Here is a 52,026-nt window from a genome sequence, read left to right as displayed (position 1 = left end):
CGCCCGTCGCCTGAAGACGCTACGCGGCCTCACGCCCTACGAAGCCATCTGCAAAGCCTGGACGGAGGAGCCGTCCAGGTTCATCCATGACCCGCACCACCAAATCCCGGGACCAAACATCTAGGACGGCGGCATCCTGCCCTGGCCTCTGGTAGAGCGGGAGAGAAGCCTGCTCCCGGATGAAGGGAGAGCCTCATGTACTGCTCTGGGGAATACCCGATCTGTAGAGCGGAGTGGTCTCCAATATTAATGTTGTCTACTGGTGTACTGGCTTCTTGTAAGGGAAGGTAGTTTGATACTAGTGCGCGGTGACCGGTTGTACTTGCGGTTCATGGGGGTATCAGGCGTTCAGAGCTATTCTGTGGCCTGACAAACACTACCTCCCCAACCCTACCCGTGCCGCCGTGGCCAGCTTGTCGGCCCGTTCGTTCATCACGTCCCCCGCATGGCCGCGAACCCAGCGCCACTCCACCTGGTGCGGCTTGGCAGCGGCCAGCAAGCGCTGCCACAGTTCGTAGTTCGCCACCGGATCTTTGGCGGCGTTGCGCCAATTGTTGCGCACCCAGCCATGGACCCAGCGGGTCACCCCGTTGCGCACGTACTCGCTGTCCGTGTGCAGCACCACACGGCAGGGCTTCTTCAGCGCCTCCAGCGCGGAAGCCGCCGCGGTCAGCTCCATGCGGTTGTTGGTGGTGGCGGGGTCATAGCCCGACATCTCCTTCTCCACCGCGCCGAAGCGCAGGATGGCGGACCAGCCACCCGGGCCGGGGTTGGGCTTGCAGCCGCCGTCGGTCCAGATCTCGACAGCTATGGCGTTCTCAGACTCCATAAGCGGAAACCTCCTTGGCCGCGGCATGGAAGCGCAGGCGGCGCAGGTACTCGAGCGGGTCCTTGCGCGTGACCATGGCGCCCGGGGGCGTGTTGGCCCAATCGTAGAGGCGGGTCAGCAGGAAGCGCAGCGCGGCGCCGCGGCACAGCACGGGCAGCGCCGCCATCTCATCCGTCGAGAGCGGGCGGACGGCGTTGTAGCCGGCCAGGAGGGCCCGCGCCTTGGTCACGTTGAAGGCCAGGTCCGGCTCGAAGCACCAGGCGTTGAGGCAGATCGCGACGTCATAGGCCAGCGTGTCCGTGCAGGCGAAGTAGAAGTCGATCAGCCCCGACACGCGCGGCCGCCGGTCCGTCCCCTCCAGGAAGAAGACGTTGTCGGGAAACAGGTCCGCATGGATATGCCCGCGCGGCAGGGCGCCAGGGCCTGAAAGAGGCGGCCAGTCCTGCAGGATGGAGGCGAGATGGCCATCCAGTTCCGCGCAAAGGCCGGGCTGCACGGTGTCGCCGTTCGGGCGGCAGCGCTCCAGCAGCGGCCCCCAGGCCTGGGGGCCGAGCGAGTTCGGGCGCTCCGCGGAAAAGCCATCCCCAGCCGCGTGGAGCGCGGCCAGCGCGCCGCCGAGCGGGCCGCAATGGGCAACGGCGGGGCGGCGCGGCCAGACGCCCGGCAGGAAGGTGCAGATGGCGGCGGGGCGGCCGGCCAGCGCGCGCAGCGCCTCGCCGTCGTGCCCGGCCACGGGCTGGGGGCAGGCCAGGCCCCGGGCGGCCAGATGGCGCATCAGGCCAAGGAACCAGGGCAGCTCCGCCGGATCCACCCGCCGCTCGTACAAGGTCAGGATGAAGTCGCCGCCGGTGGTCTTCAGGGCGTAGTTGCTGTTTTCCACCCCCTCCGCGATGCCGCGGAAGGCGATCAGTTCCCCCAGGTCGTAGCCGGCCAGGAAGGCGCGCAGCGCCTCGTCGGATACCTCGGTGTAGACGGCCATCGGACTCCCTGGGGCGCACCCCCTGCGCGGGGTCGGTGCATGCCCCAGCCCGGGCCGGCCGGCAAGCGGCCCCGGCTTCTACCCGGCGACGGCCACGCGGGGGGTGCGCAGGGGGCGGGGGAGGTTGAAGATGATCTTCTCCTCCGCCACCGTCACGTCCTCGATCCGCACGTCGAACCGCTCCCGCAGGCGGGCCACCACCTCCTCCACCAGCACCTCGGGGGCGCTGGCGCCGGCGGAAATGCCGATGGTGGAGAGCCCGTCGGCCAGCGCCGGGTCGAAGTCGCGCCCGCGCGGCACCAGAACGGCCCGCGGGCAGCCGGCGCGTTCGGCCACCTCGCGCAGGCGGACCGAGTTAGAGGAATTGGCGGCGCCCACCACCACGATCAGCTCGCAGCGCTCCGCGATCGCCTTCACCGCCGCCTGGCGGTTGGTGGTGGCGTAGCAGATGTCCTCCTTCACCGGGGCGGACAGGTCCGGGAAGCGGGCGCGGAGCACGTCCAGCACCTCGGCGGTGTCGTCCACGGACAGGGTGGTCTGGGTGGCATAGGCCAGGGGACCCGGCGGCGGCTGCACCGTCGCGGCCTGCTCGGAGTCCTCCACCAGGGTCACCGCGCCCGGCGGCAACTGGCCCATGGTGCCGACGACCTCCGGGTGGCCGGCATGGCCGATCAGCAGGATGTGGCTGCCATTGGCGTGGTGCCGCTCGGCCTCGCGATGGACCTTGCTCACCAGGGGGCAGGTGGCGTCGAGGTAGAGCATCTGGCGCGCGTCCGCCGCGGCGGGCACGGAGCGCGGCACGCCGTGGGCGGAGAAGATCACGGGCTGTCCGTCGTCGGGGATCTCGTCCAGCTCCTCCACGAAAACGGCGCCCTTGGCCTGCAGGCCCTCCACCACGAAGCGGTTGTGGACGATCTCGTGGCGCACATAGACGGGGGTGCCGTAGCGCTCGATCGCCAGCTCCACGATCTTGATGGCGCGGTCCACCCCCGCGCAGAAGCCGCGGGGGCCGGCCAGCAGCACGGTCAGGGCGGGCTTGCCGGGGGAGGAGGAAACCCCGGAGAGGGAGTTTGCGGTCTGGTCCATGGCGTGCGACTTGGTCCTTCGGCGCCGGCGCGAACAGCCCCCGGCCGGACCGTGGGCGGCTTTCTATCTAGCCGCCGCCGGCCCCGCCGCCCAGGGCTGAACGCGCGGGGCTGTGCTGTGCGGGGCCGGGCCCTGCGTGTCCGGCCCCGCAGGCCCGCTGCCGCTGTCCCGCCCGGATGGCGGCGGGTTCCCGTTTGCCTGGGCGAGGAGTGCCCCGCTTGATCCGATCCGCCCGCCCCCCGGCCGCCCTCCTGGCGCTTCTCGCCTTGCCCCTTCTCGCGGGCTGCGGGGGCAGCCGGAGCAACATCCTCACCCAGCGGCCCCAGGCGCCCTGCCCCCGTGTCGCCCTGCTGGCCGAGGCGGTCGACCTCACCCGATACCGCGAGGGCGCCCGCCCGGACCTCGCGGCCATGGAGGTGGACGCCCGCCTGACGGGCTTCCAGGCGCGCTGCGACTACGCGCCGCGCGACGCCGGGCTGGATGTGACGCTGCGCGTGCAGGTGGCCGCCGAGCGCGGCCCGGCCTCCACCGGCACCACGGCCGACCTGCCCTATGTCATCGGCGTGACGGAGGAAGGCGAGGATCGCGTGCTGAACCGCGGCACCGACGCGGTGCGTATCTCCTTCGACCGGGGGGAGCGCCGCACATCCGCCCAGGGCGAGGAAATGGTGGTGCGCCTTCCCGGGGACGTGCGCCGGGCGGCGGAAAAGGTGGTGCTGATCGGATTTCAGCTCACCCCGGAACAGCTTGCGGCCAACCGGCGCCGCGGGGTTCGATAGGGGCGACACCCGAGGGCACGCGACCCAGGTTGCATCGGGGCCCGCATTCGGGCACCACTGGTGCACCCGCTGATCCCGCGCGGGAGAGTAGGGGAGCGGCTTCGGCCATCCCTCGCCGAAGGCGCAACCGGCCCCCGGAAACGCTCAGGTACCGAGGACCGCGTGGGGAAGGGGCCTCTGGAAAGCCCATGGTCCGCAAGGGCCATGGCACCGACGGAGTAAGGGTTCCGGGACCTTGTCCCGCCCGAATCTCTCAGGTTCCGGGACAGAGGGGGGTCACGATCTGAACCGGCCGCAACCGCGGCTCTGGGGGATGCGTGGCCGATACGGAAACACTGCTTGAAACGCCGCTGGCCGCCCTGCACCGCGAATTGGGCGGGCGCATGGTGGGCTTCGCCGGCTATGCCATGCCCGTCCAATACCCGGCGGGCATCATGGCCGAGCACCTTGCCTGCCGCGCCGGCGCCGCGCTGTTCGACGTGTCCCATATGGGGCAGGCGGAGCTGCGGGGAGAGGGCGCCGCCGAGGCGCTGGAGCGCAGCACCCCGGCCGAGATCGGCGCCCTTCGCCCCGGCCGTCAGCGCTACGCCCTGCTGACGAGCGAATCGGGCGGCATCATCGACGACTTCATGGCCGCCAACCTCGGCGACCGGCTGTTCCTGGTGCTGAACGCATCCCGCAAGGCGGTGGACCTGGCGGCCATAGGCGCGAGGCTGCCGGCCGGCGTCCGGCTGGTGCCGCGGCCCGATCGTGCCCTGCTGGCCCTCCAGGGGCCGCGGGCGGAGGCAATCCTCGCGGGCCTGGCCGGGGGGATCGCCGCCATGTCCTTCATGGGCGTGCTGGAAACCCCGGTCGCCGGCATCCCCGCCCTGATCACCCGCTCCGGCTACACCGGGGAGGACGGCTTCGAGATCGGCGTGCCCGCCGAGGGCGCCGAGGCCGTGGCCCGCGCCCTGCTCGCGGCCGGCGCCACCCCGGCGGGGCTCGGCGCGCGGGACAGCCTGCGGCTGGAGGCCGGGCTGCCCCTCTATGGCCAGGACATCGACGAGACGACCTCCCCGGTGGAGGCCGCCCTCACCTTCAGCATCGGCAAGCGCCGGCGCCTGCTCTGGGACTTTCCTGGGGCGGAGCGCGTGCGGGAGGAGCTGGACCACGGCACCAAGCGCCTGCGGGTCGGCATCCTGCCCGAGGGGCGCCAGCCCGCCCGCGCGCACACGCCCGTCGCCTTCGGCGGCGTCACCATCGGCGAGGTGACCAGCGGCGGCTTCGGGCCCTCCCTGAACGCCCCGGTCGCCATGGGCTACGTCACGCGTCCCCAGGCCGCGGATGGCACGGCGCTTGAACTGATGGTGCGCGGGCGGGCCATCCCGGCCCGCGTCGCGCCCACCCCCTTCGTTCCCCACCGCTACAAGCGCCTTGCAGGAGCCGCATCATGAGCCAGACCCGCTTCGCCGAAAGCCATGAATGGGTCCGCCTGGACGGCGACGTCGCCGTGGTCGGCATCTCCACCCACGCGCAGGACGCGCTGGGCGACGTGGTCTTCGTGGAACTGCCCGAGCCCGGCCGCGAGGTGGAGGCCGGCGAGGCCGTGGCCGTGGTGGAGAGCGTGAAGGCGGCCTCCGACATCTACGCCCCCATCGCCGGCACGGTCGCCGCGGTGAACGCCGCCCTGGTGGACGACCCCGCTATGGTGAACCGCGACCCCATGGGGGAGGGCTGGTTCTTCACGATCACCCCGCGCGACGCCGCGGACGCGGACAAGCTGATGGACGCCGACGCCTACGCCAAGCACGCGGAGGCCGGGGCTTGAGCGCGCTCGACGATCTCGCGGCGCTGGAGGACGGCGCCGCCTTCGCCGCCCGGCACATCGGGCCCTCCCCGGCGCAGGTCGCGGCCATGCTGCGCGCGCCGGGCGCGGAAAGCCTGGAGGCGCTGGCCGCCCGCACCGTGCCCCCCGCCATCCGCGACAGCCACCTGGACGCGCTGCCGCCCCCGGTGGGGGAGGCGGCCGCCATCGCGGAGCTTCGCGCCCTGGCCGAGCGGAACCTGCGCGTGAAGTCGCTGATCGGCTGCGGCTACCACGGCACGCACACGCCGCCGGTGATCCTGCGCAACGTGCTGGAGAACCCGGGCTGGTACACGGCCTATACCCCCTATCAGGCGGAACTCGCCCAGGGGCGGCTGGAAGCGCTGCTGAACTTCCAGACGATGATCTGCGACCTCGCGGGCCTGCCGGTGGCCAATGCCTCCCTGCTGGACGAGGCGACGGCGGTGGCCGAGGCGATGGCGTTGGCGCTGGCGGCGCACAAGGGCAAGTCCGCCACCCTGGTCGCGGCGCCGGACCTGCACCCGCAGACGCTGGCGGTGCTGCGCACGCGGGCGGAGCCGCTTGGCATCGCCATCGAGGTCACGGACGCCCCGGGCGCCTATGCCGCACTGAAGCCCTTCGCCGTCGTGCTCTCCTATCCCGGCACCACCGGGGAGGTGCGCGACATCGCGCCGCGCATCGCGGCCGCCCAGGCCGCGGGGGCTCTGGCCATCGTGGCCGCCGACATCCTGGCGCTGACCCTGCTGACGCCGCCCGGCGAGATGGGCGCGGACGTGGTGGTGGGCAGCACCCAGCGATTCGGCGTGCCGGTGGGCTATGGCGGCCCGCACGCGGCCTTCATGGCGGTGAAGGACGGGCTGAAGCGCCTGATGCCGGGCCGCCTGGTCGGCGTCTCGGTGGATGCCGCGGGGCGGCCGGCCATGCGGCTGGCGCTGCAAACGCGCGAGCAGCACATCCGCCGCGAGAAGGCGACGAGCAACATCTGCACGGCGCAGGTGCTGCTGGCCGTGATGGCCGGCATGTACGCCGTGTGGCACGGGCCGGAAGGCCTGGTGCGCATCGCGCGCCGCACGCACCTGATGGCGACGCTGCTGGCCGATGCCGCGGCGCGCGCCGGCTTCGCCCTGCGCCACGCCTGTTTCTTCGACACGGTGGCGGTGGAGGCCGGGGACAAGGCCGACGCGCTGATGGCCGCCGCCCTGAAGGCCGGCTTCAACCTGCGCCGCGTGGATGCCGGCTGCGTCGCCATCGCGCTCGACGAGACGGTGACGCGCCAGGACTTGGTGGCGCTGGATGCCGTGCTCTGCGACGCGGGCGGGCACGGGCGCGTCGGGCTGGCGGAACTCGCGGCCCCCGGGCGGCTGCCCCGGGCGCTGGAGCGGCGCTCGCCCTTCCTCACCGCCGCCGTGTTCCGCGCGCACCGCTCCGAGCACGCGATGCTGCGCTACCTCAAGCGGCTGGAGGACCGCGACGTCGCGCTGAACCGCAGCATGATCCCGCTGGGCTCCTGCACCATGAAGCTGAACGCGACGGCGGAGATGATCCCGGTGACCCTGCCGGGCTTCTCCGAGATCCATCCCTTCGCGCCGGCCGAGCAGGCGCGCGGCTACATCGAGATGATCCGGCGGCTGGAATCCTGGCTCTGCGCCTGCACGGGCTTCGCCGCGGTGTCGCTGCAGCCCAATGCGGGCAGCCAGGGCGAGTTCGCGGGGCTGCTGGCGATCCGCGCCTTCCACCGGGCGAGCGGGCAGGGGCATCGCGACATCTGCCTCATCCCCTCCTCCGCGCACGGCACCAACCCGGCCTCGGCCGTGATGGCGGGCATGCGCGTGGTGGTGGTGGGATGCGACCGCGACGGCAACGTCGATCTCGGCGACCTCCATGCCAAGATCGGCCAGCACGCGGAGAAGCTGGCGGCGCTGATGGTCACCTATCCCTCCACCCACGGCGTCTTCGAGGAGGGCATCCGCGCCATCTGCGACGCCGTGCACGCGGCGGGCGGGCAGGTCTACATGGACGGCGCCAACATGAACGCGCAGCTCGGCCTGACCAGCCCGGCCGCGATCGGCGCGGACGTGTGCCACCTCAACCTGCACAAGACCTTCTGCATCCCGCATGGCGGCGGGGGCCCCGGCGTCGGCCCCATCGGCGTCGCGGCGCATCTCGCGCCGCACCTGCCGAACCACCCCATGCTGGCCGAGGCCGGGCCGGCGACGGGCTTCGGCCCCGTCTCCGCCGCCCCCTTCGGCAGCGCCAGCATCCTGCCGATCTCCTATGCCTATATCCGCATGATGGGGGCCGCGGGGCTGACGCGGGCCACGGAGGTCGCGATCCTGAACGCCAACTACGTGGCCCGGCGCCTGGAGGAGCACTACCCCGTGCTCTACCGCGGCAAGGAGGGCATGGTGGCGCACGAATGCATCCTCGACTGCCGCGGCTTCCAGCAGGGGGGCGGCGTGCTGGTGGAGGACATCGCCAAGCGGCTGCAGGACTACGGCTTCCACGCGCCGACCATGTCCTGGCCGGTGGCGGGCACGCTGATGGTGGAGCCCACCGAAAGCGAGCCGCAGGAGGAGCTGGACCGCTTCTGCGACGCCATGATCAGCATCCGCGCGGAAATCCGCGCCGTGGAGCAGGGCCGGGCCGACCGGGCCGACAACCCCCTCAAGAACGCCCCCCACACCGCCGCCGAGGTGACGGCGGAGAACTGGACGCATCCCTATTCCCGCCAGGAGGCCGCCTTCCCGCTGCCCTGGATCGCGGAAAGCAAGTACTGGCCGCCGGTGAAGCGCGTGGACAACGTCTACGGCGACCGCAACCTCGCCTGCACCTGCGCGCCGCTGGAGGCCTATGCGGAAAGCCCCAAGGCGGCGGCGGAGTGAGCGGCTGGGAGGTGCTGTCCACCCGCACGGCGCTGCGGGATCGCTGGATCGACGTGACCGCGGATGCCGTGCGGGACGGGCGCGGCAACGTGCTCGACCCCTTCTACACCCTGTCCTATCCGGACTGGGTGCATGTGGTGGCGATCACGCCCGCGGATGAGCTGGTGCTGGTGCGCCAGTACCGCCACGGCGCCCAGGCCCGCACGCTGGAGCTGCCGGCCGGCGCCATCGACCCGGCCGACGCCGACCCCGCCGCCGCCGCCGCGCGGGAGCTGCGGGAGGAAACCGGCCACACCGCGCCCGCCTTCCGCCATCTCGGCGCGCTGAGCCCCAACACGGCGACCCACCGCAACCGCGCCCACACCGTTCTGGCCCTGGGCGCCGCCGCCACCCATCCCACCGCCCATGAGGCGGGGGAGGACATCACGGTGGAGCTCTGGCCGCTCGCCCGCGTGCTGGCCGGGCTCGGGGACGGGCTGATCGCCCAGTCCATGCACACCGCCTCCGTGCTGCTGGCGCTCGCCGCCGCCGGGCGGATCGACCTGAGGCTGAAGGACGCCCCATGAACGTTGTTCCCCTGGAGCCCCGCCACCGCGCCGACTGGGACCGCCTCTACGCCGGCTATGCCGAGTTCTACGGCGTGGCCCAGACCCCGGAGATGCGCGACCGCGTCTGGTCCTGGCTGCACGACCCCGCGCATGAATCGCGCGGCCTGGTGGCCGAGGACGAGGCGGGACGGGCCATCGGCCTCGCGCATTTCCGCCCCTTCGCGCGGCCGCTCTCGGCCACGACGGGCGGCTACCTGGACGACCTCTTCGTTGATCCCCAGATGCGCGGGAAGCGCGTGGCGGACGCGCTGATCGCCGCCATCGCCGAGGAAGGCCGCCGCCGCGGCTGGAGCGTCATCCGTTGGATCACCGCCGAGGACAACCACCGCGCCCGCGCGACCTACGACCGGGTCGCGAAGCTGACGCCCTGGCGGACCTACGACATCCCCCTTTGAAGCATGGGGCCGTTCTGAGCCGCCGGGCGCTGCTGGCCGCGCCCGCGTTCCTGGCCGCACCCGGCTGCGCGGCAGCCCCCCAGGCCAACCCAAGGCCGACGGAGGCCCGCATCACCGAATCCCGCACCACCTGGCGCGACGGGTCCCGCGCGCGCGACATCCCCGTGCTGATCCGCACGCCAGCGGGCGGCGGGCCCGCACCGGCCGTGATCGTCTCGCACGGCCTCGGCGGCTCGCGCGAAGGGCTGGGCTATCTCGGCCGGGCGCTGGCGGAGGGCGGCTTCGTCGCCATCCACCTCCAGCACATCGGCTCGGACGACAGCCTCTGGCGCGGCGCGGCCGCCGACCGGCTGGTGGGCCTGGCCGCCGGGGCGCTGGACGTGCAGGCGGCGCTGGACCGGCTGCTGGACGTGAAGTTCGCGCTCTCCAACCTCCCCCCCGCCGCCGACCCGGCGCGCCTGGCCATCGCCGGTCATTCCTACGGCGCCTGGACCGTGCAGCACATGCTGGGGGAACGCCTGCCGGGCGGCGACCGCGGCCTCGGCCTGCCCGATGCGCGCCTCAGGGCCGGGGTGGCGCTGTCCCCCATCCCCGCGCGCGGGCTGCCGCCCCGGCTGGCCTATGCCGGGATCGCGGCGCCCCTGCTGCACGTCACGGGCACGGAGGACCACGGCTTCATCGAGGGCGTCCGCGCGCCCGCCCGCCGCGCGCCCTTCGAGGGCTCGGCCAACCCCGGCGCCCTGGCCGTGCTGCAGGGCGCCGCCCATGCCTCCTTCGCGGACGAGCAGGATGCGGGCGGGCGCTACGCCGAGGCCACCTTCCACGCCCGCGCCGCGGCGCTGTCCGTCACCTTCCTCGATGCCGTGCTGCGCGGGGACGCGGCGGCGGCGGCCACCCTTCGGGCCGGGGCGGGGGCGCTGCTGGGGCCGGGGGACGAGTTCGTGGTGCGGGGCCTCTGAGGTTCGGGCTTCCCTCGGGCGCCGTCCCGGTGGATTCTGCGCGCCCAAGAAGGAAGCGCCATGCCCCGCTATGACCTCGCCGGACGCGCCGCCCTGGTGACCGGCGCCGCCTCCGGCATCGGCCTCGCCACCGCCCGCGCGCTGGCCGCCGATGGCTGCGCGGTGGCCCTGAACTTCCTGCCGGACGACCCGCGCGGGCCGGAGGCCGCCGCTGCCCTGCGCGCCACCGGCGCCACGGTGGTCGAGGCCCCCGGCGCCATCGGCGGCGGGGAGGAGGCCGCGATGGTGGAGGCCGCGATCGCGGCGCTGGGCCGGCTGGACCTCCTGGTGAACAACGCCGGAACCCCCGGCGTGTCCCGCACCATCCCCGGCCACGCGCTGGACGAGATCACCGACGCGCTCTGGGACACCGTGCTGGACACCAACCTCGTCGGCCTGTTCCGGGTGACGCGCGCCGCCGTGCCGGCGCTGCGGGAAGCGCGCGGGGCGGTGGTGAGCCTCGCTTCCGTGGCGGGGCTCTCGGGGCGGGGCTCCTCCATGGCCTATGCCGCGACCAAGGCCGGGGTGATCGCGCTGACCCGGCACCTGGCGCGCGGCCTCGGGCCGGAGATCCGGGTGAACGCCGTGGCCCCGGGCGCCGTGGACAGCCCCTGGCAGATCGAGTGGACGGAGGCGCAGCGCGCCCAGTCCATCGAGAATGCCCCCATGGGCCGCCGCTGCACGCCCGAGGACATCGCCGAGGCCATCCTCTTCCTGGGCTGCGCCGGGGCCATGATCACGGGCCAGACCCTGACGGTGGACGGGGGGCTGCTGCTCTAGCCATGGCGCGGCGCGCGGCGGCCCGGCCGGACTTTTCCCTCGAATCGGCGGAGGCAGGCCCGGTGGCGGGGGTGGACGAGGCCGGGCGCGGCCCGCTGGCCGGCCCCGTGCTGGCGGGCGCCGTGATCTTCCTCGGCCCCCCGCCGGCCGCCCTGGCCGCCCTGCTGGACGACAGCAAGCGGCTGGATGCGGCGCGGCGCGAGGCCGCCCACCGCGCGCTGCTGGAGGCGCGGGCCGCCGGCCAGGTCCTGATCGGCCTCGGCGCGGCCAGCGCGGGGGAGATCGGCCGGCTGAACATCCTGCGCGCCACCCACCTGGCCATGGCGCGTGCCGTGGCCCGCCTGCCGCTGCTTCCCATCCTGGCGCTGGTCGATGGCAACGCCCCGCCGCCGCTGCCCTGCGACGTGCGCTGCGTGGTGGGCGGGGATGGACTGTCGCTCTCCATCGCCGCGGCCTCGATCATGGCCAAGGTGGTGCGCGACCGGGCCATGGCGCGGCTCGGCGCCCGCTGGCCCGGCTACGGCTTCGCCGGCCATGCCGGCTACCCCACCCCGAGCCACCGGGAAGCGCTGGCGCGGCTCGGTCCCTGCCCGCACCACCGGCGCGGATTCGCGCCGGTGGATAAGCTTGTGGACAGGGCTGTGGGCCGTGCGTTGCATCGGGCAGCCGATCAAGCCGTTCCGGCACTTTCTTGACGCGGCGAGTCGGGCGTGGGCATGTTGGCGGCGGGGCTGGGCCCGGCGCGACGCGGGGGCGTGGCACCGCGGACGGCAACAAATCGGGCGATGGGTTGGGGGATGTGGCGCGCGTGGGAACAGGGCTGGACCTGCCGCTGGACAGCGTGCTGCGCGGAGACTGCATCGAGAGCCTGAAGCGCCTGCCACCCGCCTCGGTGCACGCGATCTTCGCGGACCCTCCCTACAACCTCCAGCTCAAGACCGAGCTCCGGCGGCCCGACGACAGCCTGGTGGACGGCGTGGACGACGCCTGGGACCGCTTCGACGACCTGGCCACCTATGACCGCTTCACCCGCGAATGGCTCACCGAGTGCCGCCGCGTGCTGCGGCGCGACGGCACGATCTGGGTGATGGGCTCCTACCACAACGTCTTCCGCCTGGGCGTCGCCCTGCAGGACCTCGGCTTCTGGATCCTGAACGACGTGGTGTGGCGTAAATCCAACCCCATGCCGAACTTCCGCGGCCGCCGCTTCACCAACGCGCATGAGACGCTGATCTGGGCCGCGCGCGGCGAGGAAAGCCGCTACCGCTTCAACTACGCCGCCATGAAGTCGATGAACGACGACAAGCAGATGCGGAGCGACTGGCTCATCCCGCTCTGCACCGGCAACGAGCGCCTGCGCGGGCCGGACGGCACCAAGCTGCACCCGACGCAGAAGCCCGAGGCGCTGCTGCACCGCGTGATCCTCGCCTGCACCGCGCCGGGGGAGGTGGTGCTCGATCCCTTCCTCGGCACCGGCACCACCGCCGCCGTGGCCAAGCGCCTGGGGCGGCGCTTCATCGGGCTGGAGCGCGACCCCGGCTACGCCGATGCCGCCGAGGCGCGGCTGGCGACGATCGAGCCGCTGTCGGAAAGCGTGGCGCTGGCCCTGCCGGCCAAGCGCGAGCAGCCGCGCATTCCCTTCGGCGCGCTGGTGGAGCGCGGTCTGGTGCCGCCGGGCACCAAGCTGTGGGACCGCCACCGCCGCTGGCAGGCGGAAGTCGGCGTGGACGCCACGCTCCGCTGCGGGCGGGTGGCCGGCAGCATCCACCAGGTCGGCGCCGCCGTGCAGGAGGCGCCTTCCTGCAACGGCTGGACCTTCTGGCACATCGAGCGCCGCGACGGGACGCTGCGCGTGATCGACGAGCTGCGCGCGGAGCTTGCGCCGGGGAGCTGATCCCGGGTTCCTTTGCCTTCCTTCCGATCCGGCCCCACTCTCGCCCGGGCATCGCCCCGAGGGGCGGGACCGGCAAGAACGAATCGGAGGACACCAACATGAACCGCCGTCACCTCGTGCAAGGGGGGCTCGCCGCCGCGGTGCTGCCCCTCGCGGCCCCCGCACTGCGCGCCCAGGGCTTCGACCACACCATCCGCCTGATCGTGCCGAACGCGCCGGGCGGCACCAGCGACATCCTGGCCCGCCTGATCGCGCCGGAGCTGACCCGCACCCTCGGCCAGAACGTGGTGGTGGAGAACCGCGCGGGCGCCGGCGGCAACATCGGCGCCGACGTGGTGGCCAAGAGCCCGCCCGACGGCCACACGCTGCTGCTGATGGACGTGACGACCATCGCCACCAACCCGGCGCTCTTTCCCCGCCTGCCCTTCGACAACAGGAAGGATCTCGCGCCGGTCACGATGCTGATCTACGCGCCCTACATCCTGGGGGTTGCCAACAAGCTGCCGGTGCGCGACGCGGCGGGGCTGGCGGCCTTCGCGAAATCCGCGCCCCAGCCGCTGAACGCCGGCAATTCCGGGGTGGGCACCTCGTCGCACCTCACCCTCATCCAGCTCGCCGAGTTCTTCGGGCGGGAGATGACGCACGTGCCCTATCGCGGCGGCGCCCCGGCACTGACCGCCGTGGTCTCGGGGGAGGCCGACCTGACCATCGCCGGCGCCACCCAGGCCCAGGCCTATGCCACCAGCAACCAGATGCGCGCGGTCGGCGTCACCGGAACGCACCGCCTGGCCACGCTGCCGGACGTGCCGACCTTCCGCGAGCTGAACTGGCCCGCCGTCGATGCCGGCACCTGGCAGGGCGTGATGGCCCAGGGCAGCACGCCCCGCCCGCTTCTGGACCGGCTGCACAAGGAACTGGCGGCGGCACTCGCGCAGCCCGCGGTGGCCGCCCGGCTGAAGGACCTCGGCGGCGAGCCGCGCACAGAGGGCCCGGACCCCTTCCGCGCCTGGCTGGACAAGGAAACCGAGACCTACACCCAGCTGATCCAGGCCAACAACGTGCGGCTGGATTAGCGCCGCCTCCCTCGCCCCCATCCGACCCCGAGCCCGGCCTCCGAGCCTGGCCTTCGGGGCCGAACCCAGGAACCCGCCCATGAGCGAGACCGCCATCCGGCGCCCAGGCCAGGCCCTGGCGCGCTTCGCCGCCGCCCTTTTCGCCGCGGCGGGGCTCGATGCCGGCAAGGCGGAAGCCATGGGGCGGCTGCTGGTGCTGACGGACATGATGGGCCGCCGCACCCACGGCCTCGTCCAGGCCGGCGCCTATCTGGACCAGGTGGAGCGCGGGCTGATGGAGGGTGCGGGCGAGCCGGAAACCCTGCGCGACACCGGGGGGACGATCGTCTGGGACGGCGGCTACCGCCCCGGCCTCTGGCTGATGGAGCGCGCGCTGCACCTCGGCTTCGAGCGCCTGCCGCAACACGGCACCGTCACCTTCGCCATCCGGCGCAGCCACCACATCGGCAGCCTGGCGACCCTGGCGAAGCAGGCGACGGACCGGGGGTATCTCGCGATCCTCGCCTCCTCCGGCCCCCACACGAAGATCGTCGCGCCCTTCGGCGGCAAGGCGCCGCTGTTCAGCCCCAACCCCTTCGCCATCGGCTTTCCGGCCAGCGAGGCGCCGGTGCTGGTCGACATCTCCGCCTCCATCACGACCGTTTCCATGACGCGGGAAAAGGCGGCGGCCGGCGCCCTGTTCGACCACCCCTGGCTGCTGGACCACGAGGGCCGCCCCACCCGCGACCCGCTCGTCGCCGAGCGCGCGGAGCGGCGCGGCAGCCTGATGCTGCTGGGCGGCGAGGAAGCGGGGCACAAGGGCTTCGGCCTGGCCCTGATGGTGGAGGCGCTGACCGGCGGACTGGCCGGGCACGGAAGGCGGGAGGCACCGACCCGCTGGGGCGCCAACGTCTTCCTCCAGCTTCTGGACCCCGAGGCCTTCGCCGGGCGGGAGGCCTTCCTCGCACAGATGGATTTCCTGGCGGAGCAGGTCCACGCCAACCCGCCGATCGACCCTGCCGCCCCGGTGCGCCTGCCCGGGGAGCGGGCGGCCCGCCTGATCGCGGAGGCGGAGGAGAAGGGCGTGGCCGTGCCCGCGGCCCTGGCCGATTCGCTGCGCGGGCACGCCGCGCGGCTGGGGGTGGATGCGGCGGTGCTGGGCTGAAACGCGAACCGCCCGCCCCGGCATCCCCAGGGCGGGCGGTCCGTCACCTCCCCATGGAGAGGCCCGTCAGCCCCGGCGCAGCGCCCGCAGCGCGGCGAAGGCCAGCGCGGTCTTCACCAGCGTGCCCGGCACGAACAGCACGAAGCCGACCATCACGGCCCGCTCCATCCCCACGAAGCCGGCCAGCCAGAGCACCCCCGGCACGAAGACCGCCAGATGGGCCGCCGCCAGCACCAGCGCCTGGCGCAGCGCGCCCTGCCCGGCCTGGCCCGCGATGGCCGCGGAGGCCACGAAGCCGAGCAGGAAGCCCGCGGTCGGCCCCATCAGGGCTGCGGGCCCGGCGGCGCCGGCGGCGAAGACCGGCAGGCCCATCGCGCCCTCGGCGATGTAGAGAAGCACGGCCGCCGCACCCAGGCGCGAGCCGCCGAGCGCGCCGAGCAGCAGCACCGCCAGCGTCTGAAGGGTGGCGGGAACCGGCCACATCGGCAGGCTCACCTGCGCCGAGGCCGCCAGCACCGCCGAGCCCAGCAGCGCCATCGACCAGAAGCGAAGCGCCGGGCGCGCGGCCAGGCCCTGAATGGCGGTCATCCTGAAATCCCCTTCCTGCGGGCGCCTCGCGCCCCGGTTCCTCCGCTTGCCACGGCGCCCGCGCCCTCGGCAAGCGGGGCCTCCGACAGGGAGAACAGGCGCCGCATGGCGGTGGGCAGCGCGGCCTGGGCGGAAGCGGGCTCCATCCAGGCCATGCCCTCCGGCGCCGGTGCGGCGGGGGCGGCCGCTTCGGCCAGGCGCATCTCCAGGTCCATGTGGGTGAAGCCATGATGGGCGATGCCCGCCCGCAACGCCCAGGGCAGCCCGGGCAGGGGGGCATGGGGAAGCGCCTCCTCCAGGGTCCAGGTGTCCTCCCGCCAGGGGGCGCCGGGGATTTCCAGCATGCCACCCAGCAGCCCCTCCGGCGGCCGGTGGCGCAGCAGAAGCCGCCCGGCGGGGTCGCGCGCCAGGAAGTGCAGGCCGTGGCGCCGCTTGCGCGCCGCCTTGGGCGATTTCGCGGGCAGCGTCTCCTGGATGCCCTCCCGCTGCGCCGCGCAGTCCCCCCGCCAGGGACACAGGGCGCAGGCCGGCCGGCGCGGGGTGCAGATGGTGGCGCCGAGGTCGAACAGCGCCTGCACGAAGTCCCCGGGCCGGGCGCGCGGCGCCTCCTGCTCCATGAAGCGGGCGGCGGCGGGGGCGATGATGCGCCGGGCGGCGGGCAGGGGCGTGCGGATGCTCAGCAGGCGGGCCACCACGCGCTCCACGTTGCCGTCCACGGGCACGGTGGGGCGGTTGAAGGCGATGGCGGCCACGGCGGCGGCGGTATAGGCGCCGATGCCCGGCAGCTCCCGCAGCCCGGCCTCGGTGTCCGGAAAGCCGCCGCGTGCCGCCACGGCCCGGGCGGCCGCGTGCAGGTTGCGGGCGCGGGCGTAGTAGCCCAGCCCCGCCCATTCGGCCGCCACATCCTCCCAGGGCGCCGCCGCCAGGGCCGCCACATCGGGAAAGCGGGCCAGGAATCGGCCGTAGCGCGGGCCGACCGCGGCGACGGTGGTCTGCTGAAGCATCACCTCCGACAGCCAGATGCGGTATGGATCCCCTCCGCCGCTTCCGCGCCAGGGCAGCGTGCGGCGGTGGCGGTCGTACCAGGCCAGCAGCGGGATGGCGGAGGGGGGATCGGGCATGGCGTCGGGCAAGGCAGGACCAGGGGAGGGCGGCGGGGGCGCGGAGGCAAGCCCCCCGCGCTCTCGCGCGCCCCGCGCGGTGGGAACCGGGGCGCCCCGCGCGGCGGGAACGGGTGCGCCCCGCGCGGGCGCCGCGCCGCTGGCCTATGAGGCGCCGCGCCCGGAGCTGGGCCTGCGCCCCCTCGGCGCCCTCGTGCCCCGCATCACCCGCCCCGCCTTCAAGCGCCGCAGCCCGGCGGGGGCCATGCTGATGGCGGACTGGCCGGGGGTGGTGGGCCCGGCCATCGCCGCGGTCACGGTGCCGCGGCGGCTTTCGGCGGGCACGCTGACCATCGGCTGCTCCGGCCCCATGGCGATGGAGTTGCAGCACCTGGCGCCGCAGCTGATCGGGCGGATCAACGCGGCGCTCGGCGCCGTCACGGTCCAGGCGCTGCGCTTCGTGCAGCAGGCCCCCGCCGGCGCGCGCCCCGCCCCCGCCCGCCCGGCCGAGCCCCTGCCGGACACCGTTCGTGGCGCCCTGGACACGGTTGGCAACGCTCCCCTGCGCGACGCCCTGGCAAGATTGGCCGCCGGGGTTTATCGGAAGCGCTGATACGCTCCGAGCCATCGTGGCCCACCGGAATGGGATTTCCATGACGATGCACATCGCCCGCCGCAGCCTCCTCGCCGCCCCCGCGGCCGCGCTGGTTCCCGCCCTCGCCCCCAGCGCTGCCCAGGCCCAGGCCCCGGTGGCCGACCCGCGCCTGGGCGAGCGTTCGGCCGGCAAGGCCGAGGCGCCGGCGGTGATCGAGTATTTCTCCCTCACCTGCTCCCACTGCGCGGACTTCCACAACCGCACCTGGCCGCAGGTGAAGTCGCGCCTGGTGGAGCCGGGCAAGGTCCGCCTGGTGTGGCGCGACTTCCCGCTGGACCAGATCGCGCTGGCCGCCGCCGTGGTCGCCCGCGCCCTGCCGGCCGAGCGCTACGAGGGCTTCATCAGCGCCCTCTTCGCCTCGCAGGACCGCTGGGCCTTCGCCCGCGGTGCCGACAACATCGCCGAGATCGCCAAGATCGCGGCGCTCGCCGGCATGAGCCGCGCCCAGGTGGACGCCGCCCTGGCCGACCAGGCCCTGCAGCGCGGCATCCTGGAAGGCCGGATGAAGGGACAGCAGGAGTTCAACGTCTCCTCCACCCCCACCTTCGTCTTCAACAACCGCCCCACCCCCGGCGCCGTGAGCTTCGAGCGCTTCGCGGAGCTGGCGGGGGTTTCCGCCTCCTGATGGACGGCGACGCCTCCCGCGCGCCGGGGCTCGCCGGGGCCGAGGCCCTGGGCACCCCAGCCGGGGAGGAGGGGCGCGTCCCATCGCCCGGCGTTCCGGAGGATGGCACGGAGGACGGGCCCGAGGGCTTCCGCCAGCCCCGCACCGCCACCCTGTCCCGCCTGCGGATCGCCGGCTTCAAGTCCTTCGCCGAGGCCACCACGGTGGAGGTGCTGCCGGGGCTGACGGGCATCGTCGGCCCCAACGGCTGCGGCAAGTCCAACGTGGTCGAGGCGCTGCGCTGGGCCATGGGCGAGACCAACGCCCGGGCCATGCGCGGCGGCGAGATGGACGACGTCATCTTCGCCGGCACCTCCACGCGCCCCGGCCGCAACCAGGCCGAGGTGACGCTGAGCCTGGAGGAGGCCTCCGGCCTCGCCCCGCCGCCCAACGCCGAGGTGGCGGAGCTCGAGATCACCCGCCGGATCGAGCGCGGCGCGGGCACCGGCTACCGCATCAACGGGCGCGAAACGCGCGGGCGGGACGTGGCCACGCTGTTCGCCGACATCGGTTCCGGCGCGCGGGCCTCGGGCATGGTCAGCCAGGGGCGGGTTTCCGCCCTGATCGGCGCCAAGCCCGAGGAACGGCGCGGCGTGCTGGAGGAGGCCGCCGGCACCGCGGGCCTGCGCGCCCGCCGCCACGAGGCCGAACTCAAGCTGCGGCAGGCCGAAACCAACCTCACCCGCGCCGACGACCTGCGGACCCAGCTGGAGACGCAGCGCGAATCGCTCCGCAAGCAGGCGCGGCAGGCGGCGCGCTACCGCAACCTTTCGGGCCTGACCCGCGCCGCCGAGGCCGAGTGGATGGCGCTGCTCGCCGCCCGCGCGGAAGGGCAGCTCCTGTCTGCCCGCCACGCGCTGGATGCCGCCCGCGCCGCCACCCGCGCCGCCGAGGCCGCCGCCGAGGCCGCGACGCGCCGGGCGCACGCCGCCGACATGGCCCTGCCCGGTCCCCGCGCCGCCGAGGCCGCCGCCCGCACCGCGCTGGAGCGCCGCCGGGTGGAGGGCGAGGGCCTGGCCGCCGCCGAGGCCCGCGCCCGCGCCGCGCTGGACGCCGCCACCGGGCGCCTCGCCCAGATCGAGGCCGACCACGCCCATGCCGCCACGGTGGTGCACGACGCCGAGGTGGCGCAGGCCCGGCTGACCGAGGAGGCCGAGGCCCTGGCCGGGGCGCTGGCCGCCCTGCCGGCCCGGCTGGAAGGGGCCGCCGAACGCCTCGCCCTGGCCGTGGACGCGGCGCGCGAGGCCGACGGCGCCGCCGAGCGCGCGGCCGAGGCCGCCTCCGAGGCCGCGCTGGCCTTCGAACGCCTGCAGGACGCCCGCCGCGGTGCCGAGGCCGAGGCGCGCCGCCTCGCCGCCGAGTTCGCGCGGCTGGAGGAGGAGCGCGCCAAGGCCCTGGCCGCGAACGTCTCGCCCGAGGCCCTGTCGGGCGCGGGCGCCGAGGTGGAGGCGGCCGATGCCGCCCTGGCCGCGGCGCGGTCCGCCCTGGAGCGCGCCGAGGCCGCCCGCGCCACCGCCGCCCTGGCCGAGGCCGAGGCCCGCCGCGCCGCCGCCGCCGCCGAGGCCGACGAAACCGCCGCGCGCGACGCCGCCCGCGCCGCCGCCGAGCGCGCGCGCCGCGCCACGGAAGGCCATGAAAGGCTGGCGCGCGAGCACGCCCAGGCGCTGGACGCCTGCATCCCCGCGGAGCGCCAGGAGGCCGCCCGCCGCGAGGAGGCGGAGGCCGCCCGCGCCGCCGAGGCCGCCGCCGAGGCGCTCTCCGACGCCGAGGGCGCCCGCGCCGCCGCCGCCGCCGCGCTGTCCCGCGCGCGTGCCGCCGAATCCGAGGCCGGCGCCGCCCGCGCCCGCGCCGCCGCCGAGGCCCAGGGCCTCGCCGCCCTGCTGCGCGCCGGGGATGGCGGCAGCGCGGCGCCGATCCTCGATCAGGTTTCCGTGCCGCCTGGGCTGGAGGCCGCGCTGGGGGCTGCCTTCGGCGAGGCGCTGGACTGCCCCGCCGACCTGAAGGCGCCCCGCCACTGGCGCAACCTGCCGCCGCTCGCGGACCTGCCGGCCCTGCCGGAGGGCGCGACGCCCCTGGCCCAGATCGTCCAGGCGCCGCCGGAACTGGCCCGCGCCCTGTCCCAGATCGGGCTGGTGGAGGACGAGGCGCGCGGCCCCGCCATGCAGGCCGGCCTCGCCCCCGGCCAGGCGCTGGTTGCCCGCAGCGGCGGCTTCTGGCGCTGGGACGGGCTGGGCGCCAATCCCGGCGCGCCCAGCGCGGGGGCCGAGCGCCTGCGCCAGCGCAACCGCCTGCGCGCGCGGGAGGCGGCGCGCGACGCCGCCGACGCCGCCCTGGTGCGCGCCCGCGCCGAGGCCGAGGCCGCCCGCGCCGCCGATGCCGCCGCCGCCGCCGCCGATGGCGCCGCGCGGGGCGTGCGGCGCGAGGCCGAGGCGCGGCTGGCGCGGGCGCGGCAGGAGGCCTCCCGCCTCGCGGCGGGCGCGGCGCTGGCCGACAGCCGCCTCGCCGCGCTGACACCCGCGCTGGAACGGGCCGCCGCCGAGCGCGCCGAGGCCGAGGCCGCCCTGGACACCGCGCGCGCCAGCCAGGCCGCCGTGCCCGATGCCGCCGCCGCCCGCGCCGCGCGGGACGCCGCCGCGACGGCGCTTCGCGGCCTCGCCGCCGCCGAGGAAGCCGCCCGCACCGCCCGCCGCAACGCCGAGAACCGGCTGGACCAGGCCCGCCGCGGCCAGTCTGCCCTGGCCGCCCGCGCCGCCGCCGCCGAGGGCCGCCTGGCCGCGCTGGAGCCGCAGATCGCCCGCCTGGCCGACCAGCGCGCCGAGGCCGAGGCCGCCCGCGCCGCCGTGGAGGCCGCGGGCGCCGACCTGCCCGACCCCGAGGCCGCGCGCACCGCGGCGCTGACCGCCCGCGCCGCCCTGGCCGAGGCCCGCCGCGAGGAGGCCGAGGCCGGCGCCGAATGCCGGGCGCTGGAGGCCGAGCAGGAGCGCCTCGCCGCCCGCCGCGCGGCGCTGGAGGGCGAGGAAGCCTCCTGGGGCGCCCGCCGCGCCGATGCCAGCGCCCGCCTGATCGCCCTCGCCGCCCGGCGGGACGCCGCCGCCTCCGAGGCCGCCGCCGTGGCGGACGAGCCCGAACAGGCCGCCGCACTCCTGGCCGGCGCCGCGCGGATGCTGGCCGAGGTGGAGGCCGCCCATGCCGGGGCCGCCGCCGCGCTCGCCGCCGCCGAGGCGGAGGCGCGGGACGCCGCCGAGGCCCGCCGCCTGGCCGATGCCGCCTTTGCCGCCGCGCGCGAGGCCCAGGCCCGCGCCGACGGCGGCGCCGCCCGCGCCGAGGACGAGGGCCGGGCGGTCGCCACCCGCATCATCGAGCGCCTGGGCCCCAAAGCCGAGCTGCCCGAGCCGCCCGAGGACCTTTCGGACGCCGCCGAGGAGCGCACCCGCCGCAAGGCCGAGCGCCTGGCCCGCGAGCGCGAGGAGATGGGCCCGGTCAACCTCCGCGCCGAGGTGGAGATGGCCGAGGTGGAGGATCGCCTGGCGAACCTGGAGCGGGAGCGCGAGGAGATCGGCCACGCCATCGCCAAGCTGCGCGGCTCCATCGGCCACCTGAACCGCGAGGGGCGCGAGCGCCTGCGGGCGGTGTTCGACCGGGTGGACACCGAGTTCCGCGCCCTCTTCTCCCGCCTGTTCGGCGGCGGGCGGGCGCATCTGGCCCTGGTCGGCTCGGACGACGTGCTGGAAGCGGGGCTCGAGATCTACGCGGAGCCGCCGGGCAAGAAGCTTTCGGCCCTGTCGCTGCTCTCGGGCGGGGAGCAGGCGTTGACGGCGCTTTCCCTTATCTTCGCCGTGTTCCGCTGCCAGCCCGCCCCCGTCTGCGTGCTGGACGAGGTGGACGCGCCGCTGGACGACGCCAACGTGGAACGCCTCTGCGCCCTGTTGGAAGCGATGGCGGAGGGCGGCACGCGCTTCCTGGTGGTCACCCACCATCCCCTGACCATGGCGCGGATGCACCGCCTCTACGGCGTGACCATGCAGGAGAGGGGCGTTTCGCGCCTGCTGTCGGTGGACCTCGGCCGGGCGGTGGAGCTGGCGGAGGCCTGAACCCGGCTCCCCTTCGCCGGGGCGCCAAGCCGCGCTATGGGCAAGCCCCGCCCGGTTCCGCATCATGCGCCGGGCGGCAGAGGCGGAGCGGCGCATACCATGGACCAGGCGATCCACCCCCGGCTGACGGTCCTGTCCCACCCGCTGGTGCAGCACAAGCTGACCATCATGCGCCGGCGGGAAACCTCCACCGGGGAGTTCCGGGCGCTGGCCCGCGAGGTCAGCCTGCTGATGGCCTATGAGCTGACGCGCGACCTGCCGATCCGCACCGTGCCCATCGACACGCCGCTGGAGCCGATGATGGCGCCGGCCATCGCCGGCAAGAAGCTGTGCATCGTGTCCATCCTCCGCGCCGGGGACGGGATCGCGGCGGGGATGCTGGACCTCGTGCCCTCCGCGCGGGTGGGGCATGTCGGGCTCTATCGCGATCCCGTGTCGCACCGCCCGGTGGAGTATTACCTGAAGCTGCCCGAGGACGTGGCGGAGCGGCTGGTGATCGTGGTGGACCCCATGCTGGCCACCGGCCATTCCGCCGCCGCCGCCATCGAGCGGCTGCGGCTGGCGGGCTGCACCAACCTGCGCTTCGCCTGCCTGCTGGCCGCGCCGGAGGGGCTCGCCGTGCTGGCGGCCTCGCATCCGGACGTGCCGGTCTTCACCTGCGCCGTGGACCGGGCGCTGGACGAGCACGCCTATATCCGCCCCGGCCTCGGCGATGCCGGGGACCGTTTGTTCGGCACCAAGTAGAGCCATGCGATGACCCGCCTTCTGCCCGGCGTCCTGCTCTGCGCCGGCGTGACCCTGGCGGCGGTTGCGCTGGCCCGGATCGAGGCGGCGCTGTTCGGCCGCGCCTGGCTGGAAGCGCTGGTGCTGGCGATCCTGCTGGGCGCCGCGATCCGCACCGCCTGGACCCCCGGGCCGCGCTGGAAGCCCGGGATCGACTTCTCCGCCAAGATGCTGCTGGAGGTGGCGGTGGTGCTGCTCGGCGCCTCGCTGAGCGCGGCCACCGTGCTGGCGGTCGGGCCGGGGCTGCTCGTGGGCATCGCGGTGGTCGTCGCAATCGCGATCGGCGCGAGCTACGGGCTGTGCCGCCTGTTCGGGCTGCCGGCGCGCATGGCGGTGCTGGTGGCATGCGGCAATTCCATCTGCGGCAACTCGGCCATCGCCGCCGTGGCGCCGGTGGTGGGGGCGAGCGGCAAGGACGTCGCGGCCTCCATCGCCTTCACCGCCGTGCTGGGCGTGGCCGTCGTGCTGCTGCTGCCGCTCCTGGTGCCGGCGCTGGGATTGAGCATGGGCCAGTACGGCGTGCTTGCGGGCCTGACCGTCTATGCCGTGCCGCAGGTGTTGGCCGCGACGGCGCCCATGGGGGCGCTGAGCGTGCAGGTCGGCACGCTGGTGAAGCTGGTGCGGGTGCTGATGCTGGGCCCGGTGGTGGTGGTGCTCTCCCTTCTCGCGCCCCGCCTGCGCGGCGACGGGGCGGCCGGCGCGCGCCCGCCGCTGCACCGGCTGGTGCCCTGGTTCATCCTGGGCTTCCTGGGCCTGGCGGCGCTGCGCTCCCTCGGCCTGCTGCCCGAGGTGCTGCTGGCGCCCGCCGCGGCCCTGGCCACGGTGCTGACCACCATCTCCATGGCGGCGCTGGGCCTGGGCGTGGACCTGCGCAGCGTGGCGCGGTCCGGCGGGCGGGTGGTGGGCGCGGCGGTGGCCTCGCTGCTGGTGCTGGGCGCGATCAGCCTGGGCCTGATCCGCCTGCTGGGCGTTGCCTGATTCAGCGCCGGGTGGGGCGGAACATCTCGAACATCTCGCCCATTTCCGCGTAGTCGCCGCGATAGCCGCAGCGGCCGATCGGGCGGGCGGCGCGCAGGTCGAAGACGCCGTCCACCAGGAAGGCGCCGCGGATGTGCACGCCCACGACCTGGCCGAGCACGAGATGCGTGTCCACCGCCTCGCCCTCCAGGTTCCTCAGCGGAACAACCTGCAACAGGCGGCATTCCAGCGCGGCCGGCGTATCCGCCACGCGCGGCGGGCGCACGAGGCGGGAGGGGGCCGATGCGATGCCCGCGAGCTCCATCTCCGATTCGCCATGGGGCAGGGGGGTGCTGCTGCGGTTCATCACCTCCGCCAGCGGGCGGGTGGCGAGGTTGCAGACGAATTCTCCGGTGGCCTCCACGTTGGAAAGGCTGTCCTTGCGCCCCTCGCTGGCGAAGCCGACGATGGGCGGGCTGGAGTTGAAGGCGTTGAAGAAGCTGTAGGGAGCGAGGTTGACGCGGCCCTGCTCGTCCACCGTGGTGATCCAACCGATCGGCCGCGGGGCGACGATGGCCTTGAAGGGATCGTGCGGCAGGCCGTGACCGAGGCGGGGTTCGTAGAAGTGATCGTCCATCGGTCTGTCCCGGATGTGCGCAGGAAACGGTCACCCGTCCCGCTGGATGCGTGCAAGATGGGCGGCACGGCGGCCAGATGGGCGGAAAAGCGCGGGCCGCGCGTCCGAATTGCTCTTCCGCCCTCTGATTTTCTAACTGTACGCTCAGTCAGTTCCAGCGGGAAAGGAGGGCCACCATGCCCATCAGCGACGCGGACATGATCGAGGCCTGGAAAAAGGTCCTCACCCTTTCCGAGCTGAAGTCCGGAGAGGTGGTGACGGTGCTCACCGGACCGGTGACGCACCCGCAGACGCTGTCCACCGCGATGATCGCGGCGCGCGGCATGGGCGCCATCGTCAACCGCCTGGACCTGCCGGCGATGAACGGCGAGGCCTCGCTCTCGCGCGACGCGCTTGCCTTCGTGGGCGACACGCCGCTGACCGGCAATCCCGCGGGCATGGCGGCGCTGAAGGCGAGCGACCTCGTGCTCGACCTCATGCTGCTGCTCTTCTCGCCGGAACAGGGAGAGATCCTGGAGTCCGGCACGCGCATGCTGCTGGCGGTGGAACCGCCGGAGGTGCTGGCGCGGCTGGTGCCGACCATGGCCGACAAGCGCCGCGTGAAGGCCGCCGCCGAGAAGCTGAAGGCCGCGCGCGAGATGCACGTCACCTCGCCGGCCGGCACCGACCTGCGCTGCGCGCTCGGCGACTACCCGCTGCTGGAGGAATACGGCTTCGTGGACGCCCCAGGCCGCTGGGACCACTGGCCCTCCGGCTTCCTGGCGACCTGGCCGAACGAGGGCAGGTCGAACGGCACCATCGTGATCGACCGCGGCGACATCCTGCTGCCGCAGAAGTCCTATGTGCAGGACCGCATCACGCTGACGGTGCGGGACGGCTACGCGGTGAAGGTCGAGGGCGGTCTCGATGCCGACCTGCTGCAGGACTACATCCAGTCCTTTAACGATCCCGAAGCCTACGCCATCTCCCACATCGGCTGGGGGCTGCAGGACCGCGCCCGCTGGTCCGTGCTGTCGCTCTACGACCGCGAGCAGACCATCGGCATGGACGCGCGGGCCTTTGCCGGCAACTTCCTGTTCTCGCTGGGCCCGAACACAGAGGCCGGCGGCACGCGCAACACGCCCTGCCACATCGACATCCCGCTGCGCCACTGCACCGTGCGTCTGGACGGCGAGGCCGTGACGCGCGACGGCAAGGTCCTGGACGAGGTCGCGCTGGCGGCCGAGTGATCTCCCCAACCCTCAGGAGTAGCACCATGGAAGTGACACGGCGCCTGGTTCTCGGCGCGTCCGGCGCCCTCGCGCTGCCCGGCCTCCTGCGGGCGCAGGGAACCGCGCCGATCCGCATCGGCGAGATCAACAGCTACACCGCGCAACCGTCCTTCACCGTTCCCTACCGCAACGCCATGCAGCTCGCGGTGGAGCAGGCGAACGCCAAGGGCGGCGTGCTCGGCCGCCAGCTGGAGCTGATCACCCGCGACGACGCGGGCCGCCCGCAGGACGCGGTGCGCCTGGCCGGCGAGCTGGTGAACGACCAGAAGGTGGACGTGCTGGCCGGCGCCTACCTTTCCAACGTCGGCTTGGCGCTGGGCGAGTACGCCGCGCAGAACAAGCGCCTTTATGTCGGCGGCGAGCCGCTGACGGACGCGATGGTCTGGGAGAAGGGCAACCGCTACACCTTCCGCCTGCGCCCGAGCACCTACATGCAGGCCGCCATCCTGGCGGAGGAGGCGGCGAAGCTGCCGGCCAAGCGCTGGGTGACGGTTGCGCCCAACTACGAGTTTGGCCAGTCCGGCGTGAAGTGGTTCAGGCAGCTTCTCACCGCCCGCCGCCCGGACGTGCAGTTCGTGGGCGAGCAGTGGCCGGCACTGGGCCGCGTCGATGCCGGCGCCACCGTGCAGGCGCTGGAAGGCATGCGCCCCGAGGGCATCTTCAACGTGCTGTTCGGCACCGACCTCACCAACTTCGTCCGCCAGGGCAACACCCGCGGGCTGTTCGAGCGCCGCTCCGTCGCCTCGCTGCTGACCGGTGAGCCCGAGTACCTGGACCCGCTGGGCGACGAGGTGCCGGAGGGCTGGATCGTCACCGGCTATCCCGGCGAGATGATCGACACCCCCGCGCACAAGGCCTTCGCGGCCGCCTACCGCGGCAAGTTCAACGCCAAGCCCATGTGCGGCTCGCTGGTGGGATACGCGCTGATCAACTCCATCGCCGCCGGCATCGCCAAGGCGGGCTCGGTCGAGGTGGAGAAGATGGTGGAGGGCTTCCGCGGCGCCCGCTTCGACACGCCCGCCGGCCCGGCCGAGTACCGCGCCATCGACCACCAGGGCACGCTGGGCGTCTATGTCGGCAAGACCGCGCTGCGCAACAACGCCGGCGTGATGACGGACTGGCGCTACATCGACGGCCGCGACCTGCTGCCGGGCGACGATTTCGTGCGCGGCCTCCGCCCGGCCAGCGCCAGCTGACCGGCTGCGCGAGCCCATGGACAGCATCCTCCCGCAACTGCTGACCGGGCTCGCCACCGCCTCGTCGCTCTTCCTGGTTGCCTCCGGGCTGACGATCATCTTTGGCGTCACCCGGATCGTGAACTTCTCGCACGGCAGCCTGATGATGCTCGGCGCCTATATCGGCTGGAGCATCCTGACCCGCCTGCCGCGCGATCCCGAGTGGTTCGTCCTCGGCATTCTTCTCACCGCCCTGGCCACCGCCGCGATCGGCGTGGCTCTGGAGGTGGCGGTGCTGCGCCGGGTCTACCGCGCGCCGGAGCTGTTCCAGCTTCTCGCCACCTTCGGCGTGGTGCTGATCATCCAGGACGTCACGCTCTGGCTCTGGGGCGCGGTGGAACTGCCCCTGCCGCGGCCGCGCTGGCTGCGCGGCTTCGTGGAGATCGCGGGCAGCCGCTTCCCTCTCTACGACCTCATCCTGATCGCCATCGGGCCGGTGGTGCTCGGCCTGCTCTGGCTGGTGATGAACCGCACGCGCTGGGGCACGCTGGTGCGGGCCGCGACGCTGGACCGGGAAATGGTGGCGGCGCTGGGCGTGGACCAGCGGCTGCTCTTCACCTCCGTCTTCGCCCTCGGCGCGGGGCTGGCGGGGCTGGGCGGCGCGCTGTCGCTGCCCAATGCCTCGGCCAATCTGGGCATCGACCTGTCCGTGATCACCGACGCCTTCGTGGTGGTCGTCGTGGGAGGCCTCGGCAGCCTGCCCGGCGCCTTCGTGGCCAGCCTGCTGATCGGCATCCTCCAGGCCTTCGGGATCGTGCTGGTCCCCAAGATCACCCTCGTGCTCGTCTTCCTCGTCATGGCGGTGGTGCTGGTGTTCCGCCCCAACGGGCTGATGGGCCGCCCGCAATCCGAGGCGCGCGAGGCCAGCATCGCGGCTCCCGTGGTGCGCGTGGCGCCGCGCGCGCTGCGGCTTCTCGGCGCCGCCGCGCTGGCGCTGGCGCTGGTCGCGCCCTTTCTCGTCGGCGACTACTACCTAACGGTGCTGACCGACGCCTGCGTCGCCATCCTCTTCGCGACAAGCCTGCACTTCATGATGGGGCCGGGGGGCATGGCCAGCTTCGGCCACGCGGCCTGGTTCGGCATCGGCGCCTACGCGGCGGGGCTGTTGCTGCACTGGGCGGGCGCGCCCATGCCGCTCGGCCTGCTCGCGGCACCGCTCGCGGCGGGGATCGTCGCCGCGCTGTTCGGCTGGTTCGTGGTGCGGCTCTCGGGCGTCTACCTGTCCATGCTGACGCTCGCCTTCGCGCAGATCGTCTGGGCCGTGTCCTTCCAGTGGGTGGACGTGACCGGGGGCGACAACGGGCTGCTGGGCGTCTGGCCGCCGGACTGGGCGCGCAACCCGCGAAGCTTCTATTGGATCGCGCTGGTGCTCTCGGTCGGGGTGGCGCTGCTGCTGCGCCGCGCGCTCTACGCGCCCTATGGCTACGCGCTGCGGGCGGCGCGCGATTCCGCCACCCGCGCGCGCTCCATCGGGCTCGACGTTTCGCGCCTGCGGATCGTGGCGCTGGTGATCGCGGGCGCGGCCTGCGGGCTGGGCGGCGCGATCTTCGCCTATGGCAAGGGCGGCGTGTTCCCGACCTACATCTCCATCCCGCACTCGGTCGAGGCGCTTCTGATGGTGCTGCTCGGCGGTCTGCAGACCGTGGCGGGGCCGATCGTGGGCGCGCTGGTTTATACGGGTCTGGCCGATATCCTCGTGCGCTCCACCGACCTGTGGCGGCTGGTGCTGGGCGCGGTGATCGTGGTGCTCGTGGTCGCCTTCCCCGAGGGCATCGCGGGCGCCGCGCGCCGGATCTGGCTGCGGGGCCGCGAGGCGTGAGCGTTCTCGTGGTGCGTGGCCTGAGCAAGTCCTTCGGCGGCGTGCGGGCGGTGGACGACGTGTCCTTCGCCGTCGCGCCCGGGGAGATGCTGGCGCTGATCGGCCCGAACGGCGCGGGCAAGTCCACCTGCTTCAACATGGTGGGCGGGCAGCTGCCGCCGGATGCGGGCTCCGTGCTGCTGGATGGCGGGCCGATCACCGGCCTCGGCCCGCGCGCCATCGCGCTCAGGGGCGTCGGCCGCACCTTCCAGATCACGGCCACCTTCGGCTCCATGACGGTGCGCGAGAACGTGCAGATGGCCATTCTCTCCCACCGCGGGCAGGTCTGGCAGTTCTGGCGACCAGTGGCGGGGCGCTTCGCCACGGAAGCCGACGCGCTGCTCGACCAGGTGGGCCTGCTGGCGCAGGCGGATCGCGCCACGGGCGTGCTGGCCTATGGCGACCTCAAGCGGCTGGAACTGGCGATCGCGCTGGGCAACGCGCCGCGCCTGCTGCTGATGGACGAGCCGACCGCGGGCATGGCGCCCGCCGAGCGCGTGGGCCTCATGCACCTCACGCGGCGGCTGGCGACCGGGCGCGGCATCGCCGTGCTGTTCACCGAGCACGACATGGACGTGGTGTTCGACGTGTCGGACCGCATCCTGGTGCTGAACCGCGGCGCGCTGATCGCGGAGGGCGACGGCCCCGCCATCCGCGCCAACCCCGCCGTGCGGGAAATTTATCTCGGCACCGGCGCCACCAGTGGGGGGCATTGATGCTGTCCGTCACGGACCTCAACACGCATTACGGTCGCGCCCATATCCTGCAGGGCATGGCGCTGGAGATCGGCGCGGGCGAGGTGATGGTGCTGCTGGGCCGCAACGGCGCGGGCAAGAGCACCACCATGAAGTCCATCATCGGCCTGGTGCGGCCCAGCAGCGGGCGGGTCGTGTTCGATGGCCGCGACATCGCCGGGGAGGAACCGCACCGCATCGCGCGCTCCGGCCTCGGCTACGTGCCGGAGGACCGCCGTGTCTTCGCGGACCTCACCGTCATGGAGAACCTGGAGGTCGGCAAGCAGCCGCCCCGCAACGGCCAGCGGCCCTGGACGCCCGAGCGGCTGTTCGAGCTGTTCCCCAATCTCGGCCGCATGCGCGACCGTCCGGGCGGGCGGATGAGCGGCGGCGAGCAGCAGATGCTGACCATCGCCCGCACCCTGATGGGCAATCCTCGCCTCGTGCTGCTCGACGAGCCCAGCGAGGGGCTGGCCCCCGTGATCGTGGAGCAGATGGCCGCGGCCATCCTGGCCCTCAAAGGGGAGGGGCTGACGATCCTGCTGGCCGAGCAGAACCTGCACTTCGCCGGCGGCGTGGCCGACAGCGCAACGGTGGTGGAGAAGGGCCGCGTGGTCTGGTCCGGCACCATGGCGGCGCTGCGCGCGGACGAGGCCGCGCGCACGCAGTTCCTGGCCGTGTGATGGCCGCCCCCCGGGAGGTCGTGCTGGAGGTGAACGGGGTGCGCCACGCGCTGCACCTCGATCCCGCCGCGCCGCTGCTCATGGTGCTGCGCAACGACCTCGGGCTGAACGGGCCGAAATATGGATGCGGCCTGGGCGAGTGCGGCGCCTGCTCCGTGCTGCTGGACGGGCGCGCCGCGCGCGCCTGCGTGCTTCCCGTCTCGCGCGCCGAGGGGCGGCACGTCACCACGCTGGAAGGGCTGGGCAGCATCGCCGCGCCGCACCCCGTTCAGGCCGCCTTCATCGCCGAACAGGGCGCGCAATGCGGCTACTGCCTGAATGGCATGATCATCGCGACCGTGGCGCTGCTGGACCGCAACCCCCGCCCCGCGGAGGCCGAGATCCGCCAGGCCCTGGCCCACAACCTTTGCCGCTGCGGCACCCACCTGGAGATCCTGGCCTCCGTCCGGCGCGCGGTGGCGGAGCGCGCCGCGTGACCCCCCGCGCCGCACGGGACGTGTCCCGCCAGGAGGTGCTGCGCCAGGACGGCGTGCTGGCCATCACCCGCAGGCGCCCGCCGGTGCCCGGCACGGAGCCGGGGGCGAACGCGCCGGACGAGGAGGACGTCTTCGTCGCCGTTTTCGACGACGGCAGCGTGGCCGCCTTCAACGGCCATGTGGACCTCGGCACGGGGATCCGCACGGCGCTGGCGCAGATCGTCGCGGAGGAGCTGGACGTCCGCTTCGACGCCGTGACGGTGGTTCTGGGCGACACCGGGCGCGCGCCCGACCAGGGCCCCACCATCGCCAGCGAGACCATCCAGATCGCCGCCCTGCCGCTGCGCCAGGCGGCGGCGGAGGCGCGGCGGGCGCTGCTGGCCCTGGCCGCCGCCCGGCTGGGGAGCGATGCCCTCTCCGTCACCGATGGCGTGGTGTTCGGCCCAGGCGGGGAGGCGCTTTCCTTCGGGGATCTCCTGCGCGGGCGCCGCGAAGCCCTGCCGCTGAGCGGCGCCGCGCCGCTGAAGCCGGTGGGCGGGTACCGCGTGGTCGGCCGGCCCGTGCCGCGGGTGGACATCCCCGCCAAGGCCACGGGCGGCCTCACCTTCGTGCACGACATGCGCGTGCCCGGCATGCTGCACGGGCGCGTGGTGCGGCCACCCTATGCCGGGCTGGACGGCGGCGCCTTCATCGGCCGCAGCCTGCTCTCGGTGGACCGCGATTCCGTGTCCCACATCCCCGGCCTGGTGGATGTGGTGGTGATCGGCGACTTCGTGGGCGTGGTGGCGGAGCGCGAGGAGGAAGCCGCCCGCGCGGCGCGCGACCTGCGCGTGGCGTGGAAAAGCTTTTCCGCCCCCGCCGGGCTGGAGGACGTGGACCGGGCGCTGCGGCTGAACCCCTCCACCCGCCGCGTGCTGGCCGACACCGGCGACGTGGAGGCCGCCCTGGCCGGTGCCGCGACGCGGATGCCGCGCACCTATTCCTGGCCCTTTCAGATGCACGCCTCCATCGGCCCGTCCTGCGCGGTGGCGGAATGCGCGGAAGGGCGGCTGCGCCTGTGGTCGGGCACGCAGAACCCGCACATGCTGCGCGCCGACCTCGCCCGGCTGATGGCCCTGCCGGAGGCGCGCATCGAGGTGACGCGCATGGAGGCCGCCGGCTGCTACGGCCGCAACTGCGCCGACGATGTCTCCGGCGACGCCGCCCTGCTGTCCCGCGCCGTGGGCCGCCCCGTGCGCGTGCAGCTCACGCGCGAGCAGGAGCACCTGTGGGAGCCCAAGGGCGCGGCCCAGCTGATCGACATCGACGGCGGGCTGGATGCGGCCGGCAACGTCGCCGCCTACGACTTCGTGTCGCGCTATCCCTCCAACGACGCGCCCCTGCTGGCCCTGCTGCTCACCGGCGCGGTGCCGCCCGAGCCCGCCGTTCTGCAGATGGGCGACCGCACGGCCATCCCGCCCTATGCCTATCCCGCGCTGCGCGTCGCGGTGGAGGACATGCCGCCCATCGTGCGCGCCTCCTGGATGCGGGGCGTCTCGGCGCTGCCGAGCACCTTCGCGCACGAATCCTTCATCGACGAATGCGCGGCCGAGGCCGGCGCCGATCCCGTGGAATACCGCCTGCGCTTCCTGAAGGAGGAGCGCGCGGCGGCGCTGGTGCGCGCTGTGGCGGAGCGCGCGGGATGGGAAACCCGCACGGGGCCGCGCATGAGGGGGGAGGGCGACATCCTGCGCGGGCAGGGCTTCGCCTACGCCCTTTACGTCCACAGCAAGTTCCCGGGCTTCGGCGCCGCCTGGGCGGCCTGGGTGGCGGAGGTGGAGGTGAACCGCCGCACCGGCGAGGTGGTGGCGACGCGCATCGTCGCAGGCCACGACGCCGGGCTGATGATCAACCCCGACGGCGTGCGCCACCAGATCCACGGCAACGTCATCCAGGCCACCAGCCGCGCCCTGAAGGAGCGCGTGCCCTTCGAGGATGGGATCGTCGCCGCCCGCGAATGGGGCGGCTACCCCATCCTCGACTTCCGCGAGGTCCCGGCGGTCGAGGTGATGATGATGCCGCGCCAGGAGGAGCCGCCGCTGGGTGCCGGCGAATCCGCCTCCGTGCCCGGCGCCGCCGCCATCGCCAACGCCATCTTCGATGCCACCGGCGTGCGCTTCCGCAGCGCCCCCTTCACGCCCGAAGTGATCCTGGCGGGGTTGCGGCCCGCGGAGCGCGCGCAGGCGAAGCGCGGGCGGCGCCGCTGGTTCGCGGGCTTCGGCGGGTTGCTGGGCGGGCTGCTCGTGGCAGCCGGGGCTGCGGCCGGCTGGGCCTCCGCCATCGCGCCCGCGCGGCTGCCGGGGGCGGACGTGTTCTCGGCGGCGCAGATCGAACGCGGGCGGCTGCTGGCGGCCGCCGGAAACTGCGCCGTGTGCCACACGGCCGCCGATGGCGCCGTGAACGCGGGCGGACGCCCGATCGAGACGCCCTTCGGCACCGTCTGGTCCACCAACATCACCCCGGACGGCGAGACCGGCATCGGCACCTGGTCCTTCGCCGCCTTTGAGCGCGCCATGCGCCAGGGCATCGCCCGCGACGGGCGGCACCTCTACCCGGCCTTCCCCTACACCGCCTTCGCGGGAATGACGGATGAGGACCTGCTGGCGCTCTACGCCCACCTGATGGCCCAGGCGCCCCTGCGCGCGGTGGTGCCGGAAACGCAGCTGGCCTTTCCCTTCAACCTCCGCCCGCTTCTGGCGGGCTGGAACCTGCTGTTCCATCGCCCCGGCGCCATCGAGGCCGACCCGGCCCGCACGGCCGAGTGGAACCGCGGCAACTACCTGGTGAACGCGCTCGGCCATTGCGGCGCCTGCCACACGCCGCGCAACGCGCTGGGCGCCGAGCGCCGGGGCGCCGCCCTGGCGGGGGCCGTCGCGGGCGGCTGGGAGGCGCCGGCCCTGAACGGCCTGTCCCGCGCGCCGCTGCCCTGGAGCGAGGCGGATTTCTTCGACTACCTCCGCACCGGCCATTCCGCGCGCCACGGCGTGGCGGCGGGCTCCATGGCGCCGGTGGTGGCGCAGCTCCAGGCCCTGCCGGACGCCGATATCCGGGCCATGGCGCATTACCTGGCCGCGCTGAACCCGGCACCGGCGGAGGCCGCGCCCGCCGTCGCGGCGCCCCTGCCGGCGGCCGGCGGCGAAGGCGCGCGCCTGTTCCAGGGCGCCTGCGCCGCCTGCCACGGCGGCGGCGCGCAGGAGGGACCGGAGGTGGTGCTGGCGCTGAACAGCAACATCCACTCGGACCGCCCGGACAACCTCCTGCGCGTGATCCTGGAGGGCATCCACCCGCCGCTGCCCGGCCATGGCGAGATGCCGGGCTTCGCCGGAAGCCTGACGGACCGGCAGGTGGAGCTGCTGGCAAACCATCTCCGCGCCGCCTTCGCCCCGGGCCGGCCGGCCTGGGAAGGGTTGTCCGGCCACATCGCCCGGCTGAGGCGGGCCGTGCCATGGTGATTGCGCTTCCCTCTAACTGAACGTGTAGTTAAATTCTTCCATCCTCGGAGACCGGACCATGGGCCAGCCCCGCACCGCCCCCCGCATCGCGATCGTCGGAGCCGGGCTCGGCGGGATCGCCGCCGCCCTGCTGCTGCGGCAGGAGGGCTTCGACGCCACCCTCTACGAGCAGGCGCCCGGCTTCTCGCGGCTCGGCGCCGGCATCCATGTCGGGCCCAACGTGATGAAGATCCTGCGCCGCATCGGGCTGGAGCCGGCGATGGAGGCGATGGGCTCTCACCCGGACTACTGGCACAGCCGCAACGGAAGCGACGGCGCCGTGATCGCGGAAATCCCGCTGGGCGAATATGCCCGCCGGACCTATGGCGCCGCCTATCTCACCGTCCATCGCGGCGACTTCCACCAGCTCATGGTCGATGCCGTGCCCGCCGGCTCGCTTTGCTACGACAAGCGCCTGACGCGCATCGAGGATCTCGGCCACGACGTGGTGCTGGGTTTCGCCGACGGCACCACGGCCGAGGCCGACATCGTGATCGGCGCGGACGGCGTGAACTCCGTCATCCGCGAGCACATGCTGGGCACCGAGGCGCCGCGCTACACCGGCTGGGTGGCGCACCGTGCCGTTTTCCCAGCCTCGGCGCTCGCCCGCTCCGGCCACCGCTTCGACCCCTGCGTGAAGTGGTGGTCCGAGGACCGGCACATGATGGTCTATTACGTGACGGAGGCGCAGGACGAGTACTACTACGTCACCGGCGTGCCCCAGGCCGAGTGGGACATGAGCAAGGCCTGGGTGCAGAGCAGCCAGGAGGAGATGCGCGAGGCCTTCGCCGGCTATCACCCGATGGTGCAGGCCCTGATCGACGCCTGCTCCGACATCACCAAGTGGCCCTTGCTGGAGCGCGACCCGCTGCCGCTCTGGAGCCGCGGGCGGCTGGTGATGCTGGGCGACGCCTGCCACCCCATGAAGCCGCACATGGCCCAGGGCGCGGCCATGGCGATCGAGGACGCCGCCATGCTCGCGCGCTGCCTCAAGGCCGTTGGCGCGGGGGACCACGAGACCGCCTTCGCCCTCTACCGCGCCAACCGGATCGAGCGGGCTTCGCGCGTGCAGAAGGTCTCCCACGACAACACCTGGCTGCGCGACAACGAGGACCCTTCCTGGGTCTTCGGCTACGACGTGTTCAGCGCGCCGCTGGTCGAGCCCTCCCGCGCGGCCGCCTGAGCATGGCGGAGGCCGCCCCGGCCCGCCGCCGCATCGGCCGCCGTCCTGCTACGGACGGTGTTTCGACGCAGGAGCGCATCCTGGAGGTGGCCGGGCAGGTCTTCGCCGACCACGGCTTCGTCGCGGCGTCCCTGCGCGAGATCGCGGAGGGCGCCGATGTCACGCAGGCGCTGATCATCTACTACTTCGGCAGCAAGCAGCGCCTGTTCGAGACCCTGTTCAAGCGCCGCGGCCTGGAGGTGTCCCGCCAGCGGCAGGAACTGCTGGACGCCCTGCTGGCCCGCGCCGACCCGCCCACCGCGCGGGAGCTGGTTTCGGCCTATCTGCGCCCGCAATTCGCCCTGCGCGGCGCCGATCCGGGCAGCCGGGCCTTCGTGCGCATGCAGGCGCGCCTGCACCACGAGCCCGACGCGCTGGCGCTGCGCCTGCGCGGGGAGGTCTACGACCACGCCACGCGCAACTACATCGCGGCGCTGGAGCGGGCCGTGCCGGGGCTGAACACGGCCAACGCGCACTGGCGCATGATGTTCGCGGTGGGCACCTACCTCTACATGCTCTCGGGCTTCGACCGCCTCGCGGAGCTCTCGGACGGCCGCTTCAACACCGAGGACACGGAGGAGGTGGTGCGGCGCCTCACCGACTTCCTGGTGGCCGGAATCACGGCGCCCGGGGGCTGATCACCCCAGCCATTCCGCCACGCAGCGGCGCAGGAAGGCGGCGTCCTCCGCGTTGTCGGCGGGATTGCCGGCGCGATGGCCCCAGATGCTGGGAATGGGGCGCAGCGCCGCCTGACGCAGGTGCGGCAGTTCCGCCTCGTTGTCGGCCACGCGGAAGTAGAGGTCCGTGTCGCCGGGCACCAGCAGCATCCGCGCGGTGATGGCACCGAGCGCGGCCGGCAGGTCGCCGCCAAAGGCCGGGTTGTCGCTGATGTCGCCCGCGTTCCAGCAGCGCATCTGCGCCAGAAGGTTGGCCGCCATCTTGTTGTCGTAGCGGCGCTCCCAGGTCCGCAGGTAGCTTTCGAGGTCGGGGGTGGCGGGGGAAAGGTGCAGCCCCGCGCGATAGAAATCCTGGCTCATCGCCCAGGCCGCGTAGTTGCGCCCGAAGGCGCGCAGCGCGGCCGCGGGCTGGGCCGAGAACCGCCCGTCGCCCCGGTATTCCGGCGCCGCCTCCAGGATCGCCATCTGCGCCCGCAGGAAGACCTGGTTGTGCACGGCCGTCCGTGCGCTGCCGCAGACAATGAAGGCGGCCTCCACCGCATCGGGGAACAGCGCGGCCCAGTGATAGGCCTGCTGCGCCCCCATGGACCACCCATACACCGCGCGCAGCCGCTCGATCCCGAAGACCTCCCGCAGCAGGCGGCGCTGGGCCTGGACGTTGTCGTAGGCCGTGACCAGGGCGGGGTAGTCCGGCATGTCGGCGGGCGAGGAGGACACGCCGTTGCCGAACATATCCACCTGCACCACGAACCAGCGCCGGGGATCCAGCACTCCCCCGGGCCCGACCAGCCACTCCACCTCCGCCGTCGTCGCGCCGTAGCTGGTGGGATAGAGGATCACGTTGTCCCGCGCGGGGGAGAGCGTGCCGTGCGTGCGCCAGGCGAGCGTTGCGCCCCGGATGGCACCACCCTTCAGCACCGCGAGGTCGCCGAGGGCGTGGCGCCCGCTTTCCCTGGATACGTTCTCCCTGGGCCAGTCGGTCATGCGGTGCTCTCCTGCGGCGGTGGGGCCGCAGGAAGCCGCAGGACGCGCCCTCAGTCCAGCTTCAGCCCGATCCGCTTCACGATGTTGGTGTAGAGCGCGAACTCGCGGTCCAGGAAGGCCCGGGTGGAGGCGGGGGTGCTGTCCGGCACCGGGGTGGTGCCCGTGCTTTCCAGCCGCTCCTTCACGCGGGGCTCGGCCAGCGCCGCGTTGGCCGCCTTGCTCAGCGCCTCCGCCACGTCGTCCGGCAGGCCCTTGGGGCCGACCATGACGGTCCAGGTGGTCAGCTCGTACTCGGGCAGCACGGCCTCGGCCACGGTGGGCACCTCGGGGAAGTTCGGGTCGCGCTGGCGGGTGGTGACGGCCAGCAGCCGCAGCGCCCCGTCGCGCACCTGCCCGACCACGGAGCCGAGCTGGTCCACGGCGTAGAGGGTCTCCCCCTTGATCAGGGATTCCGCGGTCTGCGAGCCGCCGCGATAGGGCACGTGCTGCGCGCTGGTGCCCGCGAGGTTCGCCAGGTAGTCCGCCCCCAGGTGCGACACGCCGCCCACGCCCGAGCTGGCATAGCCGATCCGCCCGGGCTCGGCCCGCAGCCGTGCCACGAGCTGCTGCACCGTGGTGATTCCCGCGTTCACCGGCACCACCACGCCCATCGGGCTGGTGCCCACGACCGTGATCGGCGTGAAGTCCTGCGTCGGGTGGTAGCGGGCCGCGGCGGCGCCCGAGGCCGGCGCGACGGCGAGGGTGGAGGCCGATCCCACCAGCAGCGTGTAGCCGTCCGGCCGGGCGCGGCGCACGTATTCCGCGCCGATCGCGCTGCCACCGCCCGGGCGGTTCTCCACCAGCGCCCGTCCCTCGGGCGCCAGCAGCGGGCCGATGCGGTCGGCCAGCAGCCGCCCGGCGAGGTCGTTGGCACCGCCGGGGGCGAAGGGCACCACCACCGTGATGGGGCGGTCGGGGAAGGCGGCCAGGGCCGGGCGGGCGAGAACCAGGCCGGCCGCGGCGGTGGCGCCTGCGCCGAGGCGGCGTCGGGTGATCATGGGCATTCCTCCGGTGCGGCCTCGTTCAGCAGGCCTGTCGCCCGGCACTCTGCCCGTTGCGGCCCGCCGCGTCACGGGCCGGGGCGGGTCAGGCGTCGCCCACCGTGACCGTCACCTCGCCCGTGCCCTCGCAGGTCGGGCACGGCTTGCCCTGGACGGCGCCGGTGCCGCCGCAGGCCGGGCAGGTGTTGGGCGCGGTCTGCGGGGCATCCGCGCTTGTCTCGTCGCCGGGGCGGGGGGGCTGGTCGGACATGCTCATCCTCCTTGAACCCGGGCTGAACGCCTGCCCCGGCGTGGCCGTTGCCAGGCCTCAGCCCGCACGGGTGCGCGTGCCGTCGGCCGCGAAGACATGGGCACCCCGCAGCGACAGCAGGCAGGGATCGCCCTTGGCGAAGGACGCTCCCGGGGCCGCCACGGCGTCCAGCACGGCGGGGCCCGCCTGCACCACCAGCCGCGCGGGCCCCTCCACCTCCTCGCGCATCAGGCGCACGCGGGCCTCCCCCGCGCCGCGCCCGGCGACCATCTCGCCGGGCCGGGCGAAGGCGGTGGCGGGCCCGTCGGGCAGGGCGGCCGCGATGGGCGCGATGGGCAGGGGATCGAAGCGCGCGACGCCGCCCCGCACGGCGCAGGGCAGCCGCGCGGCATCGCCCACGAAGCCCGCCACGAAGGCGGTGGCGGGGGCGCGCAGCAGGGCCGCCGCGCTGTCCACCTGCACCACGCGCCCGCGCTCCATCACGGCCACGCGGTCGGCCATCTCCATGGCCTCCTCCTGGTCGTGCGTCACGAGGATGCTGGTGACGCCCAGCTCGTCATGCAGCCCGCGCAGCCAGCGCCGCACCTCCTTGCGCACCAGCGCGTCCAGCGCGCCGAAGGGCTCGTCCAGCAGCAGAAGACGCGGCTCGATCGCCAGCGCCCGGGCCAGCGCCACGCGCTGGCGCTGCCCGCCCGAGATCTGCTCGGGGAAGCGCCGCTCCAGCTCCGGCACCTGCACCAGCTCCAGCAGGCGGCGCACGCGCTGCGCGATCTCGGCGGCGGGCGGGCGCTGGCGCCGCACGCGCAGGCCGAAGGCCACGTTGTCGAACACCGTCATGTGCCGGAACAGGGCGTAGTGCTGGAACACGACGCCGATGCCGCGCGCCCGCGCCGGCACGCCCGCCATGTCGCGCCCGGCGATGCGGACGCTGCCGGAATCCACCCCTTCCAGCCCCGCCAGGGCGCGCAGAAGCGTCGTCTTGCCCGAGCCCGAGGGGCCGAGCAGCGCCACGAACTCCCCCTCCGCGACCGAGAGCGTGGCACCGTTCAGCGCGGCGAGCCCCCCGAACCGGCGCACCACGTCGCGCACCTCCACGGTCAAGCGGCGCCCCCCGCATGCGGTTCCACCACGCGCCCGGCCATCCGCTCCAGCACGGTCTTGGCCGCCAGCGTCACCAGCCCCAGCAGCGCCAGCAGGGCGGCCACCGCGAAGGCGCCGGCGAACTGGTACTCGTTGTAGAGGATCTCGACATGCAGCGGCACCGTGTTGGTTTCCCCGCGAATATGGCCCGACACCACCGACACCGCCCCGAATTCCCCCATCGCCCGCGCGTTGCAGAGAAGCACGCCCGCCAGCAGTGCCCAGCGCACGTTGGGCAGCGTCACCATCAGGAAGGTGCGCAGGCCCCCGGCCCCCAGCGTGGCCGCCGCCTCCTCCTCCTCCCGCCCCTGCTCCGCCATCAGCGGCAGCACGGTGCGGGCCACGAAGGGAAAGGTGACGAACAGCGTGGCCAGCACCAGCCCGGGCACGGCGAAGATCACCTGGATGTCGCGCGCCTCCAGCCAGGGGCCGAACCAGCCGCGCGCGCCGAACATCAGCACGAAGGCCAGCCCCGCGATCACGGGGGACACGGAGAAGGGCAGGTCGATCAGCGCCGTCAGCAGCCGCTTTCCCGGGAAGTCGAACTTGGCGATGCACCAGGCCGCCGCCAGCCCGCCGACGAGGTTCACCGGCACGGTGATCGCCGCCACCAGCAGCGTCAGCCAGATGGCCGAAACCGTGTCGGGCTCGGACAGCGCCTCCAGCGCCGCGGGCACCCCGCGCCGCAGCGCTTCCGCGAACACCGCGGCCAAAGGCAGGGCAAGGAGCAGGATGCCCACCAGGATCGCCGCCCCCGCCAGCAGCCGCCTTGCCCAGGGCGCGTCCTCCGCGGCCGGGCGGAAGCCGCCCCTCATTGCCGCCCCCGGCGCAGCCGGCGCTGCAGCAGCTCGATCCCGAGCAGCACGGCGAAGGACAGCACCAGCATCGCCAGCCCCACGGCCGCGGCGCCGGCATAGTCGAACTGCTCCAGGCGGATCACGATCAGCAGGGGCGCGATCTCCGTCAGCCCGGGCAGGTTGCCCGCAATGAAGATGACGCTGCCATATTCCCCGACCGCCCGCGCGAAGGCGAGGGCGAAGCCCGTCAGCAGGGCCGGCAGCAGCCCCGGCAGCACCACGCGCAGCACCGTCTGCGCGCGCGTGGCGCCCAGCGTCGCCGCCGCTTCCTCGGCCTCCGCCGCCATGTCGCGCAGAACGGGCTCCACCGTGCGGACGATGAAGGGCAGGCCCACGAAAACCAGCGCCAGCACCACGCCCGCGCGGGTGAAGGCGATCTTCCATCCGAACAGGGCCTCCACCGGCGCGCCGATCCAGCCGTTCGGCGCCGTCACGGCGGTGAGCGCGATGCCGGCCACCGCGGTCGGCAGGGCGAAGGGCAGGTCCAGCGCCGCGTCCAGCACGCCGCGCCCGGGAAAGCGCAGCCGCACCACCGCCCAGGCCAGCAGCAGGCCCAGCGGCAGGTTGATGAGCGCCGCCAGCAGCGCCGCCCCGAAGGACAGCCCCAGCGCCGCCGCCACCCGCTCCTCCGACAGCGAGGCCAGCAGCCCCGCCGGGCCCAGTTCCAGCGGCCGCAGCGCCAGCGCGGCCAGCGGGATCAGCACGATCGTCCCCAGCCAGAGCAGGGTGACGCCGAGCGTCGCGCGGAAGCCCGGCACCGCCTGCGCGGGGGAGGCGCGGCCCGCCGGCAGGATGGATGCGCTCACCGCGCCGCCCGCGAGATTCGGTCGAAGATCCCGCCATCGGCGAAATGCGCCGGCTGCGCCCTGGCCCAGCCGCCGAAGGCGTCGTCCACCGTCACCAGCGCCATGTCGGGGAAGCGGGCGGCGTTGGCCGCCAGCACGGCGGCATCGCGCGGGCGATAGAAGTGCTTCGCCGCCAGCGCCTGCCCCTCGGGCGCATAGAGGCCCTGGAGATAGGCCTCGGCCACCGCGCGGGTGCCGCGCCGGTCCACGATCCGGTCCACCACCGCGACGGACGGTTCGGCCAGGATCGTGAGGGAGGGATAGACGATGTCGAACTTCTCCGCGCCGAACTCCTGGATCGCGAGATGCGCCTCGTTCTCCCAGGCCAGCAGCACGTCGCCCAGGCCGCGCTGGGCGAAGGTGGTGGTGGAGCCGCGCGCGCCGGTGTCCAGCACGGGCACGTTGCGGAACAGGCGCGCCATCGCCTCCTCGGCCGAGCCGTCGCTGCCGCCGGGTTGCCGCCGCGCCCAGGCCCAGGCCGCCAGGTAGTTCCAGCGCGCCCCGCCGGAGGTCTTGGGGTTGGGGGTGATCACCGCGACCCCCGGCCGCAGCAGGTCTCCCCAGTCGCGCAGCCCCTTCGGGTTCCCCTTGCGCACCAGGAACACGATGGTGCTGGTGTAGGGTGCGCTGTTGTGGGGCAGCCGGCCCATCCAGCCGGTGTCCAGCAGGCCGCGCTGGGCCACCTCGTCGATGTCGTAGGACAGGGCCAGGGTGAGCACGTCCGCCTGCAGCCCGTCGATCACCGAACGCGCCTGGCGCCCCGAGCCGCCATGGGAGGTGTTGACCCGCAACGCCTGCCCGCCTTTCGCGCCCCACTGCGCGGCGAACAGGGTGTTGTACGCGCGGTAGAACTCGCGCGTCGGGTCGTAGGAGACGTTGAGCAGGGTGAGCGTGCCCTGGGCCTGGGCCAGGAAGGGCACCGGCAGTGCGGCGGCGGCGAGCAGAAGGCGTCGTCGGCGTGGCATGGGCGGGTCTCCTGTCGGATCAGGGCAAGGGGCGGCCAGGATGAGGCTAGCCGCCATTCGCCGCCGGGCGCGCTCACATCCTGCGAAGGTCGAGGCACGGAATCGTCTTCCGGTTGCACCGGCGGCCTGGCTCTCCGGCTCAGCGACGCTCCGCGAAGAAGGCGCGCAGAAGCCCGCCCGACTCGGTTTCCCGGACGCCCCCCACCACCTCCGGCACATGGTGGCAGGAGGAGGCCGAGAGCACCCGCGCCCCATGCTCCACCCCGCCCCCCTTGGGGTCGTAGGCCCCGAACACCACCCGCCGCACCCGGAACAGGGAGGAGGCCTGGGCGCACATGGGGCAGGGCTCCAGCGTCACCCAGAGGGTGCAGCCCGCCAGCCACTTCTCCCCCAGCACCGCCGCCGCGCCGCGGAGCGCCAGTATCTCGGCGTGCGCGGAGGGGTCGCGGCGGGCCTCCACCTCGTTCCCGGCCCGGGCCAGCGCCCGCCCTGCGGGGTCCGTCACCACCGCGCCCACCGGCACCTCGCCCCGCGCCGCGGCGGCCCGCGCCTCGTCGAGCGCCAGCGCCATGGGCGTGCCATCCGTCATGCGAGCCTCCGCAACGCAACACGGGCGCTTGTGGAAGCGCCCGTCCAGGCTCTACCAACCCCCTCATGACCGCACGACCCCTGATCGGCCTCACCCTCGATGCGGAAGAGCCGGGCAGCTATTCCAAGCTGCCCTGGTACGCGCTGCGCCAGAACTACTTCGGCGCCGTGACGGCGGCGGGCGGCCTGCCCATCGCCCTTCCGCACCACCCCGCCCTGGCCGACGACTACCTGGACCGGCTGGACGGCCTGCTGGTCACCGGCGGCGCCTTCGACGTGGACCCGGCGATGTATGGCGGCGGCCCCCGCCACGACACCGTGGTGCTGAAGGAAGGCCGCACCGCCTTCGAGATCGCGGTGCTGCGCGGCGCGCTCCGGCGGAACATCCCGGTGCTCGGCATCTGCGGGGGGGAACAGCTTCTGGCGGTCGCGCTCGGCGGAACCCTCATCCAGCACATCCCGGACACGGTGCCCGACGCCCTGGCCCACGAGCAACCCAACCCCCGCACCGAACCCGGGCACGAGGTGGCGCTGACCCCGGGCACCCTGCTGTCGCGCATCGTCGGCGCCCCCGCCATGGCCGTGAACTCCGCCCACCACCAGGCGGTGGACCGGCCGGGGGAGGGCGCCGTCGTGAACGCCCGCGCCCCGGACGGCGTGGTGGAGGGGCTGGAGCACCCGGGCTACCGCTTCTGCCTGGGCGTGCAGTGGCACCCCGAATACGCGGTGGACCCCCGCGACCAGGCGATCCTGGACGCCTTCGTGGAGGCCGCCCGCCACACCAGCCAGGAACGGGTTGCCACATGAGCGAGGACACCCCCCCGGCGGAGCGCGGCGAGCGCATCGCCAAGTTCCTGGCCCGGGCCGGCGTCGCCAGCCGCCGCGACGCGGAGGCGCTGATCGGCCAGGGCGTCGTCACCCTCAACGGCGCGAAGGTCGAAAGCCCCGCCACCTTCGTCTCGCCGGGGGACGCCATCACGGTGAGCGGCCGCCTGGTGGGCGCGCCCGAGCCCACGCGGCTGTTCCGCTACCACAAGCCCGACGGCCTCGTGACGACCCACAAGGACCCCCAGGGCCGCCCCACGGTGTTCGAGAAGCTGCCGGCCGGCCTGCCCCGCCTGGTGTCCATCGGCCGGCTGGACCTGACCAGCGAGGGGCTGCTGCTGCTGACCAACGACGGCGCCCTGGCGCGCAAGCTGGAACTGCCCTCCAACGGCTGGCTCAGGCGCTACCGCGTGCGCGTGCATGGCAAGGTGAACGAGGCCGGGCTGGCCTGGCTGGCCCGCGGCGTCACGGTGGGCGACGTGAAGTACGGTCCCATCCAGGCCGGGCTGGACAGCCGCCAGGGCACCAATGCCTGGCTGACCGTGTCCCTCCAGGAGGGCAAGAACCGCGAGATCCGCCGGGTCATGGAGCACCTGGAGCTGCATGTGACGCGGCTGATCCGCGTGGCCTACGGCCCCTTCCAACTCGGCACCCTGCCGGCGGGCGCGGTGGAGGAGGTCAATGCCCGCACCATGCGCGACCAGCTCGGCATCGGCGCCGCGCCCCGCATCCAGCGCGGCATCGAGCGCACGGCGCCGCCGCCCGACGAAGGCGCGCCCCCTTCCCGTGGCGATCGCCCGGCCCGCGCCCCGCGTGCCCGCCGCGCCGGCGACCCGCACCGCACCCCCTGGGGCGCCAAGCCCCATACCGAGGGGTGACGGGGCGCACATGAGAATCGTCGCGGGCCGCTGGCGGGGCCGCACGCTGCTGTCCCCACCGGGCGAGGGCACCCGCCCGACGGCCGACCGCGTGCGCCAGGCCCTGTTCGATGCCCTGTGGCACGCGCCCTGGGCGGGCCGTGCGATGGTGGAGGGCGCGCTGGTTCTGGACGCCTTCGCGGGCACCGGGGCGCTGGGGCTGGAGGCCCTGTCCCGCGGCGCCGCCCGGGCGGTCTTCATGGAGCGTGACCGCGCCGCGCTGGCCGTGCTGCGCGCCAATGTCGCCTCCCTGAAGGCCGAGGAATGGACCAAGGTGCTGGCCTGCGACGCGCTGCGCCCCCCGCGGGCCGAGGTCCCTTGTGGCCTGGTGTTCCTGGACCCGCCCTATGGCAAGGAACTGGGCCCGCCCGCGCTGGCGGCGCTGCGTTCGGCGGGATGGATCGCCCCCGCGGCCCTGGCCTGCCTGGAAGTGGGGCGGGAAGAGGCGATGCCGGTGCCGGAAAACTGGGAGATGGTGGCGGAGCGCCAGCACGGCGCGGCCCGCATCGTGGTGCTGCGCGCCGCCTGAGCGGCCCGCAGGATCAGGTCCCGGCGGCCGGCCACGGAGCGCCCGGACAAAAAAAGAAGGCGGCACCCGAGGGTGCCGCCGAGTTTAGGGAGGAAACGTCCAAGAAAACAGCAACCCGGCATGGCCGAGCGGCTGCAAGGGGAGAATGGCCCTTCTTCCCATCCGGCGCAAGCGAAAATATTGCAACGCAACATAACTGGGTTGATGCCGGCGCTACGAACGGGCCGCGAGCGCTTCCTCGGTCCCAACCGGCCCAGGCCGCAGCAGCGCTTCCATTCGCGCGGCGAGGTCGGCCATGCGGAAGGGCTTGGCCAGCACGTCACTCGCCGGCTCGTCCACCAGGGACGCCATGTCGGCATAACCGGTGAGAAACAGCACCGGCAGGCCCGGCCGGCGCAGGCGCAGGCGCCAGCACAGCTCCAGGCCGTTCATGCCGGGCATGGCGTAGTCGAGCACGGCCATCCGCACCTCCTCCCCGGGTGCCAGGCCTTCGCCTGCCGCTCCCTCGTTCGCCATCCCCGCCCTTGCCAGCACCCTGAGGGCGGCGGCGCCGCTTTCGGCCTCGATCACCCGATAGCCCATCTCCCGCAGCATCTGCGCGGTCACGGCCCGGACCGCCTCATCGTCGTCCACCACCAGAACGGTGGCCTGCCCCTGGGGCGAACCGGCCTCGTGCTCCGTGTTCGGCGGTGCCACCGGGGCGGCCTCGCTGGCACGGGGCAGGAAGACCCGGACCTCCGTGCCCTCGCCGGGGCGGCTCCGGATCAGCACGCCGCCGCCGGATTGGTGGGCGAAGCCGTGCACCTGGGAAAGGCCGAGCCCCGATCCCCGGCCCGGCCCCTTGGTGGTGAAGAAGGGTTCGAAGGCGCGCGCGACCACGCCCGGCGCCATGCCCGTGCCGGTGTCGGTCACCGAGAGCACCACGTAGTCCCCGGCCGGCGGCCCCGCGGGAAGGATGGGCGCCTCGAGCGAAAGATTGGCCGTGCCGATCACCACCGTGCCGCCCGCGGGCATGGCGTCTCGCGCGTTGATCACGAGGTTGACCAGCGCCAGCTCAAGCTGCGCGGGATCGACGCGTGCCGGCCAGAGCGATGCCGCGAGCGCGGTATCGAGGCGGATCATGCCCCCCATGGTGGTGGCCATCACGGCGCCCAGCCTGGTCACCACCGCGTTCAGGTCCACCGGTTGCGGCACCAGCCGCTGCTGCCGGGCGAAGGCCAGCAACTGCCCCGTGAGCTTCGCGCCGCGCTCCGCCGCGGCCTGGATGTTGATGACGTGGCGCCGCCGCCGCGCCTCGTCCATGCCCGCGCGGGACAGGAAGTGGAGGTTGCCGGTGATCACCGTCAGCAGGTTGTTCACGTCATGCGCGATGCCGGAGGTGAGCTGGCCCACGGCCTCCAGCCGCTGGGTGCGCCGCAGGTCCTCCTCGGCCGCCTCGCGCCGCGCCATTTCCGTGCGCGCCTGCTCGAGCGCCTCCTCCTCCCGCAGGGCACGCCGCGCGGCGGTGAGGGTGAGCAGGAACAGGGCCAGCGTGGTCGGCACCACGACCAGCAGATAAGGGGCCATCTCCCGCCGCCAGTCCGCCAGGATCGCCTGGGTCGACCGGGCGGCGACAACGAGGACGGGCACGCCGGGGACGCGGCTATAGGCGAAGATCCGCTCGGGATGGCCGCTTTCCACCACGGAGCGGCTGACAAAGGTGCCCGCGCCGGGCGCGCGCTCCAGGGCGGAGAGAAAAGCGCTGCCGGGCGGAACCAGCGGTGCCGGGGCCGCCAGCGGCGGGTTCCGGACCAGGATCTCCCCGTCCTCGCGGACCAGGGCGATGACCTTGCCCGCGCCGTCCTCCGCGCCGCCCTTCAGCGTTTCGTAGAAGGCGGTGAAATAACCCGGCGTCACCGCGACGTTCACCACGCCGTGGAACACGGGGGCGGTCGCCGCGGGATCGCCCGCCTGGGGCCCTCGCGCCGGCGGCCCAGGCCGAAGAAGGCCCGGCCGGTCAGGCGCTCGGCCAGGATGTGGCTGACATGGATGGGCGCCTCGCCCTGGCGGAGGGCCTTGAAGTAGTCGCGGTCGCTGAGGTCCAGGCCGGGCGGCACCGGCAACCGGGTGGCGCTGGCCACGGCCCGGCCCGCCGCGTTGGTGACGATCGCCGTCTGCACCTGGGGCAGCCCGGCCATGGCACCCCGTATGGCCGCGTGCAGGGCGGGTTCCGCGCGGGCGACGGCTTCATCGTCCAGGCCGGCGAAGAGGTGGCTGATCCGGTCGGCGATGAGCCGGTGCGTGTCGAATACCTTGGAGGCGTGCTCGCGCGCGACCTCGCTCGTGCGGATCAGGTCGCGTTCCGCTTCGGCGAAGGTCCGCCCGTGGGACCACCAGGCCACGGCCGCGAAGAGCAGCCCCGGCACCACGAGGGAGAGGGGGAGCAGAAGCCGCAAGCTGGCCGAGGCCGTGCCGTTCTTTCCTGTATGCACCGCCAGAAACATCCTGATCCGACACCGCATCATAAGAATAAAGTTTCGGAAGCGAAAGGCTTTCGGGCGGGGGAATGGTTCCGCTCCCCGGACGGTTGATCCTGCCCGATGGCCCAGGCTAGCGTTCCCGCAGGCCGGGGGGAAAGCATGATGTCGGACGAAGCCGCTGCCAGGCTTGATCACCCGGCATCCGGGGATGTCGGCACACGGCTGCTCGTTCTGGAAATGACCATCGCGGCCGTCGCGGCGCGGCTACCGCCCGCGGACTTCGAGGAGGTCGTTTCGATGCTGGTCTTTGTTGCGAACAGCTCCGATGCCGCACGCGAGATGGAGAACCTCCCCGGAAGCGGGGTCCCGCTGGCCGAGGCGGGGCGCTATGCCACGGCCATGCTCGACCGCATCGCGGCCTCCCGCCGCGCGGAGCGCCCGCCCGAGCGAAGCTGACGCGTCCGCAAGCAGGAGCTGCCAGCCAGGCGTGAAGGCCGCGGCCGGCGGCTGGTCCTAGCGCGGCCGGTATCTCCGCCGGGGCCGGTCCTCGCTTAAAGCGGGTTGTCCTCCTGCGGCGGCGGGCGGGCGGCGTCCTCGGCCTCCGCGGGGCTCTGGGGCGCCGGGCGAGGCACCCGGCGGAAGGCCGCGCGGCGGCTTCCGGCCGCATCGAGGCCGTAGGGATCGGCGTGAGCGACGACCCGTCCGGCGGCATTCGGCCAGGCCGTGAAATAGCCCAGCACCACCTGCACCTCCTGCGGGGGCGGCAGTTCCAGCGTGCGGCCGGTGGCCAGCATGGCCTGCATCGCCGCCGGCGTGCTTCCGGCCACCCAGGCCGCCAGGTCGCGGACGCGCTCCACCCGCACGCATCCGTGGGAGAGCGCGCGGTCCGGCCGGGCGAAGAGGGCAGGGGCGCTGGTGCCGTGCAGGAAGATGCCGTCCGAATCCAGCAGCCCGATCCGCACGGCACCGAGCGGGTTGGCGGGGCCCGGCGGCTGGATCAGGCGTCCGTTGACCACGCGGAAGCCGACCGCGCCGGCCGCACGGATTTCCGGTTCGATGCTGGCAGGCACGTACCAGGGCGGGTTGGTGCGGACCGAGGTGACGAAGGTCGCAAGCTGCGGCGTGCGCGTGCGCGCCGCCCCCACCACGATGCGGGACCGCAGCACCTCCCGCCCTTCCTCATAGGCGACGAGTTCCGCCGCCGCGATGTTAACGACCACCACGCGCCCCCCACCCGGGCCAGAGCCGTGATCGAGGCCGAGGTTGTCCATGCGTTCGAGGGTCCGCTCCGCCGCCAGGCGCAGTCGCGTGGCCGAGGTGTTCGAGCTGTCCCGTGCCCGCTGAAGCAGGCCACGGATCTCGGCGCCGGTGGCGGGCAGGCCCTGCGCGAGGGCTGGCTTGGCGAAAGGAGCGGGCGAAAGGGCGGCAAGAATGTGGGCCGCGAGGGAGCGTCGGGTTTGATGCATGGGAGACCGGGTTGGTGCGCGAACAACGTAGCAGGAAAACGTGGTTGGCGACGGTTCCAGCAGGCCACTGAGCGCCGATGTGCGCTGCGTGGTCACACCCAGATCGACGCGATATCAGGATAATCGACAAGTACGGAACGAAATTACTTTGCAAGAGTGCGAGGCGCCCGGGCGAGCCGCTCAACTCCCCGCACGGCAAGACTGCAAATCCTTGACAGTTATAAAAACAAAACGATCAAGCCTGACCCAAAAGAGCCATGTGCGCTCATCACCGGACGTTTTTCTCAAATCCCATAGATCGGTAAAGGAATGAGCGGGTTGCAGCCCCTTCGATCGGTGTGCTCAAGCCGATTGCAGGCGCGTGGCCCCTCTCCAGGGATCATGCTGCCGTCGACATGAAAGTCACAGTACATCACGAATTTACGAATGCACGACTTTGATGCACAAAAGCTGACTTCACTTTTTTGTGTTCACACGATTATGTGAAGTCACGGCTGCCTGAGAGGTGGCTGGCCTCCATCGGCCAACGAAAGGCTCAGCTATGTCCCGGGTTGTCCTCCCCACCTTCGCATCCACCGGCGCCAACGACATCGTCGCGCTGAAGCTGCAGAACGCCGGCGCTGCCACCCTGCAAGGTGGCGTCACCACCTTCGGCCAGGTTTTCGAGAAGGGGGACCTGCCAAAAGGCGGCGGGCTGGTCGCTCAGATCAACGGTCAGACCGTCGCGGTTCAGGTCGACGTCAAGACCACCTATGCGGACGGCTCCGCCAAGATGGTGGTGCTCTCGCTGGAACGGCCGGACATGGCGGCCGGCACCGCGCTGGACGTGGTGCTCTCCCACGGGACGGCCTCCGCGGCCTCCGCGATCGACCTGGCCCAGGCCGCCGGCGGCCACTCCTTCACGGTCAGCATGACGCCCGCGGGCGGCGCAACGACCACCATCGACGTGCTGGCCGCCCTCAAGACCGCGCTGGCCAACGGCACCGCCTCCTTCTGGCAGAAGGGCGAGTTCGCGACGGAAGCACGGATCAGCATCGACCTGCCGGGCTCGCAGCGGATGATCTTCGACGTCACCGCCTACAAGGGCGGCGGGCTTTCCGTGGATGCCCAGTTCAACAACGACGACGCCATGCAGGCCACCGGCGGCCGGGTGAACTATACTCTTACGGCACAGCTCGACGGCAAGACGGTCGCCAACGAAACCGTCAACCAGGCCCAGTACCAGAACTGGCACGAGACCTTCACCACCGGCACCAGCGGCGGACAGGGCCTGGGCAGCGAGAAGGCCGGCTGGCTCAACATCCAGCACGACACCAGCTACCTCCAGGCCACCGGCGCCGTCGCGCCCTATAACCTGGCGATCGGTGTGGACAGCTCGCTGCTCAACGGCTTCGACGCGGCCAACGACGCCGCCTCCTGGAGCGCCCCGCTGGCCGCCAACGGCGTCACCCAGTACATGCCGGCCACCGGCGGCCGCGGCGACATCGGCATCACCACCCAAAGCAACACCGCCTGGCTGATGACCCAGGACGCGAACGCGGCCGCCTATGCGCTGGGCCAGGCCGATGCCGCCAACGCCATCCCCATCCACTTCTGGGACGCGGCGAACGGCACCTGGCTGAACACCGACAACTACCCCAAGCTCTGGCTCGACGGGCGCGGCGGCGTGGGCACGCCGGGCGCCTCCAACTCGGGCACGCTGGTGCAGGGCATCGCCGGCAACACCGGCTGGACCTTCGACACGGCTCACCAGCCCGACCTGTCCTACGTCCCCTACCTGATGACGGGGGAGCGCTGGATCCTGGACAACGTCTTTGCCCAGGCCTCGGCGACCATCATGAACGAGTGGCCGGCCCAGCGCCTGAACGCCGCCGACATGCTCGCGAACGGCGCGCAGGTCCGCTCGGCCGCCTGGGGCCTGCGCCAGGTGGACGAGGCCGCCTGGGCCGCGCCCGAGGGCAGCGCCGAGAAGGCGTATTTCCAGGCCGCATCCAACGGCAACTGGAAGTGGCTCGTCTCCAAGATCCCGGAATGGACGGCCAAGCAGGGCGAGGCCCATGGCTGGGTTCCCGGCGACTACGGCGTGAAGGGCGCGATGCCCGAGTGGCAGCAGGACTACTTCGCCTCCACCGCCGCCGCCGCGGCGCGGGCGGGCAACGCCGATGCGCTCACCTTCCTGAAATGGGAGATGAACTTCCTGGTCGGCCGCTTCACGCACGAGAGCAGCGGCTTCAAGATGCATGACGGCGTGGCCTACCTGATCGCGATCAGCGACCAGAGCACGGGCGCCATCTACAAGACCTGGGCCGAGATCGGCGCGCAGACCATCGCGCGCGGCTATTCCAACGGGAATGGCTGGGCCAAGGTGGACGGCAACTACGCCCAGGTGGCGCTGGCAAGCCTGTCCGCCATCTACGAGCTGACGGGCAGCCAGGACGCGCTGTCCGCCTACAAGGCGCTGGTAGCGGCCAAGCCGCCCTTCGTCGACGAGGCCACCTTCTCCAGGGATCCCACCTACTCCCTCGCCGTTCCCGACAGCGCCAACACGCCGCCGATCAGCAACACCCCGACCGCGCCGGTGGTGACCGCACCCACTCCGCCCACGCCCACGCCCACTCCGCCCAAGCCCACTCCGCCCACCACCACCCCGCCCACCACCACGACGACGATCGGCAACGGCAGCGACGCGCTGGTGCTGAAGATCAGCGAGGACGCCTACAACGGC

At 73.4% G+C, this 52,026-nt stretch carries 46 protein-coding genes, 3 pseudogenes and 2 riboswitches; of the genes and pseudogenes, 32 read left to right on the top strand and 17 right to left on the bottom strand.

Annotated features, from left to right (window positions below):
* Window positions 1-124: pseudogene (locus ACFFIC_RS26110) on the top strand (IS481 family transposase); the annotation flags it as partial.
* 252 nt (window positions 125-376) lie between these two features.
* Here the strand turns inward: ACFFIC_RS26110 and rnhA are convergent.
* The 3 genes from rnhA to ispH all read right to left on the bottom strand — a co-directional run bounded on the left by rnhA (window position 377) and on the right by ispH (window position 2,894).
* Window positions 377-829, bottom strand: coding sequence for a ribonuclease HI (gene rnhA / locus ACFFIC_RS26105; protein WP_377055944.1), 453 nt, complete (start codon window positions 827-829; stop codon window positions 377-379).
* Window positions 819-1,808 carry a homoserine kinase gene (locus tag ACFFIC_RS26100; protein WP_377055942.1) on the bottom strand — a complete coding sequence of 330 codons (990 nt, stop codon included), beginning with the start codon at window positions 1,806-1,808 and terminating at the stop codon, window positions 819-821. Before ACFFIC_RS26100 ends, rnhA begins: the two co-directional genes overlap by 11 nt.
* Window positions 1,809-1,886: 78 nt before the next feature.
* Window positions 1,887-2,894, bottom strand: coding sequence for a 4-hydroxy-3-methylbut-2-enyl diphosphate reductase (gene ispH / locus ACFFIC_RS26095; RefSeq protein WP_377055940.1), 1,008 nt, complete (start codon window positions 2,892-2,894; stop codon window positions 1,887-1,889).
* A gap of 218 nt (window positions 2,895-3,112) precedes the next feature.
* On the opposite strand from ispH, the gene ACFFIC_RS26090 reads away from it, so the two are divergent.
* The 12 genes from ACFFIC_RS26090 (at window position 3,113) to ACFFIC_RS26035 (ending at window position 15,275) form a co-directional block, all read left to right on the top strand.
* Window positions 3,113-3,673 (top strand): hypothetical protein, encoded by a 561-nt coding sequence (locus ACFFIC_RS26090; protein WP_377055938.1) that lies wholly within the window; start codon window positions 3,113-3,115, stop codon window positions 3,671-3,673.
* 70 nt (window positions 3,674-3,743) lie between these two features.
* Window positions 3,744-3,844: riboswitch (glycine riboswitch) on the top strand.
* A gap of 3 nt (window positions 3,845-3,847) precedes the next feature.
* Window positions 3,848-3,945, top strand: a riboswitch (glycine riboswitch).
* A gap of 45 nt (window positions 3,946-3,990) precedes the next feature.
* Window positions 3,991-5,109, top strand: coding sequence for a glycine cleavage system aminomethyltransferase GcvT (gcvT, locus tag ACFFIC_RS26085; RefSeq protein ID WP_377055936.1), 1,119 nt, complete (start codon window positions 3,991-3,993; stop codon window positions 5,107-5,109).
* Entirely contained in the window at window positions 5,106-5,483 is a 378-nt protein-coding gene (gcvH, locus tag ACFFIC_RS26080) for a glycine cleavage system protein GcvH (RefSeq protein ID WP_377055934.1), read from the top strand. Before gcvT ends, gcvH begins: the two co-directional genes overlap by 4 nt.
* Complete coding sequence (gene gcvP, locus ACFFIC_RS26075; protein ID WP_377055932.1) at window positions 5,480-8,383, top strand: aminomethyl-transferring glycine dehydrogenase; 2,904 nt, start codon at window positions 5,480-5,482, stop codon at window positions 8,381-8,383. The genes gcvH and gcvP overlap by 4 nt, the downstream gene beginning before the upstream one ends.
* Complete coding sequence (locus ACFFIC_RS26070) at window positions 8,380-8,949, top strand: NUDIX hydrolase (RefSeq protein WP_377055930.1); 570 nt, start codon at window positions 8,380-8,382, stop codon at window positions 8,947-8,949. The genes gcvP and ACFFIC_RS26070 overlap by 4 nt, the downstream gene beginning before the upstream one ends.
* Window positions 8,946-9,386 (top strand): GNAT family N-acetyltransferase, encoded by a 441-nt coding sequence (locus ACFFIC_RS26065; RefSeq protein WP_377055928.1) that lies wholly within the window; start codon window positions 8,946-8,948, stop codon window positions 9,384-9,386. The genes ACFFIC_RS26070 and ACFFIC_RS26065 overlap by 4 nt, the downstream gene beginning before the upstream one ends.
* Window positions 9,383-10,345 (top strand): alpha/beta hydrolase family protein, encoded by a 963-nt coding sequence (locus tag ACFFIC_RS26060; RefSeq protein WP_377055926.1) that lies wholly within the window; start codon window positions 9,383-9,385, stop codon window positions 10,343-10,345. The genes ACFFIC_RS26065 and ACFFIC_RS26060 overlap by 4 nt, the downstream gene beginning before the upstream one ends.
* 60 nt (window positions 10,346-10,405) lie before the next feature.
* Window positions 10,406-11,164: an SDR family NAD(P)-dependent oxidoreductase gene (locus tag ACFFIC_RS26055; RefSeq protein WP_377055924.1), complete on the top strand. Its 759-nt coding sequence runs from the start codon at window positions 10,406-10,408 to the stop codon at window positions 11,162-11,164.
* A gap of 2 nt (window positions 11,165-11,166) precedes the next feature.
* A complete protein-coding gene (locus ACFFIC_RS26050; protein ID WP_377055922.1) occupies window positions 11,167-11,859 on the top strand; it encodes a ribonuclease HII in 693 nt (230 codons plus the stop codon).
* A 113-nt stretch (window positions 11,860-11,972) separates the two neighbouring features.
* On the top strand, window positions 11,973-13,058 hold the full coding sequence (locus ACFFIC_RS26045) for a site-specific DNA-methyltransferase (RefSeq protein ID WP_377055920.1): 1,086 nt from the start codon (window positions 11,973-11,975) through the stop codon (window positions 13,056-13,058).
* Between the two features lie 98 nt (window positions 13,059-13,156).
* On the top strand, window positions 13,157-14,131 hold the full coding sequence (locus tag ACFFIC_RS26040) for a Bug family tripartite tricarboxylate transporter substrate binding protein (protein ID WP_377055918.1): 975 nt from the start codon (window positions 13,157-13,159) through the stop codon (window positions 14,129-14,131).
* A gap of 79 nt (window positions 14,132-14,210) precedes the next feature.
* Window positions 14,211-15,275 (top strand): Ldh family oxidoreductase, encoded by a 1,065-nt coding sequence (locus ACFFIC_RS26035; RefSeq protein WP_377055916.1) that lies wholly within the window; start codon window positions 14,211-14,213, stop codon window positions 15,273-15,275.
* Between the two features lie 66 nt (window positions 15,276-15,341).
* On the opposite strand, the gene ACFFIC_RS26030 is transcribed toward ACFFIC_RS26035, so the two are convergent.
* Both ACFFIC_RS26030 and ACFFIC_RS26025 read right to left on the bottom strand, forming a co-directional pair.
* Window positions 15,342-15,863 carry a biotin transporter BioY gene (locus tag ACFFIC_RS26030; protein ID WP_377055914.1) on the bottom strand — a complete coding sequence of 174 codons (522 nt, stop codon included), beginning with the start codon at window positions 15,861-15,863 and terminating at the stop codon, window positions 15,342-15,344.
* Window positions 15,860-16,984 carry an A/G-specific adenine glycosylase gene (locus tag ACFFIC_RS26025; RefSeq protein WP_377055913.1) on the bottom strand — a complete coding sequence of 375 codons (1,125 nt, stop codon included), beginning with the start codon at window positions 16,982-16,984 and terminating at the stop codon, window positions 15,860-15,862. Before ACFFIC_RS26025 ends, ACFFIC_RS26030 begins: the two co-directional genes overlap by 4 nt.
* Between ACFFIC_RS26025 and ACFFIC_RS26020 the strand changes: the two genes are divergently transcribed.
* The 5 genes from ACFFIC_RS26020 to ACFFIC_RS26000 all read left to right on the top strand — a co-directional run bounded on the left by ACFFIC_RS26020 (window position 16,983) and on the right by ACFFIC_RS26000 (window position 24,134).
* A complete protein-coding gene (locus tag ACFFIC_RS26020) occupies window positions 16,983-17,576 on the top strand; it encodes a DciA family protein (RefSeq protein WP_377055911.1) in 594 nt (197 codons plus the stop codon). The genes ACFFIC_RS26025 and ACFFIC_RS26020 overlap by 2 nt on opposite strands.
* A 40-nt stretch (window positions 17,577-17,616) precedes the next feature.
* Window positions 17,617-18,243: a DsbA family protein gene (locus ACFFIC_RS26015; protein ID WP_377055909.1), complete on the top strand. Its 627-nt coding sequence runs from the start codon at window positions 17,617-17,619 to the stop codon at window positions 18,241-18,243.
* Window positions 18,243-22,373, top strand: a complete 4,131-nt coding sequence (locus ACFFIC_RS26010; RefSeq protein WP_377055907.1) for a chromosome segregation SMC family protein — start codon at window positions 18,243-18,245, stop codon at window positions 22,371-22,373. Before ACFFIC_RS26015 ends, ACFFIC_RS26010 begins: the two co-directional genes overlap by 1 nt.
* 99 nt (window positions 22,374-22,472) lie before the next feature.
* The gene (upp, locus tag ACFFIC_RS26005; protein ID WP_377055905.1) at window positions 22,473-23,117 is read left to right on the top strand and encodes a uracil phosphoribosyltransferase; all 645 of its coding nucleotides are present in this window, start codon (window positions 22,473-22,475) and stop codon (window positions 23,115-23,117) included.
* Window positions 23,118-23,126: 9 nt separating this feature from the next.
* Window positions 23,127-24,134, top strand: coding sequence for a YeiH family protein (locus tag ACFFIC_RS26000; RefSeq protein ID WP_377055903.1), 1,008 nt, complete (start codon window positions 23,127-23,129; stop codon window positions 24,132-24,134).
* 1 nt (window position 24,135) lies between these two features.
* On the opposite strand, the gene ACFFIC_RS25995 is transcribed toward ACFFIC_RS26000, so the two are convergent.
* Window positions 24,136-24,750 (bottom strand): flavin reductase family protein, encoded by a 615-nt coding sequence (locus ACFFIC_RS25995; protein WP_377055901.1) that lies wholly within the window; start codon window positions 24,748-24,750, stop codon window positions 24,136-24,138.
* 176 nt (window positions 24,751-24,926) lie between these two features.
* Here ACFFIC_RS25995 and ACFFIC_RS25990 point away from each other — a divergent pair, with 176 nt between their 5' ends.
* Genes ACFFIC_RS25990 through ACFFIC_RS25950 form a run of 9 tightly spaced genes read left to right on the top strand, consistent with a single transcriptional unit; the run spans window position 24,927 to window position 36,397 of the window.
* On the top strand, window positions 24,927-25,979 hold the full coding sequence (locus ACFFIC_RS25990; protein WP_377055900.1) for a M29 family metallopeptidase: 1,053 nt from the start codon (window positions 24,927-24,929) through the stop codon (window positions 25,977-25,979).
* A gap of 26 nt (window positions 25,980-26,005) precedes the next feature.
* Window positions 26,006-27,217, top strand: a complete 1,212-nt coding sequence (locus ACFFIC_RS25985) for an ABC transporter substrate-binding protein (protein WP_377055898.1) — start codon at window positions 26,006-26,008, stop codon at window positions 27,215-27,217.
* 16 nt (window positions 27,218-27,233) lie between these two features.
* The gene (locus tag ACFFIC_RS25980) at window positions 27,234-29,075 is read left to right on the top strand and encodes an ABC transporter permease (RefSeq protein ID WP_377055896.1); all 1,842 of its coding nucleotides are present in this window, start codon (window positions 27,234-27,236) and stop codon (window positions 29,073-29,075) included.
* Window positions 29,072-29,830, top strand: coding sequence for an ABC transporter ATP-binding protein (locus ACFFIC_RS25975; protein WP_377055894.1), 759 nt, complete (start codon window positions 29,072-29,074; stop codon window positions 29,828-29,830). Before ACFFIC_RS25980 ends, ACFFIC_RS25975 begins: the two co-directional genes overlap by 4 nt.
* Window positions 29,830-30,531, top strand: a complete 702-nt coding sequence (locus ACFFIC_RS25970) for an ABC transporter ATP-binding protein (protein WP_377055892.1) — start codon at window positions 29,830-29,832, stop codon at window positions 30,529-30,531. Before ACFFIC_RS25975 ends, ACFFIC_RS25970 begins: the two co-directional genes overlap by 1 nt.
* Complete coding sequence (locus ACFFIC_RS25965; RefSeq protein ID WP_377055890.1) at window positions 30,531-31,007, top strand: (2Fe-2S)-binding protein; 477 nt, start codon at window positions 30,531-30,533, stop codon at window positions 31,005-31,007. The genes ACFFIC_RS25970 and ACFFIC_RS25965 overlap by 1 nt, the downstream gene beginning before the upstream one ends.
* Window positions 31,004-34,498, top strand: coding sequence for a molybdopterin cofactor-binding domain-containing protein (locus ACFFIC_RS25960; protein ID WP_377055888.1), 3,495 nt, complete (start codon window positions 31,004-31,006; stop codon window positions 34,496-34,498). The genes ACFFIC_RS25965 and ACFFIC_RS25960 overlap by 4 nt, the downstream gene beginning before the upstream one ends.
* Window positions 34,499-34,556: 58 nt before the next feature.
* Entirely contained in the window at window positions 34,557-35,720 is a 1,164-nt protein-coding gene (locus ACFFIC_RS25955; RefSeq protein ID WP_377055886.1) for an FAD-dependent monooxygenase, read from the top strand.
* Window positions 35,721-35,722: 2 nt separating this feature from the next.
* The gene (locus tag ACFFIC_RS25950; protein WP_377055884.1) at window positions 35,723-36,397 is read left to right on the top strand and encodes a TetR/AcrR family transcriptional regulator; all 675 of its coding nucleotides are present in this window, start codon (window positions 35,723-35,725) and stop codon (window positions 36,395-36,397) included.
* Here ACFFIC_RS25950 and ACFFIC_RS25945 read toward each other — a convergent pair whose 3' ends face one another.
* From ACFFIC_RS25945 to ACFFIC_RS25910, 8 genes are all read right to left on the bottom strand, one after another.
* Entirely contained in the window at window positions 36,398-37,420 is a 1,023-nt protein-coding gene (locus ACFFIC_RS25945; protein WP_377055882.1) for an alpha/beta fold hydrolase, read from the bottom strand. It abuts the gene before it with no gap.
* A 50-nt stretch (window positions 37,421-37,470) separates the two neighbouring features.
* The gene (locus ACFFIC_RS25940; protein ID WP_377055880.1) at window positions 37,471-38,457 is read right to left on the bottom strand and encodes a Bug family tripartite tricarboxylate transporter substrate binding protein; all 987 of its coding nucleotides are present in this window, start codon (window positions 38,455-38,457) and stop codon (window positions 37,471-37,473) included.
* Between the two features lie 88 nt (window positions 38,458-38,545).
* Window positions 38,546-38,710 (bottom strand): hypothetical protein, encoded by a 165-nt coding sequence (locus tag ACFFIC_RS25935; RefSeq protein ID WP_377055878.1) that lies wholly within the window; start codon window positions 38,708-38,710, stop codon window positions 38,546-38,548.
* A gap of 57 nt (window positions 38,711-38,767) precedes the next feature.
* Window positions 38,768-39,805, bottom strand: coding sequence for a sulfate/molybdate ABC transporter ATP-binding protein (locus ACFFIC_RS25930; RefSeq protein WP_377055946.1), 1,038 nt, complete (start codon window positions 39,803-39,805; stop codon window positions 38,768-38,770).
* A 2-nt stretch (window positions 39,806-39,807) separates the two neighbouring features.
* Window positions 39,808-40,665, bottom strand: a complete 858-nt coding sequence (cysW, locus tag ACFFIC_RS25925) for a sulfate ABC transporter permease subunit CysW (protein WP_377055876.1) — start codon at window positions 40,663-40,665, stop codon at window positions 39,808-39,810.
* The gene (gene cysT / locus ACFFIC_RS25920; RefSeq protein ID WP_377055874.1) at window positions 40,662-41,513 is read right to left on the bottom strand and encodes a sulfate ABC transporter permease subunit CysT; all 852 of its coding nucleotides are present in this window, start codon (window positions 41,511-41,513) and stop codon (window positions 40,662-40,664) included. Before cysT ends, cysW begins: the two co-directional genes overlap by 4 nt.
* Entirely contained in the window at window positions 41,510-42,517 is a 1,008-nt protein-coding gene (locus ACFFIC_RS25915) for a sulfate ABC transporter substrate-binding protein (protein ID WP_377055872.1), read from the bottom strand. The genes cysT and ACFFIC_RS25915 overlap by 4 nt, the downstream gene beginning before the upstream one ends.
* Before the next feature lie 139 nt (window positions 42,518-42,656).
* Complete coding sequence (locus ACFFIC_RS25910; RefSeq protein ID WP_456306972.1) at window positions 42,657-43,088, bottom strand: nucleoside deaminase; 432 nt, start codon at window positions 43,086-43,088, stop codon at window positions 42,657-42,659.
* Window positions 43,089-43,171: 83 nt separating this feature from the next.
* Here ACFFIC_RS25910 and ACFFIC_RS25905 point away from each other — a divergent pair, with 83 nt between their 5' ends.
* From ACFFIC_RS25905 to rsmD, 3 genes and pseudogenes are all read left to right on the top strand, one after another.
* Window positions 43,172-43,912, top strand: a complete 741-nt coding sequence (locus ACFFIC_RS25905) for a gamma-glutamyl-gamma-aminobutyrate hydrolase family protein (protein WP_377055868.1) — start codon at window positions 43,172-43,174, stop codon at window positions 43,910-43,912.
* A pseudogene (locus ACFFIC_RS25900) lies at window positions 43,909-44,637 on the top strand (pseudouridine synthase); the annotation flags it as partial. The gene ACFFIC_RS25905 and the pseudogene ACFFIC_RS25900, both read left to right, overlap by 4 nt.
* Window positions 44,638-44,818: 181 nt before the next feature.
* A complete protein-coding gene (rsmD, locus tag ACFFIC_RS25895) occupies window positions 44,819-45,376 on the top strand; it encodes a 16S rRNA (guanine(966)-N(2))-methyltransferase RsmD (protein ID WP_377055864.1) in 558 nt (185 codons plus the stop codon).
* Window positions 45,377-45,589: 213 nt separating this feature from the next.
* Here rsmD and ACFFIC_RS25890 read toward each other — a convergent pair whose 3' ends face one another.
* Together ACFFIC_RS25890 and ACFFIC_RS25885 are read right to left on the bottom strand one after the other, a co-directional pair.
* The gene (locus tag ACFFIC_RS25890) at window positions 45,590-47,299 is read right to left on the bottom strand and encodes a response regulator (RefSeq protein WP_377055862.1); all 1,710 of its coding nucleotides are present in this window, start codon (window positions 47,297-47,299) and stop codon (window positions 45,590-45,592) included.
* Window positions 47,281-47,847, bottom strand: a complete 567-nt coding sequence (locus tag ACFFIC_RS25885) for a PDC sensor domain-containing protein (protein WP_377055860.1) — start codon at window positions 47,845-47,847, stop codon at window positions 47,281-47,283. Before ACFFIC_RS25885 ends, ACFFIC_RS25890 begins: the two co-directional genes overlap by 19 nt.
* 150 nt (window positions 47,848-47,997) lie before the next feature.
* Between ACFFIC_RS25885 and ACFFIC_RS25880 the strand changes: the two genes are divergently transcribed.
* The gene (locus ACFFIC_RS25880) at window positions 47,998-48,291 is read left to right on the top strand and encodes a hypothetical protein (protein ID WP_377055858.1); all 294 of its coding nucleotides are present in this window, start codon (window positions 47,998-48,000) and stop codon (window positions 48,289-48,291) included.
* 95 nt (window positions 48,292-48,386) lie between these two features.
* Here the strand turns inward: ACFFIC_RS25880 and ACFFIC_RS25875 are convergent, their stop codons facing one another.
* The gene (locus ACFFIC_RS25875) at window positions 48,387-49,301 is read right to left on the bottom strand and encodes a L,D-transpeptidase family protein (RefSeq protein WP_377055856.1); all 915 of its coding nucleotides are present in this window, start codon (window positions 49,299-49,301) and stop codon (window positions 48,387-48,389) included.
* 541 nt (window positions 49,302-49,842) lie between these two features.
* On the opposite strand from ACFFIC_RS25875, the pseudogene ACFFIC_RS25870 reads away from it, so the two are divergent.
* Window positions 49,843-52,026 (top strand): annotated as a pseudogene (locus ACFFIC_RS25870) (hypothetical protein); the annotation flags it as partial.

The organism is Muricoccus vinaceus (assembly GCF_042433125.1).
Classification (GTDB): Bacteria; Pseudomonadota; Alphaproteobacteria; order Acetobacterales; family Acetobacteraceae; genus Roseomonas; species Roseomonas vinacea.
Note: the sequence above shows the minus strand (reverse complement) of the source record. Positions and strands in the feature narration are given on the sequence as shown.

Bases quoted from the DNA above. Each gene is read 5' to 3' on its own strand.
- rnhA (WP_377055944.1), bottom strand. From the start codon at position 829: ATGGAGTCTGAGAACGCCATAGCTGTCGAGATCTGGACCGACGGCGGC.
- ACFFIC_RS26100 (WP_377055942.1), bottom strand. From the start codon at position 1,808: ATGGCCGTCTACACCGAGGTATCCGACGAGGCGCTGCGCGCCTTCCTG.
- ispH (WP_377055940.1), bottom strand. From the start codon at position 2,894: ATGGACCAGACCGCAAACTCCCTCTCCGGGGTTTCCTCCTCCCCCGGC.
- gcvH (WP_377055934.1), top strand. From the start codon at position 5,106: ATGAGCCAGACCCGCTTCGCCGAAAGCCATGAATGGGTCCGCCTGGAC.
- ACFFIC_RS26065 (WP_377055928.1), top strand. From the start codon at position 8,946: ATGAACGTTGTTCCCCTGGAGCCCCGCCACCGCGCCGACTGGGACCGC.
- ACFFIC_RS26055 (WP_377055924.1), top strand. From the start codon at position 10,406: ATGCCCCGCTATGACCTCGCCGGACGCGCCGCCCTGGTGACCGGCGCC.
- ACFFIC_RS26050 (WP_377055922.1), top strand. From the start codon at position 11,167: ATGGCGCGGCGCGCGGCGGCCCGGCCGGACTTTTCCCTCGAATCGGCG.
- ACFFIC_RS26040 (WP_377055918.1), top strand. From the start codon at position 13,157: ATGAACCGCCGTCACCTCGTGCAAGGGGGGCTCGCCGCCGCGGTGCTG.
- ACFFIC_RS26035 (WP_377055916.1), top strand. From the start codon at position 14,211: ATGAGCGAGACCGCCATCCGGCGCCCAGGCCAGGCCCTGGCGCGCTTC.
- ACFFIC_RS26030 (WP_377055914.1), bottom strand. From the start codon at position 15,863: ATGACCGCCATTCAGGGCCTGGCCGCGCGCCCGGCGCTTCGCTTCTGG.
- ACFFIC_RS26020 (WP_377055911.1), top strand. From the start codon at position 16,983: ATGGCGTCGGGCAAGGCAGGACCAGGGGAGGGCGGCGGGGGCGCGGAG.
- ACFFIC_RS26025 (WP_377055913.1), bottom strand. From the start codon at position 16,984: ATGCCCGATCCCCCCTCCGCCATCCCGCTGCTGGCCTGGTACGACCGC.
- ACFFIC_RS26015 (WP_377055909.1), top strand. From the start codon at position 17,617: ATGACGATGCACATCGCCCGCCGCAGCCTCCTCGCCGCCCCCGCGGCC.
- ACFFIC_RS26010 (WP_377055907.1), top strand. From the start codon at position 18,243: ATGGACGGCGACGCCTCCCGCGCGCCGGGGCTCGCCGGGGCCGAGGCC.
- upp (WP_377055905.1), top strand. From the start codon at position 22,473: ATGGACCAGGCGATCCACCCCCGGCTGACGGTCCTGTCCCACCCGCTG.
- ACFFIC_RS26000 (WP_377055903.1), top strand. From the start codon at position 23,127: ATGACCCGCCTTCTGCCCGGCGTCCTGCTCTGCGCCGGCGTGACCCTG.
- ACFFIC_RS25995 (WP_377055901.1), bottom strand. From the start codon at position 24,750: ATGGACGATCACTTCTACGAACCCCGCCTCGGTCACGGCCTGCCGCAC.
- ACFFIC_RS25990 (WP_377055900.1), top strand. From the start codon at position 24,927: ATGCCCATCAGCGACGCGGACATGATCGAGGCCTGGAAAAAGGTCCTC.
- ACFFIC_RS25985 (WP_377055898.1), top strand. From the start codon at position 26,006: ATGGAAGTGACACGGCGCCTGGTTCTCGGCGCGTCCGGCGCCCTCGCG.
- ACFFIC_RS25980 (WP_377055896.1), top strand. From the start codon at position 27,234: ATGGACAGCATCCTCCCGCAACTGCTGACCGGGCTCGCCACCGCCTCG.
- ACFFIC_RS25970 (WP_377055892.1), top strand. From the start codon at position 29,830: ATGCTGTCCGTCACGGACCTCAACACGCATTACGGTCGCGCCCATATC.
- ACFFIC_RS25965 (WP_377055890.1), top strand. From the start codon at position 30,531: ATGGCCGCCCCCCGGGAGGTCGTGCTGGAGGTGAACGGGGTGCGCCAC.
- ACFFIC_RS25955 (WP_377055886.1), top strand. From the start codon at position 34,557: ATGGGCCAGCCCCGCACCGCCCCCCGCATCGCGATCGTCGGAGCCGGG.
- ACFFIC_RS25950 (WP_377055884.1), top strand. From the start codon at position 35,723: ATGGCGGAGGCCGCCCCGGCCCGCCGCCGCATCGGCCGCCGTCCTGCT.
- ACFFIC_RS25945 (WP_377055882.1), bottom strand. From the start codon at position 37,420: ATGACCGACTGGCCCAGGGAGAACGTATCCAGGGAAAGCGGGCGCCAC.
- ACFFIC_RS25940 (WP_377055880.1), bottom strand. From the start codon at position 38,457: ATGATCACCCGACGCCGCCTCGGCGCAGGCGCCACCGCCGCGGCCGGC.
- ACFFIC_RS25935 (WP_377055878.1), bottom strand. From the start codon at position 38,710: ATGTCCGACCAGCCCCCCCGCCCCGGCGACGAGACAAGCGCGGATGCC.
- cysW (WP_377055876.1), bottom strand. From the start codon at position 40,665: ATGAGGGGCGGCTTCCGCCCGGCCGCGGAGGACGCGCCCTGGGCAAGG.
- ACFFIC_RS25915 (WP_377055872.1), bottom strand. From the start codon at position 42,517: ATGCCACGCCGACGACGCCTTCTGCTCGCCGCCGCCGCACTGCCGGTG.
- ACFFIC_RS25910 (WP_456306972.1), bottom strand. From the start codon at position 43,088: ATGGCGCTGGCGCTCGACGAGGCGCGGGCCGCCGCGGCGCGGGGCGAG.
- ACFFIC_RS25905 (WP_377055868.1), top strand. From the start codon at position 43,172: ATGACCGCACGACCCCTGATCGGCCTCACCCTCGATGCGGAAGAGCCG.
- rsmD (WP_377055864.1), top strand. From the start codon at position 44,819: ATGAGAATCGTCGCGGGCCGCTGGCGGGGCCGCACGCTGCTGTCCCCA.
- ACFFIC_RS25880 (WP_377055858.1), top strand. From the start codon at position 47,998: ATGTCGGACGAAGCCGCTGCCAGGCTTGATCACCCGGCATCCGGGGAT.
- ACFFIC_RS25875 (WP_377055856.1), bottom strand. From the start codon at position 49,301: ATGCATCAAACCCGACGCTCCCTCGCGGCCCACATTCTTGCCGCCCTT.